The organism is Pedobacter sp. Leaf170 (assembly GCF_920984665.1).
In the GTDB taxonomy this organism is placed as follows: Bacteria; Bacteroidota; Bacteroidia; order Sphingobacteriales; family Sphingobacteriaceae; genus Pedobacter.
This window is the reverse complement of sequence record NZ_CAKLBP010000001.1, coordinates 1-57671: the sequence shown is the minus strand read 5'-3', so window position 1 is coordinate 57671 and position 57671 is coordinate 1. Positions and strand designations below refer to the sequence as shown.

The window sequence follows — 57671 nt, the reverse complement described above, 5'->3', positions numbered from 1 at the left end:
GGAAATGGTGTTGAGCAGGACGGACTATACCGGTACTACGTAACAGCGAAAAACAAGTTTTTTAGTATGTTGTATGGACAGGGTAGCCCTGGCGCAGTAACAGTTTACGGCGTTGCAGACGGTAAGTTGAAGAAATTGAATGACTTTACTTCAGCGACAGTACAAGCTTTTGCTCCGGTTAATGACGATATTTTAATGGTGAAAGTGCCAAGAAGACTTGCTGCAGATGGTACGCCGACTGTTTACGAGTGGTACCGTGTAAGTGCAGAAACCAATGCAGAAGTGGCTAAAGGTACTACCGATGCAATTATTCCCAGTGGTAACGGTGAGATTGCTCACTTTAGCTGGATAAAACAAGTTGGCAATAAAGTGTTCGCACCTTACTTTGGTATTTACGCCAATTTCTTTACAAGGTATCCAAACGAAGCAGGAATTGCGGTATTTTCTTATCCTGATATGAAATATGAGAAAACGATTAAAGATACCAGAACCAGCTTTATCGGGAGATACTTTACAGATGGTTTAGGTGTTGTGGAAAATGGTGATTGTTATGCATTTTCATCATCAGTAGCTATGGATGGTCTTACATCTGCAGAAGGTAAGTTAACCTCTACCAGGCCTTCTGCGATTACCCGCATTAAATCAGGAACTACAGAATTTGACCAAACTTATTTTTTCAATTTTGAAGAGGTTTCCAAAGGATATGTTATCACGAATTGGTTAAATATCGGTTCGGGCAAATTCATCGCAAACATGGAGCCCGTTGCAACAAAAGGTGCATATGTTGTGGGAAAACGCTTAGCTGTTGTTGATGTTGTAGCCAAAACTGTAACTCCGGTAACAGGCTTTGCAGACCCCGCAACCATCTCAAGTATTACCACTACTAACTATAGCCCCTTGGATGGCAAAACAGGATACATTGGCGTAAACCTGTTGGATGGTTCGACTTACGTTTATAAAGTTGATGCCCTTACCTCAGTGGCCACTCGAGGTTTGAAGGTTGAAGGCGGTTTAATTACGGCAATCCAATATTTGAAATAATCAGCGTTACATCTAAAGCGATAACAGTATAGCATCCAAATCAATATACGGTTCTGGATTCTACTGTTATCGTTTTTAATTGAAAATACTATTCAGAATAATTTTATGATAACCACTGCATTTCTAATCCTGCTCGCCGCCTTCGAGTCCTTTTATCTGACTTCAAAACAATTCAAGCATCGAAATCCGCCCCTCTATATGGCAAAGATTCGTTCCAATGCAAATGCATTCAGGGGTTTAGCCTTTGTGTTGTTGAGTCTTGCGACTATATTATTTGTATTCTCGTTTGGATGGTTGAGTGGGCTTGTGGCTATAATTGTAGCCATGATGACAGCAGGAAGCCTCGTGGTTTTACTTCAACCTTTTAGTTACGTTTCATTGAAAACTGTTGCCGGGATTTATTTTTCAGTGCTGTTATTAGAAATAATTATTTAAGTGATATGCCTGCAAATAAAAAATACCTCACCAAATCGCCTTGGCTCAGCCTGGCAAAAATTCTGGTTGGAACCGTTGGCGGCTATGCTGTCATGTTTTACTTTCATTTGCTTATCTGCAAAATGCTCCCACAAAGAGATGTTGTGGTCACCTCTTTCATTACTGGTTACATCATTTGGGCAATACTGTTGCTGCTGGCATTTTTAGCAAAAAATGTCTGGAAAATTCTGACAGTTTATATAATTCTCACTTTAATTTTTTCAGTCGGATTTACTTTTTTATAACTAAATGGATAACAGAAAATACAATATATATTTCCATACCCACACGATAAGTGGAATTATAATATGTGCGCTCTTGTACGTTATATTTTTCGCTGGATCATTCTCTTTCTTTAAGGAAGAAATCAGTGCCTGGCAGAAAAATACATCTTATGTAAAAAGCCGTAAAACACTTAACAGAGATTTTGATAAGATCATCGATTCACTTGGTCAAAAAAACAACCTCAAAGGAAGAGACTTCGATTTTTTTATTCAGCGAAATGATATCGGGGTCTATGTTTCCGTCACCGCATCCGCAGATACGACTTTGAAAAAGAAAGTTAAACCAACCTCCGAAGGCGCTGTTAAGAAGCGGCGTGGAAGGGGCAGGGGTGGAGATGATGATTCGATGTATTTTAATTACGATTTTGCCAGACAAAAATCTGGTGATTATGCTGAATCTTATGATATGGGCGAGTTTTTATATAGATTACATTTCCTGGCTCAACTTAATGCTGTACCAATCCGTCTGGGTGCTCCATTTGGCTATTTATTGGCCGGAATAATTTCTTTTATATTCCTATTTGCGTTAATTACTGGTCTAATGCTACACTGGAATAAAATTATTTCAAATTTTTTTACTTTCAGGCCGTGGTCTAAATGGAAAACACTGTGGACGGATCTACATACGGCTATCGGGGTCATAGGTTTCCCTTTTCAGCTTGTGTTCGCCATAACTGGTGTTGTTTTGATTGCAAATACATTTTTAATTACCCCTTATACCAAATATTTATACAATGGCGATAGTGCCGCCTTGTATCAGGATTTAGAATATAGCGACACTACCAAATATTCTTATACTTACCAACCATTGCAAAAAAAGGTTGCTTTAAATACCTTAGTTCGTCAGCTTGAAAATAAATGGGACCATAGCAGGATAACAGGAATTGCAATTAAAAATTATGGGGATGAAAATATGCATATCATCTTTAGTGCTAAACCTCTTGCCAAAAGAAATTTTGCCGGCACAGGTAAAATTGTTTATAGAGTAAAAGATGATCAGATTTTAAGCGAAATATCGCCTTTAAAACAATCAACTTATGTCGATAAGGTTAAGAGCACGCTTTATCATCTACACTTTGGAGATTTCGGAGGGAAACCATTGAGAGTCATTTTTTTTGTGCTGGGTCTTATGGGGTGTATGGTAATTATCTCTGGAATATTGATCTGGCTTGTTGCCAGAGATAAAGTCAATGTGCCTAAACATAAACGTGTTTTTAATTTTTGGGCCGCCAATATTTTTCTTGCTGCTTGCCTGAGTATGCTTCCGGTTACCGCTTTTACCATGCTTAGTCTATTGTTCATTGATAAACCCAATCAATCTGATATCTTCCATCTTTATTTCTATTCTTGGCTAGTATTATCGATTTATCTTATTGCCTGGAGAAGTATTAGCAAAATTAACCAACACACGCTGATTTTATCGGCAATACTATGCTTTTCATTGCCTTTTGCAGATGGCCTAGTGCGTAACAATTGGTTCTGGTCGACTTTCAATGACGGTAAATTCGATATCCTCTTTATAGATTTGTTGTTCACGATTCTTGGAATACTATCGGTAGTTATTTTATTTAAGATGCAGCAGCATGAAAAATTCAAGGCGATAAATAGATGATGTCGTGGTTAGTTGATAAATGGTCATCGAAAGGATAGGGGTTTAATCCTAGTAATTCACAGAAGATAGTAATTTTTTTCTTTTTTCTTAAAGAAGATTTTAGTTGAATAGGCTTGACTGCTTAACTCTTTACTTTTGCTAATTTTCACATTTTCTAAGTTAAGATTTTGTCTAGAATAGCTTTCTTATATTTTAAATGATAAGCCTAGTATTTTAGTTTCTTTGTCTGCAACTCAAATTAGTCCATGATTTTAATAAAATTTTGTTTTCCCCTTTCCATCATTGATTAATAAATCCATCGAAGCAATGATAATGCTCGTTGAAAGGTTAAAGCAGAATAGCAATTTGTAAATTTAACTTATAGAAATATGGAGGTGTAGAGTTAGTATAAATTTTTAGGCATTTGGGATAATAATTTACCTCTTCACAAGTCTGTTTTATAGTTTCGTTACTAGCTTCTTAACTCATAAAGGATGACTTTTTATTTAAATGATAATCGCCTAGCTCATGTAGCTAGGAGAGGTATGCTATACATGTTGGTATTAGCCCTATTTACCACTTCAAAACTACTGGGGCAGGAAAGTAAAAATATTGCAGACCTTGACTTTTTATATCGTCAAATTCAGCACCTTCCTTCATATAAAGCTCAGCTTAAGGGTAAAAAATCTTACCAAAGCCTTTATCAAGAGATTAGGAAAGATTTGAGCTCTTCGGATGAGTTCGAAGTTTATCAGAAATTGCTGCTTTTGATTCACCCGATCAATGATAATCACTTGGGTTTTTGGAGAAAACCCGATCCCACTACCGAATTTAAACCCCGCGTAATTGCATTAGATACAACCGAGACTACGGCTAAATTTAGCCTTATTTCTGACAATAGTATTGAGGGGATCTATCTAAGAATTGATGGAAGTAAACATGCTTTACTTCAGTTTAAAACTAATTTTTATTATCTCCAGAATTTTAAAACAGGGATAATAGAAGCGATTATAAATCGTACTGCATTTGGAAGCTATGATGCTATACTATTCATAGGTTTACCAGTTCCATATGTCCTAAACAGGAATTTCAGAATTAAAAATGGCAAGTTAGGCAACTTAAATTTCTATAAAGTAAATCATAAGCTTACAAATCCGTTACTATTAGGACAGCGGAAATTCGAGTACAGGAAAATTAAGCCAGAAATAAGCTATTTAAGACTAAGTAGTTTTAGTGCTAGCAATGATAACTTCAGGATAGCAAAAGCTTTTTATGATAGCATACGAACGGAAATTACGACTCCATACCTAGTCGTCGATTTGAGAAACAATCTGGGTGGTGGATACAGAACTTCTAAACAATTTTTGACGCTATTGAAAAAATACCGCGGCACGATCTTTCTATTACAAAACAGCAATACAGTCAGTAATGCGGAACAGTTCCTTATTGACCTTAGAAGCAAAAAAAAGTTAATGACACTTGGTGAGACAACCCGTGGAACGATAACTTATGGAAGTAATTATGGAAACACCGTTACTCTGCCAAGTGGTCGTTTTATCTTTTACCCGACTGACATGAGGGGGAGGGCAAAGGATTTAGTATTTGAAAGTATAGGTATTGAACCAGATGTATTTCTGGGTAACGTTTCGGATGATTGGATAGAGCAGACGCTAAAATATGTAAACAATAGAAATATGAACTATTAGGTTATTCACTTTAGTACGGCAAAACGTCACTTAAATTCCCAACAGACACTATATCCCAATCCACTATTTCAAAGGCTCAATATCTTTATTTTCAAGGTGAGCGATGCGAGAAAGTTTTCTTGATATTATAGCAACATTCTCCTTTAATTCCTCCATAGAACAATGGTTCAGTACGCAAGGGATAGGTAGACCCTTAACCTCTTCTATAAATTCAAATTTATAGGCCGGTCGCTGTACCATATCAAAATTGCCCAATAAATTATGAAAAGATATCTCTAGCCAGATTTTTATCATTGCCAATGCAAACCTGCCATAGGTGATTTCTTTACCATCGGGGCACCCGTAGACTGACATCGATGAGGAAATGATTATCTATAACCACACCTCTTCTGGTAAAAGAGTCCTAATAACAAAAGGAGCCGCTTCAAGCGACTCCTTTTGTTATTGTATCTCGATATGTCTGGAAGCGGCCTTTGCCTCTTCTTTTTTTGGGATATTTAGATTCAGGACGCCATCTGTGTAGACAGCCTGTATCTTTTCAACATCTGAGCTCTCAGGAAGGGTGAATAACCTGGTAAAGGAAGAATAACCAAATTCCTTACGGTTATAGTTTCTACCCTCCATATTGTTTTCACTTTTCTGCTCACTTGAAATCTTCAGCGTGTTCCTTTCCACAGATACCGTAAAATCCTCTTTTTTTAGCCCCGGAGCGGCCAGCTCGATATGATAGGCTGCATCCGATTCCGAAATGTTGGCTGCGGGAACGTTGCTGATACGGCGGTCACTGAAAAATGTGTCTCCTAAAACCGATTCGAACATGTCATTGAATCCTGGTAATAATGCACTGTTCTTTTTTTCTGGATTAAATTTAACCAATGTCATAGTTTTTTCTCCTTTTAATGGTTTAATAATAAATGGACTATTAATCAATTAATTTTCTTTTAAACCTTCGTACCGAAGGTTATGCTCATAATTAATCAAGTGTTGTGCCAAAGCATCTTAACCTGCACCGTTCAGATTCTAACATGAAATATTTTCATTTTTTCTGAAAAATTTTCAGTTGCTACTGAAAAAATTTCACGCTATAGCGAAAGCTGGAAGGGGTCCAATGTATTGCGCCAGTACAAAAATCGCAATCCTCAATCCCACCAAAATGAACTAATCACAGCATATTTTCTTCCTTTGCAACATTCAATACCTAAACGGAATGATCAGGAACACTCTTTTAAAGTGTCGAATTGCCAAATCTGGCTACATCGTTGTTGCCTAATGACTGGATGGCGGATGTAAATAAGTTTTTTTGCGATGCAGTTCTTATACCTCGAGGTGAATTTCAATAGCAAAACAAATACTCCCGCACAACGGCTTGAAAAATTAATCTAGTTGTCTCTGTTCCTTTAGATCTATAATCGCAACACATTTAATAATTTCATTCAAAATTCATTTCCGGTGTGATGGGATCAAAAGGTTTTGGTTTTTCCAGCACCTCACTTATGGCATTTTTTTTCAAGGATTATATGTTAGATAAGTATTAAAAAAGCTACTTACGATATACACTGATTGCAGGTCTTTACACCAGGAAGGGGGCGTTAACCTTGCAATTTTTTTTTGTTTTCGTGCAACGTTGCAAAGCGTTCGAGCGTCTTTGCATTAAACCTGAACCTTAAACCAATTGAAAATGAAACACGTTATTCTATGCTTGCTCTTTTTTACACTAACAACTTCATTCGCCCAAAAGAAGCTTAAAGTTATCAAGGCAACTTCAACAGCTGTTGATATTAAAGATGATAACTATCCCATCAGAAAGAACGCCTGGACAGTCATGCCTAAAGAAAAATTAGATGTATACACCACTTCAGCGAAAAAAGTAACTTTCTACACCGATCAGGAATCTATATCATTCAATGTTGATCCGAAGGTTGGTGAATATGATTTTATTATACTGGTCAACAGAACTGATACAGCAAGAACACAGGTGAAATATGATGTAGAGGCGCCAAGCAGGAGACCAGTTGCCTACCTGGATACACTTCAAAAAGCTGGAAAATATAATCTTTCTGATAGACGTGAAGTCCCGGTGTTCACCTATCAATCTATGGATAACCCTAACCTGGTGCGCATCAGATTGAATCTCAAATTGGATTCGGTTGCAGGTAAAGGAAATGAGCTTTCTAAAATTTTCAATCTGATGCATTGGGTGCATAATCTCATTAGGCATGATGGGAGCAGCGACAACCCGACCCTTAAAAATGCAATTGAACTGGTTAAGGTATGCAGGGAGCAAAATCGTGGAGTTAACTGCCGCATGCTCGCCACGGTACTCAACGAGTGTTACCTTGCCTTAGGCATCACTTCCAGATACATCACCTGCATGCCAAGGGAAACGAACTTTGATGATTGCCATGTGATTAATATGGTATACAGTAAGGACCTTAGCAAATGGATCTGGATTGATCCCACTTTTGATTCGTATGTTATGGATGAGAAAGGCACCTTGCTAGGTATAAAGGAAGTAAGGGAACGATTGATAAAGGGGCAGCCGCTGGTTTTAAACGCGGACGCGAACTGGAACCGTACTGCGCTACAATCAAAGGAATATTACCTGCAGACCTACATGGCCAAGAATCTATACCGACTTGAAACGCCCGTGATTAGCCAGTATGATACCGAAACCTGGACCAGGGGAAAAGAAGTGTCCTATGTAGAGCTTTTGCCATTGGATGGTATTGTCCAAGGGCCGCAAAAAAGAGAATCAAGCAATCCAAAAACGGGCGTGAAGTTTATTCATTTTAAAACTAATAATCCTGAACTGTTCTGGACGACACCAAAATAATGTGTGATAAGAAGTTTAGAGATACTAGATTTAGGTATGCCAATAAAGGCATTGAAACGCCTGTATACCGACTGGCGTATCCTTTTTTTTTGTTCAAAAACTTGAATCTATATTAATTGAAAGATTAGGGGGCAATAATGTAGGGTGAACTCGCTGGGGTCGAAAAACGATTAAGGAAGCTTATGGCCTGTAGGTTTCTTTCAGGAGAACACTACAATAGTCCTATAAACGATATGCTGAAAAATATCTCTTTAGTTCTTCGGGCTGGTCAATCAAGCCGGTCCTTCTGATTACTTAAATATTGATATATTCTAGTATAAGTATTTAAATATGGAATAATATTTATTAAGATGAAAGAGTAAGCGCCAGCAACATGTCACAGCAGTTATTAATGTACTTAAAGATTTGGTGAAGAGAAGCAGGTTTCCATCATTCCTGACTTCTGAGAATACTAAAAACTGATGTTGTGGTTATTCTTGATCTCGGCCATCACGAATGTGCTATGTGTACTGCCTATACTTTCAACCGATCCTAACTTATTAAATACAAAATCCTGGTAATGCTTCATGTCGCGGGCGAACACTTTCAGAAAAAAATCATAATCCCCAGAAATATTATAACATTCTACAACCTCCTCGATCTTGAGAATATCCTCCACAAAGCTGTGGCCCACTTTTCTGTCATGCTGCTTGAGTCTGATGTTGCAAAACACGGTAAAACCCTGGTTGAACATTCCGGGGTCAAGCAGCGCGATATATCTCTTGATATAACCACTGTTTTCCAGGCGTTTTATGCGTTGCACAACTGGTGATGCCGTCAAATTTACCATACCAGCGAGTACTTTAATGGTTTGACTGGAGTCAGTACTAAGTGCTTTTAATAATTTCAGGTCTATCTCATCTAAGGCTTCCATAGTATAAATTACTTTTTAGGTTTATAAAAATACAAATAAAAAGTGAAAAAAGTCAATAATTTGGCAATTTATAGTGATTTTTGTTAAACTAATAATTTTTCCTTCCTGTAAATACTGTTTATGTATCTTTGTGTAGGGTTTTAAACTATTAGTTCTTTGCTTTTTTCGGCGATTGCGAAAGGTTTTATTTTGCGGTAAATGAATAGCGAGTCGTGTGCAAATCACGGGTTGTTTCGCAACTGTAATTAAAGCTAAAGGATTTTACCGATTATGCTCATTACGCAGACGAGAGGGCAGGTGAAGTCCGTTTCAAGTCAGAATACCTGCCTTTGCCTAACTGACAATACGTCCGCGTAAACAGGTTATTGGTTAGAGTGCATCGCTTAAAGGTGCAAGCCCTCAGAGGTTTTCGTGAGCCTGCGTGTGTACTTCTGGTCCATATACCTTTTCTTGCTCTGAATAATCAGGAAATTTTAATGATTATTCATGAGTTAAAAGGTTAAAAGCAGGCTACCAAATTCTTTGTCCATAGCGCTTAGGTGGACAGCGTACGCTATTGCTTTGCTCTCCGAGTTTCCCTCGGTGAAAAGCAATGGTTTAAGTAAGGATGATAAAAGGAACTGATACTATCAAATGATATAAAAACAAAAAACTAGGAATAAATGGAAAATTTACAGGATACCCAGGGTAATGATTTTGTTTTCTCGCTAAAGCGAACATGTCTAGACGAAAACTATTACCCCTCCGATCAGACCCGTCTTACAACCAACTTTGCAAACCTGGCCAGAGGAACAAACCGATGGCAGAACTTACATAATGCTCTGAATATGATTAACAATCGATTCAATTCCCTGGCCCATGTAAACAACCCGAAAGGCGATCGTTACCATGTACAACTCGAAATCCTCACCATAACAATGCGCATTGATGATCGAAAGGGCCTAAATGATCTGCCAATGATGGAGGTTTTGAAAACGAATATTTTTGACCGTAAAACTGGTCAGCAAATTGAAGGTGTTGCTGGCAATAACTTTTCTTCTTATGTGCGCGATTACGATTTTAGTGTTTTATTAACCGAACACAACAAAGATAAACCTATTTTTACTGTCCCTGAAAATTTTGGAGACCTACACGATAAACTTTACAAGTGTTTTGTCAATTCCCAAACTTATAAAGATCACTTTAAAACTTCTCCCATTATTTGTTTAAGTGTATCGGGCAATAAATCCTACACCCGCACGGAATATCATAATGCTGTTTTGGGTTTTGAATACCTGCAGGATCAGTATTCTCTTACCGATGAATATTTCTCTAAAATGGGTTTAAAAGTTCGTTATTTCATGCCTCCGAACGCGGTGGCCCCGATGGCTTTTTATCACTCCGGGGATTTACTTTGCGATTATACGGACTTTGGGCTAATCAGCTCAATCAGTACGATGGAGACTTTCCAGAAAATTTACCGACCAGAAATTTACAATGCAAATTCGGCTGCCGGCAAAATCTTCAAGCCTAGTCTTAAAAACGAAGATTATTCACTGACCCGAGTGGAATATGACCGCCTGGAGCGCAGCCGGTTAGCTGTTGAACAGGGTAAATATGCGGAACAGCATTTCATCAAACCTTATCAGAATGTTCTTGAGCAATGGTCTGCTAATTTTAAACTTTAATTGATCGCACACATTAAAATTATCGTATGACCAATAAATTAGTATTGCCCACCTCAATTGTTGGGAGTTTACCCAAGCCTGCCTGGCTTGCAGCACCAGAAAAACTATGGTCACCATGGAAACTGGAAGACCTTCAGTTGCTTGAAGGGAAACAGGATGCCCTGCGCATTACTCTGCAGGAACAGGACCTGGGCGGATTGGATATCGTATGTGATGGTGAGCAGACACGTCAGCATTTTGTCACCACTTTTATCGAGCATCTTAGCGGTGTGGATTTTGAGAACCGTAAAACGGTGCGCATCCGTGACCGTTATGATGCGAGCGTTCCCAGGGTTGTGGGGAATGTTGCCCGTAAAAAATCAGTTTTTGTGGAGGATGCAAAGTTTTTACGTAGCCAGACTAATAAACCAATTAAATGGGCACTTCCGGGACCTTTGACCATGGTCGATACTTTGTTCGATAGTCATTACAAGAGTCGTGAAAAATTAGCATGGGAATTCGCCAAAGCACTTAATCAAGAGGCAAAGGAATTGCAGGATGCAGGAGTAGAAATCATCCAGTTTGATGAGCCTGCATACAACGTATTTTTCGATGAAGTAAAGGATTGGGGAATAGCTGCGCTGGAAAGGGCCATAGAAGGCTTACACTGCCAGACTGCGGTACATATCTGCTATGGTTATGGAATACAGGCTAATAATGACTGGAAAAAAACATTGGGGTCAGAATGGCGTCAATACGAAGAAGTCTTTCCGAGAATTCAAAAATCTAAAATTGACATAGTATCCATAGAATGCCACAATTCGAATGTACCTTTAGATTTAATGGAACTGGTTCGGGGCAAAAAAGTGATGGTTGGTGCAATTGATGTGGCGAATAACAATGTCGAAACCCCTCAAGAGGTTGCTAATACGCTGCGCAACGCCCTCGAGTTTGTAGATATTGAAAATCTCTACCCGAGCACAAACTGTGGTATGGCTCCTTTATCCCGAGAGCTTGCCAGAGCTAAGTTAAGCGCCCTAAGCGGGGGAGCAGAAATTATACGCAAAGAATTTGGTTGTAGTGCTAATAAAATGATAAAAAAAAATTGAAAAAGGTATCAGCAATATAAAGAAAGCTGGTTTCGGCCATTTCCTATTCATGATTGGCATTCTAACTTTTCCAGACTACTTTTCCCCAGGCCGGGCATGGTCAAAGTGCCCGTTTAAATCGTTCAGCTAGCAAACTCAATTGTTTCATTGTCTCTTTTTTTTGGACGGAGATTTGGGTGTGGATGAATTAAATACGAGGCTGGCTGTTTAGACAATGCAAATTGATGTTTAAACGAGAGGCGCTTTGTTTTTGGCTCACCCCGTTAGTATTCCGCCTGGCTGTTCGCAGGCGATGGTTCTTAAGTGCTTTGGTTGTTTATATTTAGATCAGGGACTTTCTGAATTCCAAAGGCGAAATATCAGTTTTGGCTTTAAATAATTTACTAAAGGATTGAGAGTGTTCAAACCCCAAAGCATAAGCAATTTCGCTCACTGAAAGTTCGGTGGTTGAGAGTTTTTCTTTGGCTTTCTCTATTAGCTTTTCGTGAATGTATTGCTGGGTGGTCTGTCCGGTTAAATTTTTCAAAAGGCTGCGCATGTAGTATTGAGACATATTGAACTGCTCTGATAGAAGCTGAACATTCGGCAAACCTTGTTCTTTAAGGTTGCGGCTTTCAAAATAATTTTTAAACAGAATTTCCAGTTTTTCCAGAAATAGATGATGCGCTTTGTGACGGGTTAGAAACTGCCGCTGGTAAAATCTTTCAGCGTAATTCAATAGCGTTTCCAACTGGGAAATAATAATATTCTGACTGAATTTATCAATATTGGTCTGATACTCCTGCCTGATGTTATCAGTGATTTGCTGGATTATTGTTTCTTCGTCTTGGGATAAAAATAGTGCTTCGTTGACAGAATAATCAAAAAATTCATACTTTTTGATTGCAGTTGCCATCGGCGTATTCCAGAGAAAATCCGGATGTATCAAAAGTGACCAGCCTGTAGGATTTTTAGCATTTTCTTCCCTCATAATCGTCAGAAGTTGATGAGGCGCCATACAAAACAGGACGCCTTCATCAAAATCATAATCCTGTTGCCCGTATCTGTATTTATGATTCATGTCCCGCTTGACAGAAATCATGTAAAAATCAAACATCAAACGCTGCTGACCAATCACTGGATTTTTTGCCATATCTTCAAAATTAAGCACACTGATAAGTGGATGTTTTGGCTTCGGTAAACCACGCAAGCTATGGAATTCGGATATGGTTTTTATTCTTATCGGAACATCGGACATCGGTTTAATATTTAGCAAGTTAAATGATGATAAAGGTACACATTATTGTAACTTAGAGAAATAAACGCCGCTTTTCAAATCTTCCATCAAGGTAGGATGTTGTGGTTTCCAGCCCAAGGCAGCTTTTGTTTGTTCGCTTGAAGTTAGATTATTGAGTTGGACAAAATGTGTAAACCAGCCGAAATGTTCTGCTGCTTCCTGCTCTGTCAGGGAAACCACAGGAAGGCCCAATTTTTCCGCAATCTCCGTTGATATATCTTTTAACTGAATCCCCTGTTCTCCAACTGCGTGATACCTTGTTCCGCTTTCAAAAGGCTTTTCTAAAGCCAACCGATATAATTTTGCAGCATCTAATTTGTGAACGGCAGGCCAAAAATTATGACCTTTATGGATAATTGCAGAAATTCCTTTTTCTTTTGCAATTCTTATTAAAGTCGGAACAAAACCAATGACATCACCTTTGCCATGGACCGATGGCGACAATCTTATTACCGCAACTTTCACTCCTTTTGCAGCAAGAGAATCAGCTGCGTTTTCAGTTGCAATTCTCGGATGCGGATTTACTGAGCGGTCTGTTTCTACAGTCACACCTTGTTTTGAAAAAAGGGCAGTTCCTGAAGTGATAAGAAAGGGTTTTTCTGTTCCTTCCAAAGCTTTTCCAATGGCTTCAATCACTTGTCCGTCAAGTTTACACATTTCCTCAAATCTTGTAAAATCGTGGACAAATCCTAAATGAATGACTGCATCTGAATGGCTAACCCCGGATTTCAAACTCTCGAAATCAGTTAAATCTCCGCGGTGTGCTGCTGCGCCGGCTTCAATCAATTTATTTACTGATTCTTCTGAGCGAGCCAATCCCAAAACCTGGTGTCCATTGTTTAGTAATTCCTGTACTACGGCAGTTCCTACGAAACCTGTAGCGCCTGTAACAAATACTTTCATTTTGATATAATTTTATGAACCAAAGCTCAGGTTTCGCTTCTTTACTTCTGTAGCCGAAAACTGTTTTCTTGTAGCCGAAAACTTAAATAGATGCCAGCCTAATCGTAATCCTTTAGATTCTTTGTTAGCTTGATACACATAAGGTTTGAAAAAAAAGGTCGTCTGCCAAGCCTGTAAATTTTGGCGAAATTGACCAGAAGATTAGGAGGCTAACGGAACAACTGAATTGCTGGCAAATGATTGCAGCTTTTACAACAAAATTATTTGGATACCTGTCTTATTCTTTGAGATTTGCTTCGTTCAGAGCAGTCAGGCACAGCGCACAGTACAGATCCAGGATAAGCACCTCATACAATGCTTTCATTCGGTCAGATTGATGTTTTAGAGAATCCTCAAGCTACTCTGAATGTCGCGCGTATAGTTAGTAAGTGGTAATAATAAGTATAATATTGGCATTGCAACTTATTTGATGCCCCTCGCCAATTTCCTAATTATCGAGCAATTGCCCTTATAACTCAACCTAATTTCGAGGAATGGGTAAACTGTAGCGGGACTTTCTATAGGTGGTTGTTGAACTAATGGATAAGCAAGTCAAGGTGACTCTGATCCATCAAATTTATAATCGCAGCAGAATTATAAATTTATTTAAATATCATTTCCTGTGGTATGGAGTTGATGAGGTGTGGTGGTCTATTGTTAATCATGGGGCAGAGTCTATTCAAATTCTGCCATCCATCGGCCACAGCTCATGTTAGGTTTAATCTTTTTGATAAAATAAAATTAGAGAATTTGTACCACTTCTATATTTAAAATCGATCCCAGTTTTTTCAGCCTTGAAGCCAGTTTCCCTTTACCAACTGCGCAGTGGTGTGCCGGCCCATAACTGTTCCAGCTTTCGACAAAATTCCGTGCACCAATCGGAAAACGGTACCTTGAATTGGTGTTCCCGATTTCAAGAATTTCACCTGTCACCGACTCGCCTTCGGCGACTAACAAGAACATTCCACCGCTAGCGTTTTCCACAACAGATAACAGGGTAACTGGTCCCTGAGCAACAGACATTTCAACAGATAAACCATTGCCCACCTTTCCGTGGTAGACATGTAGCGGTTTTACCTTTATTTTACCCTCCGCTATCGCCGGATGGCATGGTCCGTCATGTCCCATCAATACCACATCATCTTTGAAGTCCATGGCGTAATATTCTGTAAAAGAGCCCCCTGAATTAAAACTGTCCAGAATCTTCATCGCATGAATATTTTTTAATTCAAACTCTCCAGCAACCGGAACGTTTTTTCCTGTCAGAATAGAGTTTCCAAGAATAACCGAGCTGGCTGTACTCTCATTATCTGAATTGCCAGTCCCCTTATAATAATAAGCCAGCGAACCCAGCTCGTATTTTGCAATCAGTTTATCCAATGCTACCGCAGTGATAGCTGCCCGATTTAATTCTTCATTATCGCAGTCTGCCTGTACTTCAAATACAGTATTGATTTCCGCTATTTTCAACTGCCTTTCTTCGGTGCTAACTGATTTTCTTAATGTAGAAAGCTCATCAATTTCCAGCACCTCAATATATCCTCCAAAGGTTGCTGTAAGAAGAGTGATATCCGTGTAGATGTCCATCATGCCCCCGTAGTAATTTCCCATTATGCCCAGCCGATTATAATACATGACTTTAGCTGTGCTTGCAGCTTCAAGCCACTCCCGGATTTGAACATCTACGTGATCATCATCCTGCAGCATACCTGTGATTTGAAAAAATGGAATTTTGCATCTTTTGAATACGTTGGCGATCTCCGGTACTGAACAAGAAGAACAATGGGCTAACCATTCGCCGGTCATCTTGGTCCGGTCTTCCATTGCATTGAAAATTTTGTAATCGATACTGGCACCAGGAGAGAGGTTAAGTACAATTACAGGCACATTTGCTTTTTTGACTACAGGCAGAACGGTGGCAGAAAGTGCATAGGTGGAGACATATAGAAATAAAATATCAATATTTTCTGACCTGAATTTATCTCCTGCTTTAAATGCCTTGTCAGCATTGTCTATTAGGCCAAGATTAATAACCGCTGTATCAAGGAGATGAAGCTTTTCCTCAACTAATTCCAAATGCCCGGTTAACCTATCCTTTAAACCTGGAAATTGTGACCAGTAGGTATCAAGCCCCACCCCAAACAATCCAATTCTTAGAGTCGAATTTAATATCATGCTTATTAATAGTTATGTAGACAATTATAAAAGTTTCGGTTCCAAAGTTATCCAACGGGCTACTTTTATAAATGTTGATTTTGATACTAAACCTGTAGAATTTGATTTGGCGTGATTTTTTAAATGTTTTTGTGTTCATTTGTATCAGGTAGCAATTTAGTTTAGTATATGCGGATTTAGTTGTTCTATTCTTCAATAAAGGCGGAGGAGTGGGGCATATTTAAGCAAGGTGGGCATCTAGGCTTTTTAAACAATACTTGTCAGATGATAAATTTTTTTAAATATCTTCCAATTAGCCAGGAAGATGAAGGTTGGGGTCTGACTGTTTTAAATGCAGGGCGTACTTGCATCCAGGCTTCAACTGATTATCCTTTCAAGAATCATCCTGGGCACCATCAGTTCAAATGGGATAGGTGGCGCATCCTGCAGGAATACCAGGTGATATATATAACCAATGGTCAAGGTATTTTCGAATCTGACAGTTGTAATCAGGTGAATGTTGCAGCTGGTTCTGTCATTTTTTTATTCCCCAATGAAAGGCATCGTTACAGGCCTGATGTAGATACTGGCTGGAATGAACATTGGATTGGACTCAACGGAAAAATAATTGATGAATTAGTTATTGCTGGCTATCTCAACCCAAAATCGCCCTGTATCTATATCGGTTTCAATGAAGCGGTACTGGATTTATATGATTCCATTATTGACAATATCCGGGATGAGAGACCTGGTTATCAGCCTTTGGTTTCCGGTGCTGCGTTTCATCTCATTGGAATATGTTGCGCAGTCACAAAGCAGCGTATTGGATTAACCAAAGAAGAAGAATTTATTATAAATAAATCAAGACTGCTTTTTAGGTCTAATATCTGTAATGCTTACTCGCCAGAGCAAGCAGCAGAAGAGCTCAATGTGGGTTATTCCTGGTTCAGAAAGCTGTTTAAAAAACATACAGGCCTCTCCCCGGGGCAATATTATATTCAACTTAAAATAGAGAAAGCGAAAGAACTGCTGAGAAATGAAAGCATACCAATAAAAAGTGTTTCCTTCGAGTTGAACTTCCAATCAAGCTTTTATTTCTCGAAGATATTCAAGGAAAAAGTCGGCTTGAATCCAACCCAGTTTAGAAAAATTAACCTCTTGGGTAACTGAACTGATTTTCAAATGTAAGTGAATTGCCACCTTCTAGGCTAGCGGATATGTTATTAATATCAGCGCCTATTGCCCACCACTATACAAAACTAGATAAGCTGACAACAGTTTATTATACCTCGTTACGGTTACACTACTTCGATGTTCAACGCTTTCCAGATTCGCGCAAGAGTAGAAGTTGAATACAGTCAGTTCGCTAAAAGTTCTATGGGACTGACATTCTACAGGTCATAAAATACAAAAATATTGTCAAATAATATAAAGAGAGTTTTAATTAACAAGTTAATTTTGGTTAAACGTTTTACTGCTCCTTAAAATTTTAATCAATAAAATGCATAACCAAATAAATATGATGAAATTCTGTCCGCTGTTCTTCCTTATTTTATGCTTTAGTATTATTTCTAAAGCACAAGTGACCAACTTTTCCGCCACTGGCAAGCAACTTACAAGATTTGACATTTTAGGGAATGCTGTTGATGCTCATGATGGAGAGATCGCCCTATTTAATGGAACATATTACCTTTATGGAACCAGCTACGATTGTGGTTTTGAATGGAATAAAAAAACCGCACCATTTTGTGGTTTTAAAACATACTCTTCTAAAGATATGGTCAATTGGAAAGACGAAGGGTTTCTATTTGATGCAAAGAATCCACTTTGGCAATCCAGATGTGATGGTAAAACCTATGGATGCTTTCGCCCGCACGTCATCTATAATAAAAAGAATAAAAATTATGTGCTCTGGATAAATGTTTACGATAATGTTAGTGGTTATCGGGTTTTTACAAGTAAATCACCAATTGGACCATTCATAGAGGCTGACGAACCAAAAATTGCAGTGAATAGTAAAATGCCGGCGGCGGGGTTAAATAATGGAGATCACGATCTTTTTATTGACGATGATGGAACCGGATACCTTGCACTTACGGATTGGCGGACAAAAGGCAGCATAATTGTAGAACAGCTCACCGAGGATTATTTGTCCGGCAATGGAAAAGTATCTAGCCCGGTTACCGAAGGTAAAACTGAAGCCCCTGCATTGTTCAAAAGAAATGACATTTACTATATAACCTATTCGGATCCTAATTGTGGATATTGCTCTGGTACAGGTACATCCTACAAAACAGCCAAATCTCCTTTTGGCCCTTGGTCGGCTGGAAAAAAGATAAGTGACAATTCCTGCGGTGGGCAACCTTCTTTTGTCTCAACAATGAAGATAAATTCCGAAACAATATATCTTTACGGTAGCGATTTATGGAACAATGCGGCTAAAAACGAGGCGCAGGCGAATTACTACTGGGCTCCACTCAGTTTTGCAGATGACGGTTCCATCAATCCAATGAATTGTCTGGCAACGTTTTCCGTTAAAAAAGGGACAAATGCCTCACCTGAGGCATATTCAGCCAGTTGCGATTTAAATAGAAACAGACAACGTAGCCAGATATTTACTGCCGGCAAATCCGGAAATTTGTATTCATTCAAACTTAATACCCTCAAAAGTGGCTATCCGGATGCAGACCTCCTGCTTGATTTTTTTGAAATAATGACAAGTGTTTCGGCAAAGAATAATTTATTGAAAAGAATAGCTATTCCGCAGGATTCAATAGGCTGGTCAGCAAAAACTATAGAAATGCATCCAAACATTAATCTTTCGAAAGGTAAGAAATATCTATTGGTGATTTCAACAGAATCCAGCAAGGGATGTTACGGGTTCTCAATAGGTAATTTATTGGAAAACACAACAGATTTTACATCATCAAGCCAGGATACGGGAGCAAGTTTTCAGCCAGAGAAAAACAGGAAAATATTATATAGCTATACAATTAAATAGCAGAGCCGAAATCTTTTGACCACAAGTAATTATAGGTAATCGCCACAGAACGCCGCGATGAGGAATTTCTATGTCTATTCCCTATCAGGTAAAGATCGCCCAAGATATACTATCAATAGCGGTATTGGATAGTTGTTTAGTAATGTTTTTCCGGCTGGAGTCTTTCAGCCGGAATAATTATCCATTGAACTAACAAATAATCACTTAACAAACCAAATAAACTATGGAAAAATTTACTACAAAGAATGCCTATGCGCTTATAAGAAGCAGTGCCGGGCGGGCTTCAAAGACTACAGTCTTTGTGCTCAGCTGCTCACTTGCAGCCCTCAATACTGTGAGCTTTGCTAATCCTGTATTCGGAAAGGATGAACATAGCGCTTGGTTTAAAACAAATCGCATAGATGTATCCGGACGAATTGTGGATAAGGACGGTCAGCCAATACCCGGCGCAACAATTCGAGTTAAATCAGGTAAAATAGCAACAATCAGCGACACCGATGGACGTTTTACGATTAAGGGAATTACTGCGGGGGAGGTATTAATCATATCCTACCAGGGATATTCCCAAAAGGAAATTTCAGCTGGAGCAAACCTTAGTGCTATTCAACTAACTGATGCTGAAAATAATCTGACAGAAGTTGTGGTTGTGGGCTATGGAACCACGCAAAAGAAGGATTTGACGGGCTCAGTTTCCACCATTTCTTCAGCTCAGGTTAAGGATTTGCCGGTTAGCTCTATCGACCAGAAGCTTGTTGGGCAGATTGCTGGTGTGCAGATAAGTGCGCCAACCGGAGCGCCTGGAGGCGGTGTTAACGTAAAGATAAGAGGAACAGGTTCTATTACTGCCGGGAATAATCCATTGTATGTAGTTGATGGATTTGCGATATCAAATTCGGGTGGTCAGGTTTATAATCCATTAAATGTTATTAGTCCGGATGATATTGAAACGGTAACCGTTTTAAAAGATGCATCTTCTACTGCAATCTATGGCTCACGAGGTTCTAACGGTGTCATCGTAATTACCACAAAACGTGGTAAAAACGGCCCTCCCGTGGTAAGTATCAATGCATACATTGGTGCTCAGCAAGTGCCACAAAAGGGTCGTCCTGATGTGTTGAATGGTACGGAATATGCGCAGTTTAGAAAAGAAATGATTACTGATTTGCGCACTGCAGCCGGACAAACAACGACAGATGCCGATATTCCGTTTGAATTCAGAAATCCGTCTCAATATGGAGAGGGTACAGACTGGTATGATGCGGTGTTAAGAACAGCAATGCAGAGCAATATTGATGCTAGTATTCGCGGGGGTTCTGAAAGTACACGATATTCTGCTTCAATTGGCCGGCTTGAACAACAAGGTACGATTAGGTATACAGATTACAGAAGATATTCAGTAAATTTTAACATCGAATCCGATATTAGTAGAAAAATAAAACTTGGCTTGAGTATTGCACCGAGTGGGGGTATTCAAAACAGGAATGGTTTTGAATCTGGTCAACGTGATATTTTGACACGAACCTTATGGCTTAGTCCACTTGTTCCAATTACGGATGCTGCCGGCAACAGAACTACTTTTATTACTTCCCCAGGTGCGATAGGCGCTGGTAATCCACTAAATACACTTGAATTTGCAGGTACAAAAGCAAAATATTTCAGGGGTTTGGCTACTGCATTTGCAGAGTATAAAATTATCGATGGACTTAAAGCTAGATATAGTTTCAATTATGACTATATTAACAATAGTTCATTCACATTTAGTCCATCGTTCGTTATCGGTGAAACCGGTAATGTAAACCCAAACCCATCTGTTCCTTCATCGAGTACCGCTCAGAATACAACATCCAACTGGCTATCGGAAATTACTTTATCTTATGATAAAGATTTTGGTACCGACCATAAAATTAGTGCAGTTGCGGGTTATACCGCACAGCAAGAACGGTATGAAGGTTTTAATTTTGGAGCAGCAAACTATCCTGATAATTTGATTCAGACTATAAACGCTTCTACTCTGCTAAATGGAGCAGGAGCAGGGATTGAAAAATGGGCATTGATTTCTTACCTAGCCAGGGTAAATTATACTTTTAAGGATAAATATTTACTAACCGCAACGGTCAGATCTGATGGTTCTTCACGATTCGGCTCAAATTACCGTTATGGTACCTTTCCATCAGCGGCGTTTGCATGGAGAGCATCTGAAGAGCAGTTTTTGAAAAATGCAACCTGGCTAAGTGACTTAAAATTTAGAGCGAGTTATGGACGTACGGGTAATTTTAACATTCCGAATTATCAGTACGCAGCGAGCATTGGTTCCTCAAATTATTCTTTTGGTGGCGGATTAGCCAATGGTAGAGTTTCTGGCTCAATAGCCAATCAAAATCTAACCTGGGAAAAAGCAGATGAACTGGATTTAGGTTTTGACTTATCGGTTTTTAAAAGCAGATTAGGCTTAACTTTCGATTTCTATAATCGCATAACCAGTGATTTACTTTTAAATGCAGAACTCCCTTCTGCTTCTGGTTTCTCTTCCTCAACAATCAATTTGGGAAAAGTTAGAAACAGGGGTTTTGAAATTGGAGTGACTTCAAAAAACTTGACTGGAGAATTTACCTGGAGCACCAACGCAAATATTAGCATTAACCGAAATGTTGTTTTAGAACTTAATCCTGGCAATAACAATGCGCCTATATACAGCGGAAGAAGCGGTGGTGGTTATTCAACACACAAAACAGAGGTTGGTCAACCAATCGGGCAATTCTTTGGTTTTCAGTTCGACGGTATTTATCAAAATGCAGCGGAACTCGCCAGTCAGCCTAAGCATGGTTCATCTGTAGTTGGTTCTGTTCGATATAAAGATATTGACGGAAATGGTATTATCGAAGAAGTAAAAGATTTTACTGTTATTGGAAATGCTCAGCCTGATTTTACCTATGGTATCACCAATAATTTTACCTACAAAAATTTCGACTTAAATATATTAATCGTTGGAACAAAGGGTGGCCAGATCATGAAAACCGGAAATGAATTCTTACTAAATACTGACGGGGTTTTCAATGTTGATCGCCGGGTGCTTGACAGATGGAGATCACCCTCGAATCCAGGAAATGGTTTTGCGCCAACCACAAACGGTGGAAGGACACTCTATCGCGAAGTCAATTCTCAATGGATAGAAGATGCAAGCTTTTTGCGTATTCAAAATATCTCTTTGGGCTATAATTTCAAACAGAAATTTATCACTTCATCAAAATTTGTAAAAACCCTTAGGCTGTATGCTAGCATTCAGAATCTGGCAACATTCACTAAATACAGTGGTGCAAATACTGAAGCAGGTACTAACGATGGTTTTTCAGCCCTCACACCAGGACGTGATTTCACCGCGTATCCCCTTCCAAGAATTATCACCGCAGGTATTAACATGACCTTTTAATTAGAAAGAATATGAAAACTCATTCAAGATATTTATCAATTGCTATTTTGCTTTTTGGTGCAACATTTTTCTCTGCATGCAAAAAGGATTTTTTGAATCAAACGCCAGAATCCAGTTTGACAGATGTGAACTTCTGGAAAACAGAATCAGACCTTAAGCAGGGTGTTAATGGCGCCTATAGTTCGTTACGCGGACTCGGAACTTTCAGCTTCTGGCTGTTTGGTGAAATGCGTTCTGATAATACAACATTTCAATACAATGCACCCCAAAGGGGACAGGAAAATAGGGAACAGGTTGACCAGTTTCTTGCCAATTCTGCCAATACACTTATACAGGATTTTTGGAGGGACACTTACACCTCTATTTTTAGATGCAATGACGTACTCGATCATGTAGATGGAATCACCATGTCTGCTGCTGCAAAAACGCAGGCCATCGGAGAAGTTAAATTCTTAAGAGCATTTCATTATTTCAATTTAGTGAGGCAGTTTGGCGGCGTACCATTGAGACTTGAGGTTACAAAATCTCCAACAGATGCACCATCTAAGGGAAGAGCAACGGCAGATGCGGTTTATACGCAGATTATAGCAGATTTGAACGATGCTGCGGCCAACCTGCCAGAAGCGAGTGCTTATCCGGCATCAGAAAAAGGTAGGGTTTCAAAAGGCTCAGCAAATGCACTGTTAGGTGAGGTCTACATGACGCAAAAGAAATTCACTGAAGCTTTAGTAGCTTTAAGGAAGGTATCTGGTTATAGTTTATTGCCTAACTATGCCAGCATCTATCTAACCACCAACAAAAATAATGCTGAATCAATTTTTGAGATTCAATATTATTCAACTGCCGGTACCAATCTTTCCAGCAACTTTATGTACCAGTTTGCGCCATTCAACTCTGGGACATCGGTAACACAGGACCCGGGCACCAATCTAAGCTTTGGTAGCGGATGGAATACCCCAACAACGGATTTGATCGCTTCTTATGAAGACGGTGACTTGCGTAAAGATGTTTCTTTGGCTGAGGGGTTTACTGGCACAGCCGGTTATGTAGCGGTGCCATACATTAAAAAGTATAATCAAGGCTTCGTACAACCTGGGCAGACGAACGTTAACTTTCCAGTTATACGTTTTGCAGATGTTATGCTGATGATAGCAGAATGCCTTAATGAGCAGGCCTTTGTAGCAGGCGGAGAAGCTTTCAATCTATTAAATGCAATAAGAGCTCGAGCAGGACTTCCCGCTAAAACTTCAGGTAATCCGATAGCCGCGCTAAATGTAAGTTCACAGTCTGCATTTCGCGAAGCGATTTACCAGGAACGTAAAGTTGAACTTGCATTCGAAAATCACCGCTGGTTTGACTTGGTTAGAACAGGAAAAGCAGTGGAAATCATGAATGCCCATGGGCAAAGGGAAATTGCAAAGGCGCCTTCCCAGTTTCCAATCGGGGCCTACTTGTTAACGCCTAATAAAACATTGCTTCCCATTCCTCAACGGGAAATCATTTTAGATAATTTGACACAAAATCCTCAGTAGATATTGGTTAATTTAGCGTGTGAGAGCGGACGCCGGTCCGTTCTTTTTTTGCACTCATCAGCTGAATTTAAATAAGCTTGGGACGTACCCAGCTCATTTTTTTATGAAATTGATGATGCTTTCCCATAAGGTGATCAGGTCATCACTCTTATAAAATATTCGGGCACGTGCTAAATTATAGCTTCAATACTATCCCTTAGCAGGGTTTAATAAAAAGTGACTATTGGTGTGTTCTATTTTCTGTTTACTGGAAATTTCAGAACTAAAGTTCTTCATAAATTTAACGAGCAAACCGAGTATGCTTTTGTCTTATCAGTTTTTTGCAGTGATTATTAGCTGCAAACATTTGTAATAGGTTAGCTGTTGCTGATAATATCGATAGCGGAAATTAAAATATGGAAAAAAATAGGTCAATACCAAGCCTAACAGGCAAAACTGTGGTCATCACTGGAGCTTCCAGTGGAGTAGGTCTGGCTACTGCAGAGGCCTTCGCGAAAGCAGGCTGCAATGTTGTTCTGGCTTCTAGAGGCCAGGATGCATTAAATCAGGCAGTGGAGTATTGTAGAAGCCTTGGAACGAAAGCCATTGGTGTGGGTACCGATGTTTCTGAAATCACCCAAATTAAAACGCTAATGGAAGAGGCGCTTAAGGTAAGCGGCCGGATTGATTTCTGGGTAAATAATGCAGGGGTGATGGCCAGTGGTAGATTCGAAGAAATTCCTATTGAGGTAAGCCATCAGGTCGTTAAAACTAACCTACTCGGATACCTTAATAGTGCCCATGCCATTCTTCCGATATTCAAACAGCAAGGTTATGGTGTTTTGATTAACAATGTTTCAATCGGTGGTTTCATGCCTGCTCCCTATAGCGCAGTTTATTCTGCAACAAAGTTTGGCATTAAGGGAATGATGGAATGTTTGCAGGGTGAACTGTCTAATGAGCCAAACATCCACATCTGTAATCTTTACCCGCAAATTCAACGCTCTACAGGAAATATGCACTCGGCCAAGTATTCTGGCCTGGACTTTAAAATTCCCCCATTCGCCGCAGATCCAAGAGATACAGCAGCGCAACTGTTGAAATTAGCGATACATCCTCAGAAAGACAAATTTCCCGACTTTTCATCATTGGCATTAAAGACTCTACACGGTATCTTACCCAAAATATTGGTTAATACCGCTTCTTCAGGCATGCGGCTTTTGATGGAAATTAAAGATGGGGCACCCACGAGCGGAAACGTATTAGGTCCATCTGCTGCTCCACACCAGATTTATGGGGAAACACTCGTTCCGGTTCCATCAAAAAAAGCAAAAATGGCGGCTGGTGTTGGGTTGGTTTTAGGCTTTGGACTCATTTTATTATCAAGAGGAAAATCTGGATATTTGAAGTTGTAATAACGTTTGCCTGAAATTGATGGTAACTTTGTGTTTTAATAAAGTTCTTGGGCAATGCACAATATAAAAGCACTGACTGGTCTTTTCAAACATATTGGCCATATAGGTTTTATCTGTCAGGCAAAGCCGTTCTATTAAGATAAAAGCCGGAGTAAGCTGCGCCGTATGGGCACTAATTAACATTCTCAAGAACCAAAATCGGATTTGGGAGCTTTCTTCCAATCCAGATTTACATGAAAGTCATAGGCACTAATTTCTTATCTGTTGATAATTTAATATTGCATCAATTTTAAGAATATTTTTCGTCTTAGCTTTCTAATTTTATAAAGACTTCCTGAAGCAGGTCTTCAGCAGTTTACCGTTCTATTTATTTTAATTCGAATAATAACATTTCAATAAAAGCACTTACCCAGGGGGTAGGTGCTTTTAAAAAACAGATTAATCAAAGGTAGAGGGTTAACCTAAACTAGCCATCAGTATATTCCAGATAGCCGTTACAAAAATAGCTTAATTAACTATCAGCAAATGATATTTTGGTAATAAAAATAGTGCAAAAAAAAACAGGTATAAATCCATACACCTGCTTAAATCTAAATTAACGCTCTCAAACGTTGTAGAGCTAGTTATCTACGCTGTAAATATATCAATATTTTTTTTCGAATTAAATTAAAATTATGTGTAGTAAAATAAAATATAGTCTCATTTAGAAATTCAGTGTATAAATATTTTAACTTCTAAAATCAATTTTTAATTCACCTGAGAAGCTTGATTAATTGTTCAGTATCGAAATTTTAGAAAGGATGATTATCTTATTTCCTATATAGTTTCACTGCCTTCGCTTCAGATTTAAAAAAACAAAAGTACAGCACATTAATCATCACCTAAGCTAGAATCACAATTTTCTTACCAACGAAATACATGAAAAACAACTGCAATGTTTACCGGTATTTGCTTATGATGAAGTATTTGATAAATGATCTAAATAGCCCACAAGTGGATATACCGAAGTAGATGACCCGGTATTAACAGGAATAGATTCATATTGATTTCCTGATTGTCTGCGTATTTGAAAATTGGTGACTAGGCGTCAAATACATTGTTATTTCCATTCATATCTGTAAATATCCCTATTACACCATATATTCCGGTCAAAGTTCGCGGACACATGAGTAGCAGCGGAAACTTACTTTACCAGGGTTACGTTACTGGATTTGCCTTTGATGTGGATAATGTTAAGCTCATTAAAACTGCTATAATTAAAAAAAAACCTTTTGCTAAAGGATTTTTCACAATGAACAACCGTCTCCGGTTTATGCGCTCTTAAATAGGGCCGCTAATTCAGATAAGGGGTACTATTATCGAAATTATGGTGCCTTTTTCTTACTATCATTATTGGATTAATCTTTTTACAACTAACCCCAACCATCTATTTATAAATCTTTTTTTATTTGCCGTCCTCTAGATAAAGACAACAGCTGAAAAAAATGTATAATGAAGTAGGGATACCTTCGTTTTGTGAGACAAATTTTTCTCTCCAGTAACCGGTGCGATTACACTTTCAGCTAAAAGAAAGATATATAGTAGGGGATAAATACTTTCATCTTCTGATGCACTAGAAAACGGATGTCAATCTATAACTGATATAGTGTCATTTTTTTTATAAGATTGCTTCCAGCAGTGGATAAACCAGAGTACGCTGACCCCATCTCACCACAAATAAATTTGCTATAAAGTTTTGCTTGTCTGCATTTTAGAGAATTGGCGATATGGGGTCAAATGAATTGGTTTATGCAGTAAATGTATATGAAATATATTTTATATACAATAGATATGTTATTGGGTTTCTTTAGTGTGACCTTTTTCCGTCTTTGCCGTACTTTCTGTATGTAAACTTACAATTCAAAGAGCAATAATAGTAGGAGATGGATACCTTCTTTCTGTCAGACAAAATCTGTTATTTAATAATCCAAACTGATCTCCCCAAAAAGGGGCTTAAGCCTACCTCAATTTATGCATTAAATGGATCTAAAAATCGGCGAGCTTGCAATATAGGTTCTGTAGTTAGCATCTTCACATTAATCAAAGCGAACATGTGTCCATTTTTTATCATGACATGATGCCTTCCTCTATCAGGTATCTTTCTCAAGGAATCAAAACCATTGAGCGGGATTGACGTTGAATAAGATATTATTATTAATATGTTACATGAAGATTTTAGTCAGATACTTACTTCCCCATAGATGGTTAATTATATTATCGCTGTGCCTGGCTGCAATTTCGCAGCTGTTAAGCCTGCTTGACCCGGTTATTTTCGGGAAGATTATTGATGATTACTCAACCAACAAATTTGGACTCAATCAGTCTGAATTGGTTTCTAAAGTAATTTACTGGTTAATCATTGCGCTGGGAATCGCTCTGCTCGCCAGGTTATGCAAGTCAGTCCAGGAATTTCTTACCCGGAAAGCTGTTGCCAGCTTTGGCATGAATATATTTAATGACGGCTTGAAGCAGACACTGCGCCTGACTTTTCAGGAATTTGAGGAAAACAGGAGTGGCACGACGTTATCTGTACTCCAAAAGGTAAAGACTGATGCGGAGCGGTTCATTAATGCATTTATCAATATCCTATTCTCCTCCTTGGTTGGTGTCGCTTTTTTATTATGGTACAGTATAAATAAAAACTGGATGCTCATCCCTGTTTTTTTTATCGGTGTACTGGTGCTGGGGTCGCTAACTGGTCTGGTTTCAAAAAAAATAAAATTTATCCAGAGGTCCATCAACAGACAGGCCGACAAACAAGCTGGAATCATCACTGAAAGTCTTCGGAACATTGAGCTGGTAAAGAGCCTGGGACTGACCTTTGCAGAAATCAGGAGGCTAAACGATCAGACTAAAAGGATTTTTGACCTGGAAATGCTAAAGGCCAAAAAGGTTAGCAGCCTTTCGTTTTTGCAAGGTGGACTTTTGGTCCTATTGAAACAATCCGTATTGTTCATATTGCTGTGGTTAATATTTCGTAATATACTGACCACAGGTGAGCTTATTGCCATGCAGTTTATATCCACCGCGATATTTACGCCACTTCAGGATTTTGGTAACATGATAATTCTGTACAGAGAGGCGGATGCTTCCTTAAAGACCTTTGATTTGTTGATGGCGAAGCAAATTGAGGTACGTCCGGAAAATTCAGTCGAAGTTGGAGCCCTTGAACGGTTGGAATTTAAGAATGTCGTATTCCGGCATAAGACAGCTTCTTACAATGCTATTGATGACCTCTCATTTTCTATAAATCGTGGACAAACAGTGGCTTTCGTCGGGCCATCCGGTTCTGGTAAATCAACCCTGGTCAAACTGCTGGTTGGCCTTTACCTTCCAAATGACGGCGAGATAAACTTCAACGGGATATCTTCAAATTTGGTGAGATACAATCCGCTTCGTCGTCAGATTGGCTTTGTTACCCAGGAAACTCAGCTCTATGCCGGATCGATTAAGGATAATATGTTTTTTGTAAATCCTGCTGCAAGTGATAAGGATATTATGGATGCGCTCGGGAAAGCTTCGGCTTTAGGTTTAATAGCCAAGACCGCCAATGGCATTGAAACGGTATTGGGAGAAAATGGAATGAAACTCTCGGGTGGGGAAAAGCAGCGCATTTCTATTGCCAGGGCATTACTACGAAAACCAAGGCTATTGATCTTTGATGAGGCTACCTCTGCATTGGATTCCATCACCGAAGAGGAAATTTCAACCACAATCCGCAATATTTCCGGCAGGCGGGAACAGATGACGATACTGATTGCCCACAGGCTTTCTACGATAATGCATGCTGATACCATTTTTGTGTTGGAAAAAGGCAGAATTTCAGAAGTAGGATCGCACAACGAGCTCCTGGAAGCCAAAGGATTGTATTATTCCATGTGGCGCCAGCAAATTGGGGAGAGAAGATAATACTTCTTTCTACCGATGACTTGAGAGATTTTTATCAATCCGCCTATTGGCATTTACTTCTTTAAATGAAACAAGTATATCATCAGTGAAAAAGAGGGGTATCATTTTTAAAAAAAGATGATTACCGTCTTTTTTATGTTCTTGGTGGCCTCATACGCTGACTGGATAACCTGAGTACGCTGACCCCCTCTCACCGGAAATAAATTTGCTATAAAGTTTTGCTTGTCTGCATTTTGGAGAATTGGCGATAAGGGGTCAAGGAAATTGGTTTATGCAGGCTATAAAATTAAATGCCCAGTCTTAAAGCATCCTATTAAAATTTTAGCTCGAAATCCCTCTAATAATTATAATATTTAGGCTGCAAGATGGCTGATAATTTCTAATCACAAAGCGTTCAATTTCAAATTTCTATGTTTGCGAAATTAATATCAACTCCAGTTCAGGAGTTCTATTATATTCCCGTCCGGGTCTGCGATGTAAATAAACCTAAGTACACCGATATTATCAAAATGATGTTCGCTTAGCTCTCCAATTTTCGATGCTCCATTGTTTAATGCTATTGCTAAAACCCCAGCAATATCTTCTACCTTAAATGCGATATGTCCAAATCCCTTTTGATTAGCTAAGTGTCTTTCAGCATTAATTATTTCTGAATACTGATAGATTTCTAATATCGGTCCATTATCCCCATAGCCAGGTAGCCGTAATTGTACCCCTTGTAAATTCGCATTAATGACACCAGTGCCTTTTTCAAGCCACTCCCCTTGATAGTTTCGTAAAGGCGGAACCGCTATGCAATTAAACACGGTTTCATAAAAACGTGCAAGTTCCTTCCAATCCTTTGTTATGATGTTGGTATGTGCATACTTTATGTTCATGATATAAATATTGACTTGATTGTACGTATCAGTATTAAAGTTATAATTTTTTGCAATTCGTCTTTTCCTAGGGTAATAATTTTTTTTGTTCTTTAAGCCATTTAAAAGTATTGTTTTTCCTTCAAATATTCTGCAGTAAAACAACAAGAAACGTCAGGTTTATTGCTTCTTTTGTTCTCTTATATTTGCCATTTACAATAGACTATATTACCATTAGAAGATGCTGAATGTAGATTTCTTTTTTTCCTAACTATAATATTCATTTTTCGAGACAATAACCTAAAGTAATTCTTTAGCTCTATCAATAATCTTCCTTTAATTATAAAGGCATAACGCACCAAAAATCTCTGTCTATTCTTTATATAAGATAATACTAATTTTCTTCCTTTATTTAAGAAGACGCAAAGCGGATTACTGGAAATCTAAATTCGCATTGAAAATTAAATAGGCTGCGCCGTTTATGACTCACAATATTTTTCATTTTTTCGTGGACACTTAAAGTCCGTTTTGTCTGGTAATTCCATACGGTATCCCCATAACTGATTTGCATTCCTGTGATTCTGGCTTCCTAATATAGGTGGGCAACCGTTATTCTGTGGAAATACTCGTTAATGCTTTTTAGCTTTGACCGCGAAGAATCAAAAATAAATATTTTAACGAACGTTTGGTAATTTAAATCTTTTTTATATATTTGCAGCATGAGACCACAGAAAATTTTAGATGCAGATATGATCTCCGGACTTACAAAAGTTTTTAGGGCTAAAGGTTATGAAGGAGCGAGTTTAAATGATCTAGCAGAAGTTACCGGATTAAAAAAAGCAAGTCTTTATCACCGATTTCCAAATGGAAAACAGGAGATGGCGGAATGTGTCTTGAACAATATAGATCACTGGGTGGATGAAAATATTTATTTTCCTCTGCTGGACGACAACAAATCAACAAACTCAAGGTTGAGGTTTGCTCTGAAAAACATTGAGGTTCTCTATGATGGCGGAAAAGAAACGTGTGTTTTCAGCGCTTTTTCTATGCAAAGCGGATTGTCATTATTTGAGCAACAGATAAAATCCGGTATGGATAAATGGATTTTCGCTTTCAATGCGTTGGGTTTAGCCTTAAAGTTTACTGCCAAACAATCTCAGCAATACGCTATTCAGACCTTGATAGAATTACAAGGCAGCCTAATTGTATCAAAAGGATTAACTGATATCAGTATTTTTAAAAGTACGTTGAAAAATATTGAAGAGCGATATTTAAAAGATTAAAAAAATTTAAATAAATTAATTAACAAACGTTCGGTAAATTATGAAACAGACACCAATGCATCCACTACCACCTTTTAACGAGGAAACAGCACTGCAAAAAGTTCAGAAGGCAGAAGATGCCTGGAACAGCAAGGACCCTATCCGGATTTCAAAAGCATATACACTGGATACGCAATGGCGTAACCGAAACCAATTCATTAACGGAAGAAATGAAGTACAGAATTTTCTTGCTGACAAATGGAAAAATGAACTGGATTATAAGCTTAAAAAACAGCTTTGGGCATTTACTGATAATCGTATTGCAGTTAGATTTGAGTACGAATACCGGGATACAGAAGGTCAATGGTATAGAGCTTACGGGAACGAAAATTGGGAATTTGATGAAAATGGACTAATGCAAAAAAGGTTCGCAAGCATCAATGACTTAAAAATTGAAGAGGCAGAAAGAAGATTATTATAATTGGACCATGAGAAAAATAATCCTTTCAAAGCTTATTTAATATTCGCAGTTTTTGGATGTCAGAGCCAAACAATGAGTAAAACTAACAATAAATCAAAAAGTATGATACCCAACCATCCCACATTATTTAAAACCATCGAAGTAGAGGGTGTTGATATTGCCTACAGAGAGGCTGGAAACCCTGAAAAACCAACGATGGTGCTATTACATGGCTTCCCTTCGTCTTCACACCAGTACCGTAAAGTGTTGGCGCAGCTATCTGATGATTTTCATCTGATTGCACCAGATTACCCTTCATTCGGGAATAGCGACTTTCCTTCAGAAAATGAATATGAATACACTTTTGATAATATTGCAAAAACAATGGACGCCTTTCTTGAAAAGAAGAAAATTGTCTCCTATGCATTAATGATACAAGACTACGGTGCACCGATTGGTTTCAGAATTGCAGCAGCTCACCCGGAAAGGGTTACGGCAATAATAAATCAAAACGGAAACGCCTATTTGGAAGGTTTGGGAGATGCATGGGCTGGAATCAGAGCTCTCTGGAAAGACCGAAACCCTGAGACTGAAAAAGCAATCCTGCCGGCCTTTTCTTTGGACGGTTTGAAATGGCAATATACACATGGAACAAGAAATATTGAAACCATAAATCCGGATACCTGGCATTTAGACTATTTAAGACTTTCAAGACCAAATGCACATAAAGTAAATTTGGATTTATTTTACGATTATCAGAACAACCTGAAATTATATCCCAAATGGCAACAGTATTTAAAAGACAATCAACCACCTTTACTAATGGTTTGGGGAAAAAATGACGAGTTTTTTCCTGAAAGTGGAGCAGCTGCTTTCAAAAAAGATGTAATGGATATCGACTATAATATTTATAATACCGGGCATTTCGCATTGGAAGAAGACGGAGATGATATAATTGCAAAAATTAGAGTATTTATGACCAAAGTTAGCAAATAGGTGTCATTTGCCTATAAGATAAGGGATTTGCAAGGCAGGGAATGAAATTAGATCATCACGGTATTCTCTATAAGGTTGCTCACCATAGGTGATAATGCTAACCGAATGTCTAAAATTTGGCCAATTATTGAATGAACATATATAAATTTCTGCAGTTCGGCTATAGAATGTTTTGCGAGATTTGGCCGACAATGCAATAATCTTGACAAGTTGATGTTGGTCGATTCGGAGAAATTTGATGGTCTGAGCCAAATACGCTAAACTAATACCTTTCACAGGCATCGTGAAAGGTATTTTTATTTTTTCTGATTTTAAAATTCTTATCCTGTATATACGGATGAATTTTTTTGCTTTGGTCAAGTTTCCCCATTCGTGCTTGCTAGGCATTTAAAACATAAAACTTGTTTCATTAACCACCGCCCAGTTATTCAGATTAAGTTTTTGTTAATAAAAACTGATGAATTCATTAGTACCCTGTTCTGTATAATCCGAATTTATACCCAATATTGGCGATTATCCTGAGTTGCTGCAATCCCGAGACATACAGCTTATCAGAACTATGAATGGAACAGTCACTGTTCCAGCCTGTCTATTACCCAAGCAGTTCGAAGACCCTGGTCTGGTGACAAGGGTTGAGCTAATTTTTATATCTGGAAATTTTAAATCTGGTTTAGCTTAACCGATGAGCTCCCGGGTTATTGATTTGATAACCTTATAGCTATTAATCATTACGCAGAGGTAAATTAACTTTAACGATACCTTCACATTACAGGGCTAGCTTTGCCGCATCCAACCCAACTGGAAAGAACTAAAACCTTTTATTAAAATAAACTAATTAATTGACTAATGAAAAAATCTTTACTGCAAGTCAGGAAGTTTGTACTGTATTCTACAATAGCCTGTTTTCTGTGCAATGCAATTTCGGCGCCGGTAATGGCAGCTGCAAAACCGGGTGCTGCTGTGTTTGAAAATATCAGCCAGTCCCCGGGAACAATCAGTGGTAAAATTGTGGATGAGAAGGGCGAAGCGCTTCCTGGTGCCAGCATCTTTATCAAAGAAATTAACAAAGTTGTGCAAAGTAGTCCTGATGGAACTTTTTCGGTAACTGCGCCAGCCGGAACTTATAACCTAACGGTCACTTTCATTTCTTACACCACGGCGGTTTTAAGTAAGATTGTGGTGAAAGCGAATGAAAACACACCGCTAAATGTAACCATGAAAGGCGAGACTGGAACGCTCAACGAAGTACTGGTTGTTGGTTATGGCACGCAAAAAAGAGAAAATGCAACCGGGGCGGTTGATCAGATAACATCTAAAAATATAGAGAACCGTCCGATTACCAACCTGACTCAAGGTTTACAGGGTTTACTGCCGAACTTAAATTTAAAGATGATGGATGGTAAACCGACGCAGTCGCCAAGTTATAATATTCGTGGGGCAACTTCTATCGGTCAGGGCGGGAGTGCGCTGATTTTAATTGATGGATTTGAGGGTGATCCGAGTTTGCTGAATCCAAACGATGTGGAGACCGTTTCTATACTTAAGGATGCAGCATCGGCAGCTATTTATGGTGCCAGGGGAGCCTTCGGTGTAATTCTAATCACAACCAAGAAAGCAGAAAAGGGAAGGACAAATGTTGCCTTTTCTACAAATTATTCAATTAAAAACCCATTGCAGGTGCCTGATTTTGTAACCGATGGTTATACCTGGGCTAAAATGTTTGCCGAAGCCTTTGTTAACGGTGATGGTGCCTTCCCGCAGAATGCTAACAAAACCCAGAAATTCTCACAAGCTTATTTGGATGAGTTTAAACGTAGGGTAGAATCTGGTCAGCCTTACAACCAAATCGAGGTGAATCCAACCACCGGAGAATATACCTATTATGGCAGCACAGATTATTATGCTGAACTGTACAAGAAAAATACCTCAGCAACAGAAAATAATCTTTCGGTGAGTGGTGGGAGTGACAAGGTTTCGTATTTAGTATCGGGCCGCTTTTTAAACCAGGACGGGTTATTCAGGTACAACACTGACGACTATGATATGAAAAATATCAGAGCAAGGGGCTCGGTACAGGTTTTTCCATGGTTAAGCATTGAGAACAATGCGGATTATTCGATTATGAATTACCACAACCCGATTAATGTTGGAGAGGGTGGCGGTATCTGGAGAAATATTGCTGATGAAGGGAAGCCAACGATGCCTATTTTTAATCCTGACGGTTCATTAACCTTTGCCGCTGCTTATACTGTCGGTGATTTTATTTATGGCAAAAACGGGATTGATACCCGTCGTCAGGTTTTCAGGAACATTACCGGACTAAGAAGTAATTTCTTTAGTAATAAATTCAGGGTGAATGCAGATTTTACCTTCAGAAATACAGATAATAACCGGGATCAAAAAAGGGTACAGGTACCATATAGTAACTCCCGTGGCGTGACTTCCTATATTGGAACAACGACAAATGATTTATCTTTTGATCAGCGTGAAACCAATTACCTGGCTACAAATATTTATGCTGAGTTTGAGGATCGTTTTGGTTCAGACCATTACTTAAAAGCTATGGCAGGCTACAACTATGAGCAGTCAACCTACAACAGACTTGCGGTACAGCGTAACGGAATTATTTTCGAGGATGCTACAGATTTGAACCTGGCTTTGGGCCAGTCCATCACCACTGGTGGCGGTTATGAACAATGGGCGATTCTGGGTGGATTCTCGAGGTTAAACTATAGCTTTAAAGACAGGTACCTGTTGGAAGTAAATGCCCGTTATGATGGCTCATCTAAATTTCCGGCTAACCAGCGTTACGGCTTCTTTCCATCTGTTTCTGCTGGCTGGAGGATTAATAAAGAATCCTTCTGGAAGGTATCTGATAAATTGATTTCGGATTTAAAGGTTAGGGCATCCTATGGTTCACTGGGTAATGGTAATATTGCATCCTATGCTTTCCAGGAAATCTTTAATGTTAGCCAGTCTGGCGTCATTCTCAACGGCTCGCGCCCTCAAACTACCCGTAACCCTGCGGTTTTACCGGATGGGTTAACCTGGGAAACTTCCACAACAAGCAACTTTGGTCTGGATTTGACAATGTTATCAGGCCGTTTAAGTTTAACCGGTGATGCTTATATCCGCAAAACAACGGATATGTTCACTTTCGGACTGACGCCGCCGGCGGTATTCGGGGCGGATGTGCCTAAAGGGAATTATGCTGATTTAACCACACGCGGATGGGAAGCTTCGGTTAGCTGGAACGATAAAATTGGTCGTGGGGATAAACCTGTACGCTACAATGTCAGGTTAACCCTTGCGGATAATAAGACCAGAATTGACAAATATAATAACCCGGATAAGCTGCTGAGTGATTATTACCAGGGACAGACGCTGGGGGAAATCTGGGGTTACGAAACAGAAGGGTTTTTTATTGATGAGGCTGACATTGCATCTCATGCGAGGCAGGATCCGCAGATGCGTGCTTCTCCAACTGGCAGATGGTTTCCTGGTGACATTAAGCTGAGGGATTTAAACGGGGATGGTTTGATTAATGTTGGCGAGAACAAGGTTGGCAAGTCTGGCGACAGAAGGATTATTGGTAATTCAGCGCCAAGATATACCTATGGTGTAAACCTCGGCGCAGACTGGAATAGCTTTTCCTTCGCAGTTTTCTTTCAGGGTGTGGGCAAACAACAATGGTATCCAAGTACAGAGACAGAAATGTTCTGGGGACAATATAACAGGCCATACAACAATATCCCAACTTTCCACTTAGGCAATATGTGGACCCCGCAAAACACGGATGCTTATTTTCCAAGAACAATGTCCAGGGCTGCTTCAAGCAATACAAACCGTACCCTTGGTGTGGCGCAAACCCGTTATTTGCAAAACGTGGCCTATTTGAGAATGAAGAATATTCAGGTAGGTTATTCTTTGCCAGCTAGATTGATTAACCGAATTGGCGGCAGAACGGCCAAGATATTTTTCTCCGGAGAAAACCTGTTCACTTATTCGCCGATGTATAAGGTTGTAAAAAATACCATTGATGTTGAAAACGCAGTCCCATCCGATCAGGATTTGAACTCAGGCAGCACAAATGGCGATGGTTATAATTATCCATTAATGAAAAGCTTTTCTTTTGGTTTAAACGTTAGTTTTTAAGCTTGGGAGCTTGTAAAAAAAGATAAACATGAAAAAATATTATATATTGATTTTACTGGGTTGCCTTGGTCTTGCCGCCTGTAAAAAGCTCGATCAGCAACCGCAGTCTACGGCGACTAAACAAGCTATTTTTGGTACGGAGAACGGACTAAAGCTGTATACCAATTCATTTTACGGAATGGATTTCTTGCCTAAGAACTCTACAAGTCAGGATGCAATGTCTGATTATTTAGCGGTGCGCTCTGTCCAGGATTTTATTCGTGATGGCGCATATGGCGCAAACACTAGCTCAGGCTGGAGCTGGAGAGATTTGAGGAACATTAACTATTTTATCGTAAACTGTAATGACCCGGCTGTTCCAGCATCGGTGAGGAATAATTACCTGGGTATTGCCCGCTATTTCAGGGCTTATTTCTATCTGGAGAAAGTTAAACGTTTTGGCGATGTGCCCTGGATTGGAATGCCGCTGGATATCGATGAACCAGCATTGATGGGCGGCCGTGATAAACGGGAATTAGTAATGGATTCGGTATTGGCGGATATAAATTTTGCCTGCGCTAATATTCAGACCGCTTCAGATCCAAGTCGTACCACTATAACTAAATGGGTAGCTTATGCATTCAAATCGAGGTTATGTCTTTTTGAAGGGACTTTCAGAAAATACCATACAAATTTAAATTTATCAGCCAGTGCAAGCCGCTGGTTACAGGAATCTGCATCTGCTTCAGAAGAAATCATTAAAAATGGTGGGTTTTCGCTGAATACCGCAGGTGGTCCAGGGGTTTCTTATCGACAGGTATTCACCAGTAACACCCCTGTTGCAAGTGAAGTCATACAGGCAGCGGTTTCTGATGTGAGTTTGGGCGTACTGAATGAGGCGAACTGGTGGTGGACAAGTGGTACCTATGGTGCCAAGGCGAGTTTCACCCGAACTTTTATCAATACTTATATGAAGTTGGATGGAACGCCGTATACGAACGACCCGGCTTACCGTACAATGGTGTTCAAGGATGAGGTGAAAAACCGGGATTTAAGGCTCAAGCAGACCATCCGCTTAGGCGATTATAAACGCATCAGTAATGGTCAGCAGGTTGCCGCGCCACCGGTTTTCTCTTATACTTTTACGGGTTATCAGCCAATAAAATGGACGCTGGATGATTTATACTATGATGCAGGTGCATTAAATACAAATTCGGTTGCATTGTACCGTTATGCTGAGGTGTTATTGAACTTTGCTGAAGCTAAAGCAGAACTGGGGACGCTAACTGACGCAGACTGGGCATTGAGCATTGGGGCTTTACGATCACGTGCGGGAATTACAGGTGGATTAAGTGTTAAACCAACCCTTGCCGACCCTTATCTGATAACAAATTATTTTCCTGAAATTTCTGATGCTACGCTGCTGGAAATCAGGAGGGAAAGAGGCATTGAATTAAGTCTGGAAGGACTGCGTTTTGCGGATCTCTTAAGGTGGAAAAGGGGTAGCTTGATGGAGCAGGAATGGAACGGATTCTTTGTACCTTCTTTAGTAACTCCAATGGATTTAAATGAGGACGGTGTCCTGGATGTTGCCTTTTATCAGGGGACAAGACCTACGCCTGCTGCCGCTGGGGTATCCTATGTAGATGTTTCGGCTACTGTTGGTACTGCTGTAAACTCACAGCTTTTGAAAAACGGCAGCTCTGGGGAATTAACCTGGATGAAAGAAATTCCAAGAAAATGGAATGAACGTAATTATTATTACCCGATTCCTTTAAATGACCTTCAGCGCAATCCTAATCTTAAACAAAATCCGGGTTGGTAATAAACTTCAAAGCTTAATACAATGAAAATAAAATTATTAATCGCTACGGTGCTACTTTCCCTTAATGCGGTAGGCCTTAAGGCGCAGCAAATTACAGTCGGTACTTTCAATATCCGCTTTGATAATCCCCGGGACAGCGGAAATTTATGGGTAGACAGGGCGCCTGTTGTATCCAACCTTATCCGCTTTCATAGGTTCGATATTCTGGGTGTTCAGGAGGCTTTGGATAATCAGCTAACAGATATCAAAACTGCTTTGCCTGAATATGAAGTTTATGGAAAAGGACGCGATGATGGTCAGGATGGCGGAGAACATTCGGCGATATTTTATAAAAAAGACCGCTTTAAATTAATCAAAAGTGGTGATTTCTGGCTATCTGAAACACCTGAAAAACCTGGGAAAGGCTGGGATGCGACCTGTTGTAACCGGATTTGCTCATGGGTTTATCTTCAGGATTTGAAGACCAAAAACCAGTTTTATGTGTTCAATGTGCATTATGACCACCAAGGTAAAGTTGCCCGTCTGCAGAGCAGTGAGCTAATCCTTAAAAAAATAGCGGAAATAGCCGGTTCTGCTCCGGTTTTGTTGACAGGTGATTTCAATGGGGGCAGGGATAGTGAATGGTACCAGCGTTTGGCCAGTTCAGGGATCCTGTTTGATGCATACGGCAAAGTTAAATTCCCTTATGCAAACAATTCATCTGCGAATGGATTCAGAACACCAAAGGGGCAAACTGTGATTGATCACATCTTTGTGAGCAATCATTTTACTGCCAGCAGGTGGGGAATTTTAACGGACACCTATTATGGTAAATTTCCCTCTGATCACTTTCCGGTTTTAGCGGAGGTGGAACTGAATTGAGGAGTTATTTTTAGATTATCTTATCCAGGGGGATGTGGCATTCGCCGCATCCCTCTTTTTTTTGGGTGCGCCGGGCATGGCAATCAACTATAGCGTTTAAGTCCCGAACACGAAGGAATAAGGTAGCCAACTAATGGCTTCCTACCTAATTGCGCTTTTTTTGTTGCCCCGGTGCAAAAGTCCTTGCCGATTTAGAACCTGTTCCTTTTTTAGCTTGTCCCGGAGGAACCTTCCCACTATTTCCATCTGTCCCCACCGTATAACAGGCGCTTGTCAGCAGCACTGCCGACAGGGCAAATATTAAGTATAGCTTTTTCATAAGATACAAACATCCATAACTATGCCAGATGATCTGACAGGTAATGGCTTTATCATTGTTTGCCCTACAATTTCTCCGTAATATTTCAGCTATGTTTTAAAGGTTCGTTTTTTGAGACGAAATATATCAAGATTTACTTATTTATCAATCAGGCATGTTTATTTAACAGGACTTCTATTTATTCATTATCTTGCCAGCCGAGTGATTAAAGGAATATAGTTGTTCGTAAAGTTCAGTCAATGGAGACTTTAAAGGAGCTAACTATTTTTGATTGCAAAGCTTTTAAGCATCAGTGGCTTTGCTAAGACGCTTCATTACAGGAGTAGCGGTAAGTCCATGTAGTACGATAGAAATCAGAATCGTAAAAGCAACAATTGCCCATAGCTCATCCTGCTGCTCAAAATTTATTTCACCGAAAGCAAAAGCCAGGTAGTATATTGACCCCATGCCCCGTATACCAAAAAAACTGATGGCCAGCTTTTCCTTAAGCGCTATTGAACTGCCCAACAATGATAGATAGACGGTTGCAGGTCTTACCAGTATGATAAAAGCCAGGGCGACTATTGCCATTGTTAAGGTAAGTGGAGCAAGAATTCCACCAACCAGAGAACCCCCGAAAAATATAAGCAGCACAGCAAGTAGCATACGCTCCATCTGGTCGGTGAAAGAATGAAGCTGCTGATGGTAATCATGTCCTTTTTCGTAATGGCGTAGCGTAAGTCCGGCGATAAAGACGGATATAAAACCGTAGGCATGAAAAGATTCACTTACCGAATAGGTCAATAGTGTTAGAGATATTGCCAGAAAGCCATCAGAGGCTTTGAGCAGTCTGTACTTTTCTGAGATGGAAAAAACCAGATAGCCAACTAGTTTACCACACACCCAGCCAATAACCAGACCTGCTAAAATTTTATATGCTAGATAATACCAGGCCCAGTGCCATAAAGCCGATAGACTTATACCCTTGGAGGCGATGATCATAGCTAACCAGGTAAATGGAAAGGCGAGCCCGTCATTTAGTCCGGCCTCAGAAGTTAGCGCGAAACGGGTCTCGGATTTGCCGCGCTCATTGGGGGGACCGACCTGCACATCAGCAGCGAGCACCGGATCTGTTGGTGCCAGCACAGCGGCAAGCAGTAGCGCGGCCGGGAGACTTAGCCCCAAAGCCAAAATACCCATTGCTGTTGAAATTCCTATTGCAAGAATCATGGAGAGCAGGATGAGTCTCAATGGCGTAGCCCATGACCGGAAAGAGAAACTTCTGTCTATTTTGATGCCTGTTCCCATCAGGGAAATAATGACTATAAGTTCTGTTAGGTGAACCACAAGGCTATTATCTTTATCTGGTAGTGGACTTGGTAGTGCCTTGGGCCAAATCAGATAAAATAGCACACCAATCCCAACATACACAATCGCGTAAGATATGCCTATTCTACTCGAGATTGTCGGGATGAAAGCCATTCCAATACTGGCAATGCCGGCAATAAGCATGAGTATAAGGTACTGGTTCATGGTTGAATAGGTTAATTTATTAAAATATAAGGGCAAACGCGCGCTCGAATTCCATATCCTTTATTATTGCTTATGGCCTTATTGCGTACTGTAAACGGTTTGAACAGAATCCACTTTTAACCGGCTTTTTAGCCAGGAACGAATCCTGAGTTGGTTTTTTGTTCCCGGAACCGCAGAGAATTCGGCCCTGAATAGCGTCAGGGTATCCATGCGCTGGGTATCGAGCCTGCGGCTAATGATATTGGACAGGGAATAGCTTTTGATTTCAGGAAACAGCGCAATAAGTTCTGCCCTGATATCCGGCAAGGGCCTCACTAACTTATCAGCTTTAATTGTTTTTCCAGGGCCGTTTTCTTTTTTGAAGACATCTTCCATAATACTGGCTTTAATCTGGGAGAAGTCTATCTCCTGCCTGGCGTTAAGTCCTTGCCTGATGTGCAAGGTAGTGCCTTGCAGCTTATACTTTTTTAAGTTGTTTTTGATGGCATTTATGACTGTTTGGGGAAGTTCAGCTCCAATGAGCAGGAGATCTATCTCTTTTTCACCCTCTGAATAAATCAGATTTTTATTGATAACCTGCGTAGTTTGAAAGTTGAACTGTTCGCGAACAAATCGCTGTGCATTATTTTCAAAGATACTTTTCTGGACTATACCATAGGCAAGGTAAATACTTGGAATGATGGTAATTAATACGCTAATAAGAATGTATCTGGATACCCTTTTTTCAACCCCCGGGTCTTCGAAGTGTTTTTTGTCAAACTTCAAGAATTTTACAATCAAATAGGTGGAGATGCAAATGAATAAACTGTTGATGAAAAACAGATAAAGTGCGCCAAAGAAAAATGGCCAGTTACCCACGGCAAGGCCATAGCCCGCGGTGCAGAGGGGAGGCATGAGTGCAGTGGCGATGGCTACGCCCGGTATTACATTACTTTTCTCTTTTCTGGTGGCTGCGATAATTCCGGCCAGCCCGCCGGTAAAAGCGATGAATACATCCCAGATGGATGGGGTCGTCCTGGCTAGCAGTTCACTTTGCGCCTCATGAAGCGGGGTAATGTAGAAATAAATGGTCGATGTAACAATGCTGATTATGGTAGCAATGAGCAGGTTTCTTCCCCCTTTTTTGACGAGCTCAAAATCGTTTGTTCCTATGCCCAGGCCTATGCCCATAATCGGACCCATCAGGGGCGAAATTAACATCGCTCCAATGATTACCGCTGTGGAATTTACGTTCAGCCCGATGGATGCAATGATGATAGCAAAGATCAATGTCCAGACCGGGCCGCCAACAAATATGGAGTTCCTTGATATCGATTCTACCACCTCGCTTTCTTCGGCCTTATCAATATGCAGGTTAAAACGATTTTCGATAAAAGCCTTTAGGGCACCACGCACATCGTCTGTTTTTTTTTTCATAAACCTTTGTTGTAATTGGTTATTTATTGTATGATGACTATTTCGCGATGCGTTTGAGGACAATCGTTCCTGAAATTCCTGCAAGGACAGAGGCAATCAATATCCCGTATTTAGCCTGAGTGATAAATACCGGGTTCTTGAACGCCAGTCCGCTAATGAACAGCGACATGGTAAAACCAATTCCAGCCAGTAGCGCAACTCCGGCGATATGTTTCCAGTTTGCCCCTTCAGGCAGGCTGGATATCCGGAATTTGACCATGATCCAGCAAAAAAATAAAATGCCTGTAAATTTACCAATGATAAGCCCCAGGGCAACACCAGTTGAGACTGGATTCATTACAGAACTTAAAAAATCTCCGGTAATCACAATGCCTGCATTGGCCAGCGCAAAAAGTGGCATAATGCCAAACGCCACCCATGGATGCAGCGCATGTTCTATGGTTTGCAGGGGTGTTTCAGCGGCCATGCTTAAGGTTTTTACTTTCTGAATGGTTTTATTTTGAAGCGGTGTGATAAGGGTTCCCCGTTCAGGGATATCCACTTCAAAATCATAAGAAAGTTTTCTTAAATTACTGGAGTAAATCTGTTCATCGATTCTGGTCACCGCAGGAATGGTAAAGGCCACCAGTACCCCGGCAATAGTGGCATGGACGCCAGAGAGTAAAAAGCCAATCCAGACACAAATGCCAAGCACCAGATAAAAAACTGTACTTCTGATGCCGATCCTGTTTCCCAGCATAAGCAGTATCAAAAATCCTGCACCGATGGCCAGCGGCACAAAATTAATCTGGTCTGTATAGAAAAAAGCAATCACCAGGACCGCGCCCAGATCATCAGCCACAGCTAAAGCTGATAGGAAGATTTTAATGGAAACGGGAATATGTTTGCTGGCCATGGAAAGGAGGGCTAATGCGAAGGCAATATCTGTAGCCATTGGAATTCCCCAGCCATGGGCAGCATCCGTACCTTTATTGATAAAAAAATAAATTGCAGCCGGAACCAGCATTCCGCCAAGCGCAGCGGTCATCGGGAGTGAGGCCTTTTGAAGCGAAGAGAGTTCTCCTTCCATAAATTCCCGCTTGAGTTCCAGGCCTATTACAAAGAAAAATATAGCCATTAACCCATCATTGATCCAGATGTGCAAAGGATGACTAAGCAGAAATTTGTCAAATCCTACGCTGAATTTGATATGCCACAAGTGCTCATAAAATTTGTGAAAGGGAGAATTCGCCCAGGCAATTGCGATGACCACACTGATGAGCAGCACAATTCCACTAGTGTATTCCAGATGAATGAAGCGGCTCACCGGCGCCATAATCTTTTCGATTGTTGTTTTTTTCATACCCCTCAAAATTTCAAATATACATTTTTAAAGAAACTATAGGTTTCATTGTGCGTTATTATCTTACTTTACCGAAAACGGATTCAGATAATATGAATAGAGCAAATGACATCCTGCGGAAAAAAAATATACATCATTATTCTCCGCTCAGACACCAGAGCGGGGAAACTTTTTGATGTAGTATTGCTGGTGTTGATACTGCTCAGCATCCTTTCAGTTTTTCTGGAAAGCGTCAGCGCAGTGCGGGAAAGGTACTATCAGCTCATACATATACTGGAAAGGATATTTACCATTTTATTTACCTTAGAGTATCTTCTTCGCATATATGCGAGCCATAAACCACTTCGCTATATTTCAGTTTTTACGGAATAGTGGATCTGATTGCCTTTATTCCAAGCTACCTAAGTCTTTTCCTTTTAGGAACGCAATACCTCGTCGTGATGAGAGCCTTTCGGCTGCTCCGTGTATTCAGGATACTTAAGCTCACCCAGTTTCTTTATGAAGGTAATATTCTAAAAAAGGCACTAAGGGCAAGCCTGTATAAAATTGTCATGTTTCTTTCCAGCGTAATCACCCTGGTGATAAGGAGCTTGGAGGAAATTGCACGTCACAGAGGGTATCCAAAGATGATAAGGGTTGATAATGGGCCAGAATTCATTAGTGCAAAACTGGATATTTGGAGCAAGGAAAATAAGATACAACTTGTATTCATCCAGCCTGGAGAGCCTACGCAGAATGCTTACATCGAAAGACTGAACGGAACTTTGAGAAGGGATATATTAAATGCATATGTGTTTAAATCCATTCAAGAAGTAAGAACAATAACTGAAGAATGGATGAATGTTTAAATACCAACTGGTTCCTATCGATGGATGATGCTAAAAAGAAAATCAAACTATGGCGTGAGGAATATAACTCTTTCAGGCCACATAGCTCGTTAGATGGTTTCACTCCGAATGAGTTCATTGAAACATTGAATATAACTCCCAATTCTCTGGTTTCAACTGGCTAGTTTTTCGGGGGGACGTCACTCTAACGAGTAGATTTCTAACTCCTTTAGGAAAGTTGTTGCGATGGAGAACAAATTATACAAAATTCATGTTGTTTGCATTAATTACCCTATCTCGATGGAAAAGAATGAACAAACTATAAAAAAAGTAAGTGACGAAGAAATAGAAAAATTTGTATCAGGCGTTGCAGAAACCATCTGGAGCGATACTGGTACTCCACATTATGTAATTAAGGATGAATTTGATCTCGATGAATTTGCTGTTTTAGCCAAAAGAACCCTCGAAGCAGAGCAGTTAATTGCGCATGATTTCAGCAGTTTCGTGGTTAATGCTTCCGGCCACCGTGCGGAATTTGAATATAAATCAGGCTGGTTTTTAGAAGGCCTTGCAGACGGCGAAATTGAATAAAACAGGCGCCTGGGCGTACAAACCAATTTATTTGACCCCTTTCACTAATTTTTAATTATCTGTAAATGTTTCGAACATACTGTGTTGTAATATGTTTTTAACTGGCGAGACTGGGTGAATCTACTACGGTTTAACCAGGACATTAAAGTTTACGATAAACTGATTGGAGGTCGATATCTGTACATTGTAACCGGGCTTGAGCTGACCATTTTGCATGTGGTCATCTTTCATCCGCATGAAAGTTGCATCGGTATTTGTTTTGCTTAAGCTGTTCCGTTCCCCCAACATTGCCTCACTACGCTCATATTCTGCTTGTTTTTCTGGATATTCTTTGGTTACTTATTTCAGTTTCGCATTAACCTTTTTGTCCAGATCCGTTTTTTCTGACAGCACTGCATTGAGCGTATTCACTGTCTGCTGTACTTTTTTCGTATCAATATCCGTAAAATCGGGTGGCTCAGGTAAGCCATCCTCGACCTTGGCAACGCTCTGGGCATATTCCCAGATGTCACTCAGGGCTTTCTTCATCTTTTCCTTGTTTGTCTGGATAGCCTTTTTCCACACAAAGGTATATCTATTGGCATTGGCCTCTATCTTGGTGCCGTCTGTATAAACCTCCGCAATACTTAACAGCCCTTCTTCAGCCAACAGCTTAACAACCTATTCAAACACGCTGCGGAGCGCGTCCTTAAGGCGGACACTGCGAAAACCATTGATGGTATTGTGGTCAGGATAGCTCATTCCGCTCAGCCGCATAAAGTTGATGTTCTCTTTGCAGGCTACCTCCAGCTTTCTGCTGCTATGTACATTGCTTATATATCCATATACCAAAACCTTTAAAAGCATTTGTGGATGATAGCTCGAGGTATCCTTGATCTTATAAGCATCCAATAGTGCCTGGATTTAGGTCCTTTCAACAATGTCATTTACAATACGCCGGGTGGCCTTTTGCCGCAAGCTAGTCCATAGTTGGAGGAATAGCCATCATCTGGGACTGATAATAGGGCTTAAAAACAGGTTTTTGGGTAGCCACGAATCTCAATTATGTATGCATAAACATCTGAAAATCACTACAATAAATCAAATAAAAACCTAAAAATAAATGTCTTTCTAACAAAAAAAGGACTGCCTTTTTGAGACAGTCCCGTTTAAGTTTTAAAATGACGTTTAATGTGCCTTTTCACAATAACAAATTGATATCAGGTCAACCCAGCAATCTTTTTCCAATGTTTCTTAATGACTTTAGTTGTCCTGCTGAAATTAATTTTTAATGACTGGTTATTTTCGACAAATAAATTCACTCCCAAATTAGGGCTATCGAAAACGTAATGCATGACTACAACGAGTATGCATCTGAGATAACTATTTAACTAATTGAATTTTCCTTAGATTTCTCAAAGTTAATGTCAGAAACAGTATGGTGAGCAAACTCAATGATGCCAATCTTTTCCAATCTTTAATGGTACCTGGTGTAAATGCCTCAAGTTTAGTGGAGCTTACCTTCGTAGTTTCGATACCATTCTCCAAAAAAATTGCAGGATAAAACTGTAGTCTGGTTTTCTCGTGAAAAGATCGGTATGCCTCTTGAAAAGAGAGATGAGCATTTAAATCTGTTCCGGCAACCTCATTGATGCCCAATTGAGTTTGAACGGTTGGTAGAAAAAGTGCTGCAATCGAAGTAAAATGCTGCCTTAGCTTAAGCTTTTCGGCTACTGATTTTCTGCTTTCAAAAGCCTGATCATCGCCCATCTGCTGCATGCCATAATACCAAAACCAGCTAAACGTCTTATCAGCGGGAAATGGATATTGCTTCAATTGAGGGTAATGCTCAAAAAATGGTTTCATGGTTACTTCTTTTGGCATGTCCCATTTTTCATGGTAGCCCTCACGCTGATTGATCACATTTTGCAACGCTTCGGGAACTGAATATTTCTGGGTTAGTACCAGATTCAAACTGGCGGGCAATACCACACATAATAATACCCACAGGGCAACCAAAACGGAGGCGTTGTAGCTGGAAGACTTGCTTAAACTAACCACAAAAAATGACAAGGCAAACCAAAAGGCAAGGTACAGCCAGATAATAACGGTTACTGCAAACAAATTTTGATCAATCGGCAAATGAAGATAAAGTATGGCGGCTAAAAACAAAACGATAGAACTTAAGTAAATCGTCATCATCCTGACCATAAATTTTTTCCAGATTAATTTCGAAAGTTGGTTAGTCTGGGATTTCAAGAGTGGCCATATTCCCGACTCCCGCTCTTCAGCGATTAAGTTGTACACTAGAGCAATAATTACCAATGGAAAAAGATAGATGAACACGAAACTCAGATCCATATTGCCAAATAATAAGCTCACAGGATTGCTGATTTCGGTATCATAAAGTTGGCCTTCCAGCGCCAGCATTGTGGCAGAAATGAGGTATGGATTTACATCCCGCTGGCCATTGGCAAATGCTGCCCATGGCTGAGGTACATTGGCCATTGAAAATTTATTGTGGAAAAAGAAAAGGCCAATGTCATTGCCAAAATGTTTCACATTATTTTGGGTATTCTTCTGCTGGAGCAATGCGGCCTTTTCTATTGCCTGGTTTTGCTTATCGATAAAGGTTTTGCCAAAATACAAGCCAGCAATTCCGGTAATCAGCAACACCAATATGCCAATCCATGCTGAAGTACTCCTGAAAAAAAGTTTGAATTCTAAATTATAGGTATTTTTCATTTTGCTAAACTGTTTTGATCCAACGAGGGGAATATTGAAGTAAAAGAATAACCATTACTAGCCAAAGCGCCAGGGCAGTAAGAGCAACGCCTTCCTGACGCACTACTTTACCGTAAAACTTAAACTTATAATTAAAATCGGGCTGTTCTGCCCAGTTGGAGCGGCTGATGGAAAGCGGTTTGTCGTGTTCATCTGGCTTCTCATTACTGATTTTATCAATTTGAAGCTTGTTCATTTTTTGCGCCAATCCATAGCGATAAGCTTCGGCCTGATTCTGGAAATCTACGAAAGTCTCAAAATCTGAAGCCGTTAAAGCCATTGATACCTGTTTTAATGCCAGGTATGGATTGAGCAAGGCTACCATAGCGGTAATGCTGTTTTGCCGCTGAAATTTCTCGTTCAGTTTTTTTTGGTGAGCGGAATAGATGCCTGAGGTAATCCGTTCTCCTTCTGCCATAATGAAGCCGCCATAATTAAAAGGCAGTTTTTTCACGTCATCTACGCGGTAAGCTTTGAGCAAAGAATCTTTTATTCCGGCATAGTGAAGGTCATTCGCATCATGACTATCACCTTGCTTTTGAACATCGGAGGCAATCTGGTCCAAAAATTCAAGTTTGGATGGAACCGGAAAAATCCTGTTCCCAACGGCCTGTGTAATCCTCGGAACGATGATGATCAGCACAATCCAGGCAGCAAGCAGCGTAGTTAATACTGTTCTGGAGCTTTTTGAAAATGCAGAAACCAAAACGGTTATCGCCACGATGATGAAAAAATATGCGGAGTAGCAGATAATCAATATCAGTAGCCTAATGGCCGAATCTCCGCTTACTGCCCAATCGCTTAAAGATGCCCATAGCGATATGGTCAATAAAATCAGCGGAATAAACATGGAAAGTACTACAGCTAAAATTCCAAAGGTTTTACCCCATAAAAGTTTTTTCCAGGTTACTTTTTGACACAGTAGAATTTTCAGCGTTCCTGATTCCCTTTCTGCAGAAATGCTATCGTATCCAAGAAAAATAATCAGCAGTGGAACAAGAAGCTGCAGCACCATGGCTACGCTTATTTCTCCAAATCGCAGCATACCGTTAGAAAAACCAGCTTCGCTAAAATTGACCGTATTTTGTTTGTGTGCCTCTAGGAAAATAGAAACACCGGCAAAACTTTCTATTCCAAAATCGAAAAAGCTCAGTTCATGCTTTTCCCTGAAAGCAAGATATCCGTAATGGGCCATCCGGTGTGGATGTTTGTCTGGCTTGGCCAGCCACTGCGCCCGAACAAGTTGTTTGTAGTGCAGGCGCTGGCTATTTTGCGATTTAAAATTCTGCCATCCAACATAGGTTGCCAGGCAAAGTGAAAGGCCGAGAAGAACCGCTAAGGCCAAAGTAGCCCGATTGGCTATTATATTTTTGTAGCTTTGCCGGGATATGGTAAAAACAATATTTTTCATTAAATACGATAAGTTATATTAAACATCACATTTCTTGGTGTACCTGGAAAAAGACGCAGGTAATTTTGTGCACCCACCCAATAGGTTTTGTTCAGGATGTTGTTGAGGTTCATAGAAATTTGCACTTTGGATGTATTTGGTGAGTAATAAACTGCAGCATCAACCACGGTATAAGCAGGCAGCGTAAAATCTCGGATGTAAAGCGGCAGTTTGTTGCCGCTATACTGTAGCCCTGCACCAAAACCCAGGCCTTTAAGTTTTGCCTGGCGGAGATCATACCTTGTCCAAAGGCTTGCGCTGTGCCTTGGCGTATTCTGAACGCGTTGACCGGTGATTTGGGGATTAAAATCCGCTGTTAAAATAGCATTTACATAGCTATAGCCAATATTAAACTGCCAGTTATCTTTGATGAAACCCGAAGATTCGATCTCAATCCCCCGGCTTCGCTGAGCGCCTCTTTCGATAAGACGATTGACGTCCAAAGGATCATTGGCGTTCATAAGCAGGTTTTTCTGGTTGATTTCAAATGCGGCAACATTAACCATCAAATTTCCATCGAGCCATTCTGATTTGATGCCGAATTCACGAAGATCACTTTCCAGTGGTTTGAAATTTGAACCGGAAGGCGGAGGAGTGATGACCAGCGAAGAGGTATTGCCCTGTGGCTGATAACCCTGCAGATAGGTTGCATAAGCATTTATCTGTGGATTAATGCGGAAAGTTGCGCCCAGTCTGGGAAGCAGTTTCGCAAAGTTTATTTTCTGCTCGGTAGCCAGCTGATAATTGGCATAATCTTCATACCATTCCTGCCTTAAACCCAAGGTAATTGTAAACCGGCCTACTGTAGCCTGATCCTGAAGATAAACAGCATTTACCAGATAGTATGCCGGTGCGATTTCGGTTTTGGAAAAGGTATAATCGCTTAGGCTTTTAAGTGTATAGGAGGGATTAAGCAGGTAGAAATGTTCTACATTTGGTACAGGCGCATTTACACCATTGACAATGCTAAACTGATAAAGATTTTTTTTTGCTGCATCATATCTGGGCGTTACCGTACCATCTTTCAAACGGTATCCCTGTGCGGTACTCGATCCACCACCGCGAAGTTTTTGTGTGCTGATGCGATCGTAGCCGGCAACAATATGATGCCTAACACCGAAACTATTAGCTGAAAGAGAGAAATATGGACTCAAGTTTTCTGTACTAAACTTTTGTTGTCTCTGTACGGCAATCATTCCTGCCAGACTGCGAATCGGCTGGCTATTTTCGTCGAGGGCAAAGGCATTGTTTGTGCGGTGCTCTACCAGGTCTTCGTTCCAGTCCTGTTTCATGTAAACTAAATTGATAGATAGGTTTTTACTTAGCTTATGAGAAAAGTTGGCCATCAGCATTACATCACGCGTGTTAAACTTATCATTGCTGGCGCCCATATTAAAGCGGATTGGTGTGCTGCTTAGATCTGTCTGACCGGCTGTGGCACCAAAAATCGCTTGCCCGCGATCAAGCCTCGAATCACTATTGTTAACCACCACTTCAATACTTAAACTGGTTTTCTCATTTGGGATATAGGAGAACGAAGGTGCAATGATATAGCCTTTCCTGAACTGGAGATCGCGAAAGCTTCTACTGTTTTCATACCCGACATTAAGTCTGTACAATAGGGTTTTGCCCTCATCCATGGGGCCTGTAAAATCAAGGGCACCACGGAAGGTGCTAAAGCTACCGCCTGAGATGCTGATTTCACGGCGTTTTTGAGGCAAAGGTTTTTTGGTTACCAGATTAATACTTCCTCCAGGATCTACGCTTGAAAAGGTAGCGCTTGCAGGTCCTTTAATCACCTCAATTCGCTCCAGATTACTCGTAAGTGGCTGGTTGAAATAATTTTGGCGGGTACGCATACCATTGATAATAACGCCCTCTTCATTCTGATTAATTCCGCGGATAGCGAATTGATTGTAAAAGCTGCTTTGTGATACACTCGTTACGTTTTTAATGGCTTCAGATAGCACACCCGCCTGGCGATCAGCAATTAACTCTTTGGAAATTGTAGAGATAGCCTGTGAAATATCCTTGTTTAAACTCGCTGTTTTAGTGGCAGAAAAGGAGTAGTTTCCATAGTATTTTTTATCGTTAGTGCCTACTACTTCAACGGTTTGGAGCTCCTGGTTGGTGGCATCAAGCATTATTGGATCTTTGATTAAGCTATCAGCCAATGCAGTTTTAATATTTGCCTGGTAAGTAGTAAAACCCAGTGCCGTTACGCGGAGCTGATATGTGCTGTTTTTCTCCAACGTAATAGAAAACACACCTAGTGTATCGGTACTGGTAACTAAATCTTTATTGTTCTTGTTGAAAAGGAGTGTTGCACCCTTAATCGCTAGGCCCGTTCGGTCGGTCACCTTTCCGCTTAGTTTCGATTGCGCATATGCGGACGGTAAAACGGCCAGCAGCAGAAGTGAAATAAAAACGAATTGCAGGAAATAGCCTGATTTATTTATGTGATACATCTTAAAACTTTAAATGGTTTGCAGGTACAGTTTTTGAAGATCAGTCGCAGATATTTCGTTTGCTTTAAGGGTATGAATCAGTTCTCCCTGTTTCATAATCCCGATATGGGTCGCGATTTCCACTGCATTAAAAATATCATGAGTAGCCATCAGTATCGAGCGACCTTCATTTGCGAGTTTTTTAATCAGCAAACTAAATTCGGCAGTTGCTTTAGGATCAAGGCCGCTTGTGGGTTCATCCATTAGAATAATCTTTGCATCTTTTGCGACAGCGATGGCTATCCCAACCTTTTGTCGCATTCCTTTACTGAATCCGTTTAAGCGCTTGTGGTGGGCAGCTTCTTGTAATCCGCTTTCACTTAGTAATGATTGGAGTTGACTGCTGCTATAGTTAAAACCAGCGAGTTTTGAAAAATAATCAAGGTTCTCTGTAGCACTCAAATAGCCATAAAGCATCACAACTTCCGGAATGTAGGCGAGATGTTGTCTTCTTAACTCATCACCAGAAGATACAGACTGTTTATTAATTAATATTTTGCCTTCAGATGGCTCTATAAATCCCAGAAATAAATTGATGGTGGTGGTTTTTCCTGCCCCATTCTGGCCAAGCAAGCAATATACTTCGCCTGCATTAACAATGAGGTTTAGGTTTTTCAGGGCACGGTAGTCCCCATAGTTTTTAGAAAGTGAGATAGCTTCAAGCATAAAAATAATTATTAACGCACAGGCGAATGCCATGCATTTGTTAAATCGAAAAAATAAAATGAAATAATTAGCCTTTTAGAAGTTAGGCGACTAGAGCGGGCGGGCCTTTATTGGCTGCAGAGAAAATATAATTATCCGTATGGCCGAAAAGGTAGCCGAAAATATGCCCAGGATATTTAGCTGTTTTTAGTGATAAAACCGGAAGATTCGGCGAATCAAAATCGTGCGACTGATTTTTGATCAGCTCGCAAAGTTTACAATTTGCTTTGGCTATTGAATACTTGAACAACAGAGAGGTTTTTTCTTTATTGTGAACACTTTGTTCGAGAACTTCCTGCTCATGGTGGTGTAAACCTTGAACTAATAATGCACCCACAAACAAGATCAGTAGCAGAAATGCCCTTACTTGAGGTTGAAAAAACTGGTGATATGTGGTGAATGAAATTGCCAATTGCAGCAAATATACATTTAAAAAAAATTGATCAACTTATTTCGGGAAATTAAATAAGTGGTGGGTGATAATATTTGCCGGAAGATTTTACCGCAGGCATATTATCTAAGCATTTTGGATAGTTTTAGTAAAGTCTTCGTTTTTGAGACATTTGTCTCGTTGCGATAAGTTGAGAATATAAATTTATTAACTGAAAGGAAGATATAAAGCTTGCATGAATACTTTATTTTTGTGAGACAAAAATTCATTAAGAATTCTTGGCACTTAAAAAATCCGCTGTTTAATGATGGTATGGCTATATTTAAATAGCTTTTTGTTTATTGATCATTGAATATCTATTTTAGGCTTATATCATCTTATCTTAGATTTATTCAATTAATATGAAAAATGCTTTATTAGCAATTTTTGCCACCATCATTTTTTTCGATTTTTCCTCTGCGCAATCTGTTTCTGATCCGCTGAAAACATCATTTGTAACAAGGGATATAATAAACTTTTGGGAAGCATTTGATAAGATTGATGCTGATCCACAGTCCAACTCTTTTGAATACATCTATTTAAAACAGGGTTCCGCTGGTGTGCAAGCATTTACAAAAGGCAGAATAGAAAATGCAACGTCTTTGATCAACACAGTTCGAGAACGGAAGAATGACTATGAAAAAACCAGGCTGAACAGCCTAAAAATGTTGGACAACGAGAAGCAATGCCGTGCGGCATTTATGGCGTTAAAATATCTTTATCCTAAAGCAGTTTATCCCAATGTGTATTTCGTGATTGGTAGATTTAATTCTGGAGGACACTCTAATCCAAAAGGCTTAATTATAGGAGCCGAAATGATTCAATCAGCAACAGTTCCCTATATGGTTGCCCATGAACTCATCCACTATCAACAGGATAGTATTCCCAAGAAAAGCCTAGATCTACTGGCTGCTTGTATTAATGAAGGTAGTGCTGATTTCATAGGAGAACTTATTTCCGGTGGAGGGCCAAATAAACAGACACATAATTATGGCAATGCTAATGAGGCAAAATTGTGGTTGGAATTCAAGGAAATTATGGATGGTAGGGAGGATAGCCATGATTGGATGTATAACTATAAACCTAAAAATGGTTATCCTCCTGATCTAGGTTATTGGATTGGATATAAAATTACAGAATCCTACTACAACAAGTCCTCCAATAAGAAAAAAGCTATTTCAGATATCCTTCACATAAAAGACTTTAGAAAGTTCCTGGATGAAAGTGGATATGCGTCAAAGTTTAAATAAGATGTGCTATCAACATCCGCTGGTTTTTTTAGATTGCTTTTTTTGTCTATCAACATTCTACTCAAGAAAAAAAGACTAATCAATCATCCCTTCCTTTCTTGAGACTGTTTATGCGAATACCATTTGAGTTCAAAAAAGAAATTATGATATATAGAATTATAGATGAACTTTATATTTATCCATAATGACTTTGAGTTTGGGCCAGTCGAAACTAATGTCATACTTTTTAGCAAGTAGGTCAAGTGCGCCAGGTTTCGGTCTTTGATTTTGAATAAACAGATCCGAAAGTTCGTTCATATAAGCTTCATGTCCTCCTGGAGCGTAAATCTCGATAAATTTCGCAGGTTTATTGCCAGAATTCCAAAAGGTATGCACAATTCCTCTTGGTCGCAGGTGCCAGTCACCTTCATTGACCTCATAGATTTGCTCACCAACAAGAATCGTCAGGGTACCTTGAGTTACTCTGCAGATTTCATCAAATCCTTTATGAAAATGAGGTGGTGCACCAAGTATGCCGACTGGTAAGGTTGATTCCGTTACGGCAAAGTGACCATCTGTTTGCATTTTATCGAGCTTGAAAATTATATCTCCGTCACCAATTTTCCCGTTTTTCCCTTCTCCACTTTTTATATGTATTGGTTGAAAGCCATCACTGGAAGAGATTCCAATATTGTTATGATTTCCTAACCCGGCAATCGCATTTTCGGGAATGATTGCTGCACCCATGGCAAGGGCTAGACATTTTAGAATGTTTCTCCGGTCAATTGTTGAAGTTTCCATTTTGGAGTATATAATACAATGTCCAAAAAATTTCATGAATTATCTAATCATTTAAAAATCAAGCGATAAGGAACCAAGATTAATCTTCATTATGAGAAAGGATTTTTCTCTTTGCCGTTATTGGTGCAATCAAAGTTACAGTTGAAAGAAAGATATGCAGTTGGGGATGAATACTTTCGTTTTGTAAGACTAATAACATCTAATGAAAGTCCTTAGTCTTATTAAAAAATCTACATTTTATTGATAACAGCAATTATAGCCAGTTGCAAATTTGAGCGCTGGTATTACTTTTTGCTAAATGTGAATACTAATCGTAAGTAAAAATTATAGATTACATTCTTATTTATTATGTAAGCAATAATTTACATCCGTTCATCCATACAAACTATATTAAACTTGTGTCCATCGGGATCGGAAAATACACAAACATAAAAACCGTTTTCATGAATTTTAGAACCCATATTAAGAGTTCCTATAGACGACTTTACCAGTTCAGCCCATTGATCAACTTCTTCATTACTCTTGGCTGCCATTGAAAAGATCACTTCATTGCCATCTCTGGTTGAGCTGACATTGCCATTCATACTGGAGGCAAGGCGATCAGACTTAAAAAAATTAATTACGAACTGATTATCTCCAAACTTGAAACTAGCGAGGTTTTCGACTTCATCATATCCATTGCTTTTAAATCCTAATTGCTTAAAAAGATTTTGTTCTTTTTAGATCTTCAACAGCTAGGTTACCCCATATCATTGACGTTTGCATGGTGAATTTGTTTAAGTATGTTTATTATACAATTAATAACGTTACTATCTCGCAGACCCTATACGTTATCAATAACATATGAAGTCATACGAATAATAGATTAAAGACTACAAACAAATTGGAAATTGCCGGGTACATTTCTTTTAACCCGGCAATATTCTGTTCTTTTTTAAGCAGTTAATCGATGTTATGATAAACTTAAATTAGTAATTCGTTTTATCAATACGGTTTGTTTACACAAAACCCTTAGTATCAATCGGCAAGTTTTCTAATACAAGTTCTTCATTATTAAGTGAGCATGTACCATCTTTATTTACTACAATATTGCTTTTGAATAAAGCATCCCTGAAAAATATATTTGCCACCATCGCTATTTGCTCTTCAGAACTTTCTATAATTTCAATTGGCTGAATGTGCTCCAAGATATTTTTATGTATATTTTCATCAATGTCTATGTCTCTTTTGTATGGTATCTCCATTTCTTGAGTGAAAATTAAGAAACCTCCATTTTTCCCAATCACAGCACGAAAGAAAAAATCTACATAGTCTTTTACCGTATCAGTTGACAAAACAAAATCTTTATCAGATACTGTATATATTGGGCGATTGGTCGCATCTAGTAAATGATAAGAATTTTCAAGTTCAAGTATATACTTACGTCTTCCCGAATTGTACCATAGCTGATATAGTACTGATTTCGCAAAAAACGAAGGTCTGCAAAACTCTACTTTGATAGGCTCTTCATCAAGTTCAGAATGAATACGAAGCTTCGCTGTTAAGTCATTGTCAGTTTCTTGTTTTGAGGAATATTCGAATATTGATTGTAAATTTAAATTTATTGCCATCCTCCATTTGATAAGCGCTGAATTCTCCAAAACTGACTTCATCTCCTGCAACAAATCTCCAACATCTTTTGCAAAGACCAAGTTATTTTGATAAGTTCCCTTTACATACTTATCAATTAGAAACACAGCATCATCCAGTATAAGATGTAATTTTTCATCGGTTTTACTCTCTTGGTCACCTTTTCTGTAGCTAGCTATTCTTTCAAACATTATTTGCGTCATGCCTCTATCGATTTCATCAACCTCAGCATTTACAAGATATTCTTCGATTGCGTGAAAAGTTCTTTCTATAACCTCATCAGATGATTTATCCTTCAACATTATATACGGTTCTACTCGAACAGGGCCATCTTCGAAAACAAGCTTCTCATCACTCTGTGCACTTCCCAAAATTCAGACCATTTAAAAGTAGAATTCTAGACCGAGCGCAGCGAGGCTATTAGAAAAACTATTAATTTTAATTGGCAATATGAAAAGAATCAAGTTTACGGAATCCCAGATTG

The 57671-nt window shown here is 39.5% G+C and carries 44 protein-coding genes and 1 riboswitch (1 of these 45 running past the window's edge); of the genes, 24 read left to right on the top strand and 20 right to left on the bottom strand.

The window, feature by feature from the left end; genetic code table 11:
* The 4 genes from LUA90_RS00210 to LUA90_RS00195 all read left to right on the top strand — a co-directional run.
* Nucleotides 1–1041, top strand: partial view of a DUF4374 domain-containing protein gene (locus LUA90_RS00210; RefSeq protein ID WP_231489724.1) — the 3' portion only. The gene continues 201 nt to the left of window position 1, outside the view; 1041 of the gene's 1242 nt are visible here — the last part of the coding sequence; the start codon falls outside the window, past its left edge; the stop codon is at nucleotides 1039–1041.
* Between the two features lie 440 nt (nucleotides 1042–1481).
* Complete coding sequence (locus LUA90_RS00205; protein WP_231460304.1) at nucleotides 1482–1760, top strand: hypothetical protein; 279 nt, start codon at nucleotides 1482–1484, stop codon at nucleotides 1758–1760.
* A 4-nt stretch (nucleotides 1761–1764) separates the two neighbouring features.
* Nucleotides 1765–3411 (top strand): PepSY domain-containing protein, encoded by a 1647-nt coding sequence (locus LUA90_RS00200; protein ID WP_231460305.1) that lies wholly within the window; start codon nucleotides 1765–1767, stop codon nucleotides 3409–3411.
* 473 nt (nucleotides 3412–3884) lie between these two features.
* Nucleotides 3885–5096: a S41 family peptidase gene (locus LUA90_RS00195; protein WP_231460306.1), complete on the top strand. Its 1212-nt coding sequence runs from the start codon at nucleotides 3885–3887 to the stop codon at nucleotides 5094–5096.
* 63 nt (nucleotides 5097–5159) lie between these two features.
* Here the strand turns inward: LUA90_RS00195 and LUA90_RS00190 are convergent, their stop codons facing one another.
* The gene (locus LUA90_RS00190; protein ID WP_231460307.1) at nucleotides 5160–5450 is read right to left on the bottom strand and encodes a hypothetical protein; all 291 of its coding nucleotides are present in this window, start codon (nucleotides 5448–5450) and stop codon (nucleotides 5160–5162) included.
* Between the two features lie 87 nt (nucleotides 5451–5537).
* Nucleotides 5538–6026 carry an Hsp20/alpha crystallin family protein gene (locus tag LUA90_RS00185; protein ID WP_370635284.1) on the bottom strand — a complete coding sequence of 163 codons (489 nt, stop codon included), beginning with the start codon at nucleotides 6024–6026 and terminating at the stop codon, nucleotides 5538–5540.
* A gap of 748 nt (nucleotides 6027–6774) precedes the next feature.
* Here LUA90_RS00185 and LUA90_RS00180 point away from each other — a divergent pair.
* Nucleotides 6775–7929, top strand: coding sequence for a transglutaminase domain-containing protein (locus LUA90_RS00180; protein ID WP_231489723.1), 1155 nt, complete (start codon nucleotides 6775–6777; stop codon nucleotides 7927–7929).
* Between the two features lie 451 nt (nucleotides 7930–8380).
* Here the strand turns inward: LUA90_RS00180 and LUA90_RS00175 are convergent, their stop codons facing one another.
* The gene (locus LUA90_RS00175; protein WP_231460310.1) at nucleotides 8381–8842 is read right to left on the bottom strand and encodes an Lrp/AsnC family transcriptional regulator; all 462 of its coding nucleotides are present in this window, start codon (nucleotides 8840–8842) and stop codon (nucleotides 8381–8383) included.
* Between the two features lie 162 nt (nucleotides 8843–9004).
* A riboswitch (cobalamin riboswitch) is annotated at nucleotides 9005–9188 on the top strand.
* Between the two features lie 316 nt (nucleotides 9189–9504).
* Between LUA90_RS00175 and LUA90_RS00170 the strand changes: the two genes are divergently transcribed.
* Together LUA90_RS00170 and LUA90_RS00165 are read left to right on the top strand one after the other, a co-directional pair.
* Nucleotides 9505–10509, top strand: a complete 1005-nt coding sequence (locus LUA90_RS00170; RefSeq protein ID WP_231489722.1) for a putative oxygenase MesX — start codon at nucleotides 9505–9507, stop codon at nucleotides 10507–10509.
* 26 nt (nucleotides 10510–10535) lie between these two features.
* The gene (locus tag LUA90_RS00165) at nucleotides 10536–11597 is read left to right on the top strand and encodes a methionine synthase (protein ID WP_231489721.1); all 1062 of its coding nucleotides are present in this window, start codon (nucleotides 10536–10538) and stop codon (nucleotides 11595–11597) included.
* A 322-nt stretch (nucleotides 11598–11919) separates the two neighbouring features.
* On the opposite strand, the gene LUA90_RS00160 is transcribed toward LUA90_RS00165, so the two are convergent.
* The 3 genes from LUA90_RS00160 to LUA90_RS00150 form a co-directional block, all read right to left on the bottom strand.
* Nucleotides 11920–12834 (bottom strand): AraC family transcriptional regulator, encoded by a 915-nt coding sequence (locus LUA90_RS00160; protein WP_231489720.1) that lies wholly within the window; start codon nucleotides 12832–12834, stop codon nucleotides 11920–11922.
* A 42-nt stretch (nucleotides 12835–12876) separates the two neighbouring features.
* Nucleotides 12877–13776: an SDR family oxidoreductase gene (locus LUA90_RS00155; RefSeq protein ID WP_231489719.1), complete on the bottom strand. Its 900-nt coding sequence runs from the start codon at nucleotides 13774–13776 to the stop codon at nucleotides 12877–12879.
* 780 nt (nucleotides 13777–14556) lie between these two features.
* Complete coding sequence (locus LUA90_RS00150) at nucleotides 14557–15990, bottom strand: arabinose isomerase (RefSeq protein ID WP_231460315.1); 1434 nt, start codon at nucleotides 15988–15990, stop codon at nucleotides 14557–14559.
* A gap of 264 nt (nucleotides 15991–16254) precedes the next feature.
* On the opposite strand from LUA90_RS00150, the gene LUA90_RS00145 reads away from it, so the two are divergent.
* The 6 genes from LUA90_RS00145 (at nucleotide 16255) to LUA90_RS00120 (ending at nucleotide 29271) form a co-directional block, all read left to right on the top strand.
* Nucleotides 16255–17139, top strand: coding sequence for an AraC family transcriptional regulator (locus LUA90_RS00145; protein WP_231460316.1), 885 nt, complete (start codon nucleotides 16255–16257; stop codon nucleotides 17137–17139).
* 349 nt (nucleotides 17140–17488) lie between these two features.
* The gene (locus tag LUA90_RS00140) at nucleotides 17489–18970 is read left to right on the top strand and encodes a family 43 glycosylhydrolase (protein WP_231489718.1); all 1482 of its coding nucleotides are present in this window, start codon (nucleotides 17489–17491) and stop codon (nucleotides 18968–18970) included.
* 223 nt (nucleotides 18971–19193) lie between these two features.
* A complete protein-coding gene (locus tag LUA90_RS00135) occupies nucleotides 19194–22397 on the top strand; it encodes a TonB-dependent receptor (protein WP_231489717.1) in 3204 nt (1067 codons plus the stop codon).
* 11 nt (nucleotides 22398–22408) lie between these two features.
* A complete protein-coding gene (locus LUA90_RS00130; protein WP_231460319.1) occupies nucleotides 22409–23929 on the top strand; it encodes a RagB/SusD family nutrient uptake outer membrane protein in 1521 nt (506 codons plus the stop codon).
* 395 nt (nucleotides 23930–24324) lie between these two features.
* Nucleotides 24325–25323 (top strand): SDR family NAD(P)-dependent oxidoreductase, encoded by a 999-nt coding sequence (locus LUA90_RS00125; protein WP_231489716.1) that lies wholly within the window; start codon nucleotides 24325–24327, stop codon nucleotides 25321–25323.
* A 2205-nt stretch (nucleotides 25324–27528) separates the two neighbouring features.
* Nucleotides 27529–29271 (top strand): ABC transporter ATP-binding protein, encoded by a 1743-nt coding sequence (locus tag LUA90_RS00120; protein ID WP_231459941.1) that lies wholly within the window; start codon nucleotides 27529–27531, stop codon nucleotides 29269–29271.
* A gap of 428 nt (nucleotides 29272–29699) precedes the next feature.
* Here LUA90_RS00120 and LUA90_RS00115 read toward each other — a convergent pair whose 3' ends face one another.
* Entirely contained in the window at nucleotides 29700–30149 is a 450-nt protein-coding gene (locus LUA90_RS00115; protein ID WP_231459940.1) for a VOC family protein, read from the bottom strand.
* Between the two features lie 698 nt (nucleotides 30150–30847).
* On the opposite strand from LUA90_RS00115, the gene LUA90_RS00110 reads away from it, so the two are divergent.
* From LUA90_RS00110 to LUA90_RS00085, 6 genes are all read left to right on the top strand, one after another.
* A complete protein-coding gene (locus LUA90_RS00110) occupies nucleotides 30848–31411 on the top strand; it encodes a TetR/AcrR family transcriptional regulator (protein ID WP_231459939.1) in 564 nt (187 codons plus the stop codon).
* Between the two features lie 40 nt (nucleotides 31412–31451).
* A complete protein-coding gene (locus tag LUA90_RS00105) occupies nucleotides 31452–31871 on the top strand; it encodes a nuclear transport factor 2 family protein (protein ID WP_231459938.1) in 420 nt (139 codons plus the stop codon).
* Nucleotides 31872–31943: 72 nt separating this feature from the next.
* On the top strand, nucleotides 31944–32846 hold the full coding sequence (locus tag LUA90_RS00100; protein ID WP_231459937.1) for an alpha/beta fold hydrolase: 903 nt from the start codon (nucleotides 31944–31946) through the stop codon (nucleotides 32844–32846).
* An 846-nt stretch (nucleotides 32847–33692) separates the two neighbouring features.
* Nucleotides 33693–37001 carry a TonB-dependent receptor gene (locus LUA90_RS00095; protein ID WP_231459936.1) on the top strand — a complete coding sequence of 1103 codons (3309 nt, stop codon included), beginning with the start codon at nucleotides 33693–33695 and terminating at the stop codon, nucleotides 36999–37001.
* A 28-nt stretch (nucleotides 37002–37029) separates the two neighbouring features.
* Nucleotides 37030–38805 (top strand): RagB/SusD family nutrient uptake outer membrane protein, encoded by a 1776-nt coding sequence (locus LUA90_RS00090; protein ID WP_231459935.1) that lies wholly within the window; start codon nucleotides 37030–37032, stop codon nucleotides 38803–38805.
* A 21-nt stretch (nucleotides 38806–38826) separates the two neighbouring features.
* The gene (locus LUA90_RS00085) at nucleotides 38827–39666 is read left to right on the top strand and encodes an endonuclease/exonuclease/phosphatase family protein (protein ID WP_231459934.1); all 840 of its coding nucleotides are present in this window, start codon (nucleotides 38827–38829) and stop codon (nucleotides 39664–39666) included.
* Nucleotides 39667–40267: 601 nt separating this feature from the next.
* Here LUA90_RS00085 and LUA90_RS00080 read toward each other — a convergent pair.
* The 3 genes from LUA90_RS00080 to nhaA form a co-directional block, all read right to left on the bottom strand.
* A complete protein-coding gene (locus LUA90_RS00080; protein WP_231459933.1) occupies nucleotides 40268–41497 on the bottom strand; it encodes a sodium:proton antiporter in 1230 nt (409 codons plus the stop codon).
* Nucleotides 41498–41575: 78 nt separating this feature from the next.
* Nucleotides 41576–42913 carry a TIGR00341 family protein gene (locus LUA90_RS00075; RefSeq protein ID WP_231489715.1) on the bottom strand — a complete coding sequence of 446 codons (1338 nt, stop codon included), beginning with the start codon at nucleotides 42911–42913 and terminating at the stop codon, nucleotides 41576–41578.
* Nucleotides 42914–42950: 37 nt separating this feature from the next.
* Nucleotides 42951–44255 carry a Na+/H+ antiporter NhaA gene (gene nhaA / locus LUA90_RS00070; protein WP_231489714.1) on the bottom strand — a complete coding sequence of 435 codons (1305 nt, stop codon included), beginning with the start codon at nucleotides 44253–44255 and terminating at the stop codon, nucleotides 42951–42953.
* A gap of 105 nt (nucleotides 44256–44360) precedes the next feature.
* Between nhaA and LUA90_RS19525 the strand changes: the two genes are divergently transcribed.
* The 4 genes from LUA90_RS19525 (at nucleotide 44361) to LUA90_RS00060 (ending at nucleotide 45673) form a co-directional block, all read left to right on the top strand.
* Nucleotides 44361–44627, top strand: coding sequence for an ion transporter (locus LUA90_RS19525; RefSeq protein ID WP_370635282.1), 267 nt, complete (start codon nucleotides 44361–44363; stop codon nucleotides 44625–44627).
* Complete coding sequence (locus LUA90_RS19520) at nucleotides 44627–45103, top strand: integrase core domain-containing protein (protein ID WP_370634326.1); 477 nt, start codon at nucleotides 44627–44629, stop codon at nucleotides 45101–45103. The genes LUA90_RS19525 and LUA90_RS19520 overlap by 1 nt, the downstream gene beginning before the upstream one ends.
* Nucleotides 45088–45267, top strand: coding sequence for an integrase core domain-containing protein (locus tag LUA90_RS19515; RefSeq protein ID WP_370634325.1), 180 nt, complete (start codon nucleotides 45088–45090; stop codon nucleotides 45265–45267). The genes LUA90_RS19520 and LUA90_RS19515 overlap by 16 nt, the downstream gene beginning before the upstream one ends.
* 115 nt (nucleotides 45268–45382) lie before the next feature.
* On the top strand, nucleotides 45383–45673 hold the full coding sequence (locus tag LUA90_RS00060) for a hypothetical protein (RefSeq protein ID WP_231489713.1): 291 nt from the start codon (nucleotides 45383–45385) through the stop codon (nucleotides 45671–45673).
* A 339-nt stretch (nucleotides 45674–46012) separates the two neighbouring features.
* Here the strand turns inward: LUA90_RS00060 and LUA90_RS00055 are convergent, their stop codons facing one another.
* From LUA90_RS00055 to LUA90_RS00025, 7 genes are all read right to left on the bottom strand, one after another.
* Nucleotides 46013–46321, bottom strand: a complete 309-nt coding sequence (locus LUA90_RS00055; RefSeq protein ID WP_231459928.1) for a hypothetical protein — start codon at nucleotides 46319–46321, stop codon at nucleotides 46013–46015.
* A 12-nt stretch (nucleotides 46322–46333) separates the two neighbouring features.
* Nucleotides 46334–46519, bottom strand: a complete 186-nt coding sequence (locus LUA90_RS00050) for a transposase (protein WP_231459952.1) — start codon at nucleotides 46517–46519, stop codon at nucleotides 46334–46336.
* Between the two features lie 516 nt (nucleotides 46520–47035).
* Nucleotides 47036–48397 (bottom strand): DUF3526 domain-containing protein, encoded by a 1362-nt coding sequence (locus LUA90_RS00045; RefSeq protein ID WP_231489712.1) that lies wholly within the window; start codon nucleotides 48395–48397, stop codon nucleotides 47036–47038.
* 4 nt (nucleotides 48398–48401) lie between these two features.
* Entirely contained in the window at nucleotides 48402–49847 is a 1446-nt protein-coding gene (locus LUA90_RS00040) for a DUF3526 domain-containing protein (RefSeq protein WP_231489711.1), read from the bottom strand.
* Nucleotides 49847–52354, bottom strand: coding sequence for a TonB-dependent receptor (locus LUA90_RS00035; RefSeq protein WP_231489710.1), 2508 nt, complete (start codon nucleotides 52352–52354; stop codon nucleotides 49847–49849). The genes LUA90_RS00040 and LUA90_RS00035 overlap by 1 nt, the downstream gene beginning before the upstream one ends.
* A gap of 9 nt (nucleotides 52355–52363) precedes the next feature.
* Nucleotides 52364–53059, bottom strand: coding sequence for an ABC transporter ATP-binding protein (locus tag LUA90_RS00030; protein ID WP_231459924.1), 696 nt, complete (start codon nucleotides 53057–53059; stop codon nucleotides 52364–52366).
* Nucleotides 53060–53141: 82 nt separating this feature from the next.
* On the bottom strand, nucleotides 53142–53435 hold the full coding sequence (locus LUA90_RS00025; protein ID WP_231489709.1) for a hypothetical protein: 294 nt from the start codon (nucleotides 53433–53435) through the stop codon (nucleotides 53142–53144).
* A gap of 455 nt (nucleotides 53436–53890) precedes the next feature.
* Here LUA90_RS00025 and LUA90_RS00020 point away from each other — a divergent pair, with 455 nt between their 5' ends.
* Nucleotides 53891–54778 (top strand): DUF2268 domain-containing putative Zn-dependent protease, encoded by an 888-nt coding sequence (locus LUA90_RS00020; protein WP_231459922.1) that lies wholly within the window; start codon nucleotides 53891–53893, stop codon nucleotides 54776–54778.
* A 156-nt stretch (nucleotides 54779–54934) separates the two neighbouring features.
* On the opposite strand, the gene LUA90_RS00015 is transcribed toward LUA90_RS00020, so the two are convergent.
* The 3 genes from LUA90_RS00015 to LUA90_RS00005 form a co-directional block, all read right to left on the bottom strand.
* Nucleotides 54935–55558, bottom strand: coding sequence for a cupin domain-containing protein (locus LUA90_RS00015; protein WP_231459921.1), 624 nt, complete (start codon nucleotides 55556–55558; stop codon nucleotides 54935–54937).
* Between the two features lie 362 nt (nucleotides 55559–55920).
* Nucleotides 55921–56142 (bottom strand): hypothetical protein, encoded by a 222-nt coding sequence (locus LUA90_RS00010; RefSeq protein ID WP_231489708.1) that lies wholly within the window; start codon nucleotides 56140–56142, stop codon nucleotides 55921–55923.
* Nucleotides 56143–56556: 414 nt separating this feature from the next.
* Complete coding sequence (locus tag LUA90_RS00005; RefSeq protein ID WP_231489707.1) at nucleotides 56557–57558, bottom strand: hypothetical protein; 1002 nt, start codon at nucleotides 57556–57558, stop codon at nucleotides 56557–56559.
* Nucleotides 57559–57671 lie beyond the last annotated feature (113 nt).

What these genes read in the sequence shown, in the direction of transcription:
- LUA90_RS00085 (WP_231459934.1), top strand. Translation starts at nt 38,827, where the DNA reads ATGAAAATAAAATTATTAATCGCTACGGTGCTACTTTCCCTTAATGCG.
- LUA90_RS00090 (WP_231459935.1), top strand. Translation starts at nt 37,030, where the DNA reads ATGAAAAAATATTATATATTGATTTTACTGGGTTGCCTTGGTCTTGCC.
- LUA90_RS00125 (WP_231489716.1), top strand. Translation starts at nt 24,325, where the DNA reads ATGGAAAAAAATAGGTCAATACCAAGCCTAACAGGCAAAACTGTGGTC.
- LUA90_RS00120 (WP_231459941.1), top strand. Translation starts at nt 27,529, where the DNA reads ATGAAGATTTTAGTCAGATACTTACTTCCCCATAGATGGTTAATTATA.
- LUA90_RS00145 (WP_231460316.1), top strand. Translation starts at nt 16,255, where the DNA reads ATGATAAATTTTTTTAAATATCTTCCAATTAGCCAGGAAGATGAAGGT.
- LUA90_RS00180 (WP_231489723.1), top strand. Translation starts at nt 6,775, where the DNA reads ATGAAACACGTTATTCTATGCTTGCTCTTTTTTACACTAACAACTTCA.
- LUA90_RS00160 (WP_231489720.1), bottom strand. Translation starts at nt 12,834, where the DNA reads ATGTCCGATGTTCCGATAAGAATAAAAACCATATCCGAATTCCATAGC.
- LUA90_RS00010 (WP_231489708.1), bottom strand. Translation starts at nt 56,142, where the DNA reads ATGAATGGCAATGTCAGCTCAACCAGAGATGGCAATGAAGTGATCTTT.
- LUA90_RS00135 (WP_231489717.1), top strand. Translation starts at nt 19,194, where the DNA reads ATGGAAAAATTTACTACAAAGAATGCCTATGCGCTTATAAGAAGCAGT.
- nhaA (WP_231489714.1), bottom strand. Translation starts at nt 44,255, where the DNA reads ATGAAAAAAACAACAATCGAAAAGATTATGGCGCCGGTGAGCCGCTTC.
- LUA90_RS00205 (WP_231460304.1), top strand. Translation starts at nt 1,482, where the DNA reads ATGCCTGCAAATAAAAAATACCTCACCAAATCGCCTTGGCTCAGCCTG.
- LUA90_RS00045 (WP_231489712.1), bottom strand. Translation starts at nt 48,397, where the DNA reads ATGAAAAATACCTATAATTTAGAATTCAAACTTTTTTTCAGGAGTACT.
- LUA90_RS00040 (WP_231489711.1), bottom strand. Translation starts at nt 49,847, where the DNA reads ATGAAAAATATTGTTTTTACCATATCCCGGCAAAGCTACAAAAATATA.
- LUA90_RS00015 (WP_231459921.1), bottom strand. Translation starts at nt 55,558, where the DNA reads ATGGAAACTTCAACAATTGACCGGAGAAACATTCTAAAATGTCTAGCC.
- LUA90_RS00115 (WP_231459940.1), bottom strand. Translation starts at nt 30,149, where the DNA reads ATGAACATAAAGTATGCACATACCAACATCATAACAAAGGATTGGAAG.
- LUA90_RS00200 (WP_231460305.1), top strand. Translation starts at nt 1,765, where the DNA reads ATGGATAACAGAAAATACAATATATATTTCCATACCCACACGATAAGT.
- LUA90_RS19525 (WP_370635282.1), top strand. Translation starts at nt 44,361, where the DNA reads ATGACATCCTGCGGAAAAAAAATATACATCATTATTCTCCGCTCAGAC.
- LUA90_RS00050 (WP_231459952.1), bottom strand. Translation starts at nt 46,519, where the DNA reads ATGCTTTTAAAGGTTTTGGTATATGGATATATAAGCAATGTACATAGC.
- LUA90_RS00105 (WP_231459938.1), top strand. Translation starts at nt 31,452, where the DNA reads ATGAAACAGACACCAATGCATCCACTACCACCTTTTAACGAGGAAACA.
- LUA90_RS00155 (WP_231489719.1), bottom strand. Translation starts at nt 13,776, where the DNA reads ATGAAAGTATTTGTTACAGGCGCTACAGGTTTCGTAGGAACTGCCGTA.
- LUA90_RS19515 (WP_370634325.1), top strand. Translation starts at nt 45,088, where the DNA reads ATGGATGAATGTTTAAATACCAACTGGTTCCTATCGATGGATGATGCT.
- LUA90_RS00060 (WP_231489713.1), top strand. Translation starts at nt 45,383, where the DNA reads ATGGAAAAGAATGAACAAACTATAAAAAAAGTAAGTGACGAAGAAATA.
- LUA90_RS00100 (WP_231459937.1), top strand. Translation starts at nt 31,944, where the DNA reads ATGAGTAAAACTAACAATAAATCAAAAAGTATGATACCCAACCATCCC.
- LUA90_RS00095 (WP_231459936.1), top strand. Translation starts at nt 33,693, where the DNA reads ATGAAAAAATCTTTACTGCAAGTCAGGAAGTTTGTACTGTATTCTACA.
- LUA90_RS00075 (WP_231489715.1), bottom strand. Translation starts at nt 42,913, where the DNA reads ATGAAAAAAAAAACAGACGATGTGCGTGGTGCCCTAAAGGCTTTTATC.
- LUA90_RS00030 (WP_231459924.1), bottom strand. Translation starts at nt 53,059, where the DNA reads ATGCTTGAAGCTATCTCACTTTCTAAAAACTATGGGGACTACCGTGCC.
- LUA90_RS00190 (WP_231460307.1), bottom strand. Translation starts at nt 5,450, where the DNA reads ATGTCAGTCTACGGGTGCCCCGATGGTAAAGAAATCACCTATGGCAGG.
- LUA90_RS00175 (WP_231460310.1), bottom strand. Translation starts at nt 8,842, where the DNA reads ATGGAAGCCTTAGATGAGATAGACCTGAAATTATTAAAAGCACTTAGT.
- LUA90_RS00195 (WP_231460306.1), top strand. Translation starts at nt 3,885, where the DNA reads ATGACTTTTTATTTAAATGATAATCGCCTAGCTCATGTAGCTAGGAGA.
- LUA90_RS00080 (WP_231459933.1), bottom strand. Translation starts at nt 41,497, where the DNA reads ATGAACCAGTACCTTATACTCATGCTTATTGCCGGCATTGCCAGTATT.
- LUA90_RS00170 (WP_231489722.1), top strand. Translation starts at nt 9,505, where the DNA reads ATGGAAAATTTACAGGATACCCAGGGTAATGATTTTGTTTTCTCGCTA.
- LUA90_RS00165 (WP_231489721.1), top strand. Translation starts at nt 10,536, where the DNA reads ATGACCAATAAATTAGTATTGCCCACCTCAATTGTTGGGAGTTTACCC.
- LUA90_RS00110 (WP_231459939.1), top strand. Translation starts at nt 30,848, where the DNA reads ATGAGACCACAGAAAATTTTAGATGCAGATATGATCTCCGGACTTACA.
- LUA90_RS00150 (WP_231460315.1), bottom strand. Translation starts at nt 15,990, where the DNA reads ATGATATTAAATTCGACTCTAAGAATTGGATTGTTTGGGGTGGGGCTT.
- LUA90_RS00130 (WP_231460319.1), top strand. Translation starts at nt 22,409, where the DNA reads ATGAAAACTCATTCAAGATATTTATCAATTGCTATTTTGCTTTTTGGT.
- LUA90_RS00035 (WP_231489710.1), bottom strand. Translation starts at nt 52,354, where the DNA reads ATGTATCACATAAATAAATCAGGCTATTTCCTGCAATTCGTTTTTATT.
- LUA90_RS00020 (WP_231459922.1), top strand. Translation starts at nt 53,891, where the DNA reads ATGAAAAATGCTTTATTAGCAATTTTTGCCACCATCATTTTTTTCGAT.
- LUA90_RS00140 (WP_231489718.1), top strand. Translation starts at nt 17,489, where the DNA reads ATGATGAAATTCTGTCCGCTGTTCTTCCTTATTTTATGCTTTAGTATT.